Origin of the sequence: Flavobacterium flavipallidum (genome assembly GCF_038289905.1) — a bacterium.
GTDB classification, from domain to species: domain Bacteria; phylum Bacteroidota; class Bacteroidia; order Flavobacteriales; family Flavobacteriaceae; genus Flavobacterium; species Flavobacterium flavipallidum.
Genome location: NZ_JBBYHU010000031.1, coordinates 1 through 53629, shown reverse-complemented (window position 1 = coordinate 53629; position 53629 = coordinate 1). Strand labels below are relative to the sequence as shown.

The 53629-nt window shown below is 33.7% G+C and carries 47 protein-coding genes; 22 read left to right on the top strand and 25 right to left on the bottom strand.

From position 1 onward, the window contains the following. Nucleotides 1-285: 285 nt before the first annotated feature. From AAEO59_RS13455 to AAEO59_RS13445, 3 genes are all read left to right on the top strand, one after another. Nucleotides 286-1662, top strand: coding sequence for an MATE family efflux transporter (locus AAEO59_RS13455; RefSeq protein ID WP_341701271.1), 1377 nt, complete (start codon nt 286-288; stop codon nt 1660-1662). 30 nt (nt 1663-1692) lie between these two features. Then, the gene (locus AAEO59_RS13450) at nt 1693-1923 is read left to right on the top strand and encodes a hypothetical protein (protein WP_341701270.1); all 231 of its coding nucleotides are present in this window, start codon (nt 1693-1695) and stop codon (nt 1921-1923) included. A 134-nt stretch (nt 1924-2057) separates the two neighbouring features. Continuing rightward, nucleotides 2058-2798 (top strand): hypothetical protein, encoded by a 741-nt coding sequence (locus AAEO59_RS13445; RefSeq protein WP_341701269.1) that lies wholly within the window; start codon nt 2058-2060, stop codon nt 2796-2798. 13 nt (nt 2799-2811) lie between these two features. Here AAEO59_RS13445 and meaB read toward each other — a convergent pair whose 3' ends face one another. Then, the gene (meaB, locus tag AAEO59_RS13440) at nt 2812-3876 is read right to left on the bottom strand and encodes a methylmalonyl Co-A mutase-associated GTPase MeaB (RefSeq protein ID WP_341701268.1); all 1065 of its coding nucleotides are present in this window, start codon (nt 3874-3876) and stop codon (nt 2812-2814) included. Between the two features lie 100 nt (nt 3877-3976). Between meaB and AAEO59_RS13435 the strand changes: the two genes are divergently transcribed. Both AAEO59_RS13435 and AAEO59_RS13430 read left to right on the top strand, forming a co-directional pair. Beyond that, a complete protein-coding gene (locus tag AAEO59_RS13435; protein ID WP_341701267.1) occupies nt 3977-4888 on the top strand; it encodes an AEC family transporter in 912 nt (303 codons plus the stop codon). A gap of 233 nt (nt 4889-5121) precedes the next feature. Beyond that, a complete protein-coding gene (locus AAEO59_RS13430; protein WP_341701266.1) occupies nt 5122-5760 on the top strand; it encodes a peroxiredoxin in 639 nt (212 codons plus the stop codon). 51 nt (nt 5761-5811) lie between these two features. Here AAEO59_RS13430 and lysA read toward each other — a convergent pair whose 3' ends face one another. The 3 genes from lysA to gltB form a co-directional block, all read right to left on the bottom strand. Beyond that, nucleotides 5812-7035, bottom strand: a complete 1224-nt coding sequence (gene lysA, locus AAEO59_RS13425; protein WP_341701265.1) for a diaminopimelate decarboxylase — start codon at nt 7033-7035, stop codon at nt 5812-5814. A 211-nt stretch (nt 7036-7246) separates the two neighbouring features. Further along, a complete protein-coding gene (locus tag AAEO59_RS13420) occupies nt 7247-8701 on the bottom strand; it encodes a glutamate synthase subunit beta (RefSeq protein ID WP_341701264.1) in 1455 nt (484 codons plus the stop codon). 4 nt (nt 8702-8705) lie between these two features. Next, nucleotides 8706-13220, bottom strand: coding sequence for a glutamate synthase large subunit (gene gltB, locus AAEO59_RS13415; RefSeq protein WP_341701263.1), 4515 nt, complete (start codon nt 13218-13220; stop codon nt 8706-8708). Between the two features lie 422 nt (nt 13221-13642). Between gltB and sucC the strand changes: the two genes are divergently transcribed. The 4 genes from sucC to AAEO59_RS13395 all read left to right on the top strand — a co-directional run bounded on the left by sucC (nt 13643) and on the right by AAEO59_RS13395 (nt 17012). Continuing rightward, complete coding sequence (gene sucC / locus AAEO59_RS13410) at nt 13643-14836, top strand: ADP-forming succinate--CoA ligase subunit beta (protein ID WP_341701262.1); 1194 nt, start codon at nt 13643-13645, stop codon at nt 14834-14836. A gap of 328 nt (nt 14837-15164) precedes the next feature. Next, nucleotides 15165-15506, top strand: coding sequence for a hypothetical protein (locus AAEO59_RS13405; RefSeq protein WP_341701261.1), 342 nt, complete (start codon nt 15165-15167; stop codon nt 15504-15506). Between the two features lie 320 nt (nt 15507-15826). After that, entirely contained in the window at nt 15827-16165 is a 339-nt protein-coding gene (locus AAEO59_RS13400; RefSeq protein WP_341701260.1) for a hypothetical protein, read from the top strand. 508 nt (nt 16166-16673) lie between these two features. After that, entirely contained in the window at nt 16674-17012 is a 339-nt protein-coding gene (locus tag AAEO59_RS13395; protein ID WP_341701260.1) for a hypothetical protein, read from the top strand. 75 nt (nt 17013-17087) lie between these two features. Here AAEO59_RS13395 and AAEO59_RS13390 read toward each other — a convergent pair whose 3' ends face one another. Genes AAEO59_RS13390 through AAEO59_RS13380 form a run of 3 tightly spaced genes read right to left on the bottom strand, consistent with a single transcriptional unit; the run spans nt 17088 to nt 19599 of the window. Beyond that, a complete protein-coding gene (locus tag AAEO59_RS13390; RefSeq protein WP_341701259.1) occupies nt 17088-17501 on the bottom strand; it encodes a DUF1456 family protein in 414 nt (137 codons plus the stop codon). A gap of 28 nt (nt 17502-17529) precedes the next feature. Next, nucleotides 17530-18582, bottom strand: a complete 1053-nt coding sequence (locus AAEO59_RS13385; protein WP_341701258.1) for an aminotransferase class I/II-fold pyridoxal phosphate-dependent enzyme — start codon at nt 18580-18582, stop codon at nt 17530-17532. A gap of 6 nt (nt 18583-18588) precedes the next feature. Then, on the bottom strand, nt 18589-19599 hold the full coding sequence (locus tag AAEO59_RS13380; RefSeq protein ID WP_341701257.1) for a dipeptide epimerase: 1011 nt from the start codon (nt 19597-19599) through the stop codon (nt 18589-18591). 322 nt (nt 19600-19921) lie between these two features. Between AAEO59_RS13380 and AAEO59_RS13375 the strand changes: the two genes are divergently transcribed. Continuing rightward, entirely contained in the window at nt 19922-20314 is a 393-nt protein-coding gene (locus tag AAEO59_RS13375; RefSeq protein ID WP_341701256.1) for an excinuclease ABC subunit B, read from the top strand. Between the two features lie 7 nt (nt 20315-20321). Here AAEO59_RS13375 and uvrB read toward each other — a convergent pair whose 3' ends face one another. From uvrB to trmD, 9 genes are all read right to left on the bottom strand, one after another. Continuing rightward, nucleotides 20322-22313 carry an excinuclease ABC subunit UvrB gene (uvrB, locus tag AAEO59_RS13370; RefSeq protein ID WP_341701255.1) on the bottom strand — a complete coding sequence of 664 codons (1992 nt, stop codon included), beginning with the start codon at nt 22311-22313 and terminating at the stop codon, nt 20322-20324. A 175-nt stretch (nt 22314-22488) separates the two neighbouring features. Then, nucleotides 22489-23739, bottom strand: a complete 1251-nt coding sequence (locus AAEO59_RS13365) for a hypothetical protein (protein WP_341701254.1) — start codon at nt 23737-23739, stop codon at nt 22489-22491. Nucleotides 23740-24067: 328 nt separating this feature from the next. After that, nucleotides 24068-25045 (bottom strand): 23S rRNA (adenine(1618)-N(6))-methyltransferase RlmF, encoded by a 978-nt coding sequence (gene rlmF, locus AAEO59_RS13360; RefSeq protein WP_407934935.1) that lies wholly within the window; start codon nt 25043-25045, stop codon nt 24068-24070. Between the two features lie 169 nt (nt 25046-25214). After that, nucleotides 25215-25877: a thiamine diphosphokinase gene (locus AAEO59_RS13355; RefSeq protein WP_341701252.1), complete on the bottom strand. Its 663-nt coding sequence runs from the start codon at nt 25875-25877 to the stop codon at nt 25215-25217. Between the two features lie 190 nt (nt 25878-26067). Next, the gene (locus AAEO59_RS13350; protein ID WP_341701251.1) at nt 26068-26889 is read right to left on the bottom strand and encodes a DUF4249 family protein; all 822 of its coding nucleotides are present in this window, start codon (nt 26887-26889) and stop codon (nt 26068-26070) included. A 25-nt stretch (nt 26890-26914) separates the two neighbouring features. Then, nucleotides 26915-29296 (bottom strand): TonB-dependent receptor, encoded by a 2382-nt coding sequence (locus tag AAEO59_RS13345; RefSeq protein ID WP_341701250.1) that lies wholly within the window; start codon nt 29294-29296, stop codon nt 26915-26917. Between the two features lie 150 nt (nt 29297-29446). Then, nucleotides 29447-31684, bottom strand: coding sequence for an NADP-dependent isocitrate dehydrogenase (locus tag AAEO59_RS13340; protein WP_341701249.1), 2238 nt, complete (start codon nt 31682-31684; stop codon nt 29447-29449). 285 nt (nt 31685-31969) lie between these two features. Then, nucleotides 31970-32320, bottom strand: a complete 351-nt coding sequence (rplS, locus tag AAEO59_RS13335) for a 50S ribosomal protein L19 (protein WP_341701248.1) — start codon at nt 32318-32320, stop codon at nt 31970-31972. A gap of 221 nt (nt 32321-32541) precedes the next feature. Further along, nucleotides 32542-33216 carry a tRNA (guanosine(37)-N1)-methyltransferase TrmD gene (trmD, locus tag AAEO59_RS13330; RefSeq protein ID WP_341701247.1) on the bottom strand — a complete coding sequence of 225 codons (675 nt, stop codon included), beginning with the start codon at nt 33214-33216 and terminating at the stop codon, nt 32542-32544. A 241-nt stretch (nt 33217-33457) separates the two neighbouring features. On the opposite strand from trmD, the gene AAEO59_RS13325 reads away from it, so the two are divergent. The 3 genes from AAEO59_RS13325 to AAEO59_RS13315 all read left to right on the top strand — a co-directional run bounded on the left by AAEO59_RS13325 (nt 33458) and on the right by AAEO59_RS13315 (nt 36363). Continuing rightward, on the top strand, nt 33458-34072 hold the full coding sequence (locus tag AAEO59_RS13325) for a murein L,D-transpeptidase catalytic domain-containing protein (RefSeq protein ID WP_341701246.1): 615 nt from the start codon (nt 33458-33460) through the stop codon (nt 34070-34072). 158 nt (nt 34073-34230) lie between these two features. Then, a complete protein-coding gene (locus AAEO59_RS13320; protein WP_341701245.1) occupies nt 34231-35385 on the top strand; it encodes an MFS transporter in 1155 nt (384 codons plus the stop codon). Nucleotides 35386-35430: 45 nt separating this feature from the next. Then, nucleotides 35431-36363 (top strand): peptidylprolyl isomerase, encoded by a 933-nt coding sequence (locus AAEO59_RS13315; RefSeq protein WP_341701244.1) that lies wholly within the window; start codon nt 35431-35433, stop codon nt 36361-36363. A gap of 194 nt (nt 36364-36557) precedes the next feature. On the opposite strand, the gene AAEO59_RS13310 is transcribed toward AAEO59_RS13315, so the two are convergent. After that, nucleotides 36558-37115, bottom strand: a complete 558-nt coding sequence (locus AAEO59_RS13310; RefSeq protein ID WP_341701243.1) for a thioredoxin family protein — start codon at nt 37113-37115, stop codon at nt 36558-36560. Nucleotides 37116-37207: 92 nt separating this feature from the next. Between AAEO59_RS13310 and AAEO59_RS13305 the strand changes: the two genes are divergently transcribed. Then, complete coding sequence (locus AAEO59_RS13305) at nt 37208-37549, top strand: tRNA-binding protein (RefSeq protein ID WP_341701242.1); 342 nt, start codon at nt 37208-37210, stop codon at nt 37547-37549. 11 nt (nt 37550-37560) lie between these two features. On the opposite strand, the gene AAEO59_RS13300 is transcribed toward AAEO59_RS13305, so the two are convergent. From AAEO59_RS13300 to AAEO59_RS13285, 4 genes are all read right to left on the bottom strand, one after another. Next, complete coding sequence (locus AAEO59_RS13300; RefSeq protein WP_341701241.1) at nt 37561-38361, bottom strand: sulfurtransferase; 801 nt, start codon at nt 38359-38361, stop codon at nt 37561-37563. Nucleotides 38362-38477: 116 nt separating this feature from the next. After that, complete coding sequence (locus AAEO59_RS13295) at nt 38478-39383, bottom strand: mechanosensitive ion channel family protein (protein ID WP_341701240.1); 906 nt, start codon at nt 39381-39383, stop codon at nt 38478-38480. Between the two features lie 88 nt (nt 39384-39471). Further along, on the bottom strand, nt 39472-39855 hold the full coding sequence (locus AAEO59_RS13290) for a PUR family DNA/RNA-binding protein (protein WP_341701239.1): 384 nt from the start codon (nt 39853-39855) through the stop codon (nt 39472-39474). A gap of 73 nt (nt 39856-39928) precedes the next feature. Continuing rightward, nucleotides 39929-41689, bottom strand: coding sequence for an ABC transporter ATP-binding protein (locus AAEO59_RS13285; RefSeq protein WP_341701238.1), 1761 nt, complete (start codon nt 41687-41689; stop codon nt 39929-39931). 204 nt (nt 41690-41893) lie between these two features. Between AAEO59_RS13285 and AAEO59_RS13280 the strand changes: the two genes are divergently transcribed. The 3 genes from AAEO59_RS13280 (at nt 41894) to yajC (ending at nt 44424) form a co-directional block, all read left to right on the top strand. Further along, nucleotides 41894-43006: a Glu/Leu/Phe/Val family dehydrogenase gene (locus tag AAEO59_RS13280; protein ID WP_341701237.1), complete on the top strand. Its 1113-nt coding sequence runs from the start codon at nt 41894-41896 to the stop codon at nt 43004-43006. A gap of 207 nt (nt 43007-43213) precedes the next feature. After that, the gene (gene nusB / locus AAEO59_RS13275) at nt 43214-44125 is read left to right on the top strand and encodes a transcription antitermination factor NusB (RefSeq protein ID WP_341701236.1); all 912 of its coding nucleotides are present in this window, start codon (nt 43214-43216) and stop codon (nt 44123-44125) included. A gap of 26 nt (nt 44126-44151) precedes the next feature. Beyond that, complete coding sequence (yajC, locus tag AAEO59_RS13270; protein ID WP_341701235.1) at nt 44152-44424, top strand: preprotein translocase subunit YajC; 273 nt, start codon at nt 44152-44154, stop codon at nt 44422-44424. A gap of 67 nt (nt 44425-44491) precedes the next feature. On the opposite strand, the gene AAEO59_RS13265 is transcribed toward yajC, so the two are convergent. The 4 genes from AAEO59_RS13265 to AAEO59_RS13250 form a co-directional block, all read right to left on the bottom strand. Continuing rightward, nucleotides 44492-44935 (bottom strand): hypothetical protein, encoded by a 444-nt coding sequence (locus AAEO59_RS13265; RefSeq protein WP_341701234.1) that lies wholly within the window; start codon nt 44933-44935, stop codon nt 44492-44494. 175 nt (nt 44936-45110) lie between these two features. Next, nucleotides 45111-46394 (bottom strand): peptidase T, encoded by a 1284-nt coding sequence (gene pepT / locus AAEO59_RS13260; RefSeq protein ID WP_341701233.1) that lies wholly within the window; start codon nt 46392-46394, stop codon nt 45111-45113. A gap of 63 nt (nt 46395-46457) precedes the next feature. Further along, nucleotides 46458-46871: a DUF1003 domain-containing protein gene (locus AAEO59_RS13255; RefSeq protein ID WP_341701232.1), complete on the bottom strand. Its 414-nt coding sequence runs from the start codon at nt 46869-46871 to the stop codon at nt 46458-46460. A gap of 116 nt (nt 46872-46987) precedes the next feature. Further along, nucleotides 46988-47518, bottom strand: coding sequence for a hypothetical protein (locus tag AAEO59_RS13250; protein WP_341701231.1), 531 nt, complete (start codon nt 47516-47518; stop codon nt 46988-46990). Between the two features lie 307 nt (nt 47519-47825). Here AAEO59_RS13250 and AAEO59_RS13245 point away from each other — a divergent pair, with 307 nt between their 5' ends. The 5 genes from AAEO59_RS13245 (at nt 47826) to guaB (ending at nt 53447) form a co-directional block, all read left to right on the top strand. After that, a complete protein-coding gene (locus tag AAEO59_RS13245; RefSeq protein ID WP_341701230.1) occupies nt 47826-48845 on the top strand; it encodes a quinone-dependent dihydroorotate dehydrogenase in 1020 nt (339 codons plus the stop codon). 107 nt (nt 48846-48952) lie between these two features. Then, on the top strand, nt 48953-49816 hold the full coding sequence (locus AAEO59_RS13240; protein ID WP_341701229.1) for a hydroxymethylglutaryl-CoA lyase: 864 nt from the start codon (nt 48953-48955) through the stop codon (nt 49814-49816). Nucleotides 49817-49878: 62 nt separating this feature from the next. After that, entirely contained in the window at nt 49879-50430 is a 552-nt protein-coding gene (locus AAEO59_RS13235) for a hypothetical protein (RefSeq protein WP_341701228.1), read from the top strand. Then, a complete protein-coding gene (locus AAEO59_RS13230) occupies nt 50430-51836 on the top strand; it encodes a DUF5723 family protein (RefSeq protein WP_341701227.1) in 1407 nt (468 codons plus the stop codon). The genes AAEO59_RS13235 and AAEO59_RS13230 overlap by 1 nt, the downstream gene beginning before the upstream one ends. 138 nt (nt 51837-51974) lie before the next feature. Then, complete coding sequence (gene guaB, locus AAEO59_RS13225; RefSeq protein WP_341701226.1) at nt 51975-53447, top strand: IMP dehydrogenase; 1473 nt, start codon at nt 51975-51977, stop codon at nt 53445-53447. The last annotated feature ends 182 nt before the right edge of the window (nt 53448-53629 follow it).

Genomic DNA, 53629 nt, shown 5'->3' with positions numbered 1-53629 from the left:
CAATCCAAAACTGGGGATTAATCCTCAATCAGTTCTTAACTATATTTGAAAAAAGGGTTCAACTTTAATTAAAAGTCAAACCCCGTTATTTTTTTAACTTACACACTTTTTAGGATAGTGTCTATTCAAAAAACTTTATAGGATTGTTTAACAATCTGAAATTTAAAAATCCTTTCTGTTTTTCAGGAAGGATTTTTTTCTTTTAGGAATTTTACAAGAATATTAGCAGTATTGATGATAACTATCGCAGTAGTTCTGCTTATCTTTGTCGGCCAAAATAAAAAAATGTCTTTAGCAACTTATACCAAAGAGTTCTCCTATAATTTACGATTAGCTTATCCTATTATTCTAGGAATGCTTGGTCATACCATTGTGGGGATTGTAGATAATGTGATGGTGGGTAAATTAGGCCCCGAAGAATTAGCGGCAGCATCGTTAGCTAATAGTTTTGTATTTGTTGCGATGTCTTTAGGAATCGGATTTTCAACAGCAATTACTCCTTTAGCCGCTGAAGCTGATGGTGAACAAAATATCGAAAAAGGAAGAAGCGTATTTCATCATGGTTTGTACTTGTGTACTTTCTTAGGTTTTTTTCTGTTTGTTCTGGTCTTTTTTGCAAAGCAATTCATTGTTTTTATGGGACAGCCTCAACATGTTGTAGCGTTGGCTAAACCCTATCTTGATATTGTTGCATTTTCGTTGATACCACTTATAATTTTTCAGGGTTACAAGCAGTTTGCCGATGGAATGAGCGAAACCAAACATGCAATGTGGGCTACTATCTTAGGTAATGTGGTGCATGTGATTTTGAATTATTTGTTTATTCATGGGATTTGGGTTTTTCCAAAATGGGGAATCGTTGGAGCAGGTGTAGGAACATTGGCTTCTCGTATTTTGATGGTCGGATATATGCATTATAAGATGAAAAGGAAGCCAAAATTCCATCCTTTTTTTGAAGGTTTTTCATTAAAAAAAATGGAGAAGGAAATCAATTTAAAAATCTTCCGCTTAGGTGCCCCTTCTTCGATGCAAATGTTTTTTGAAGTCGCATTGTTTACAGGAGCGGTATGGATTTCGGGAAGATTAGGTATAGCTAATCAGGCGGCAAATCAAATAGCATTGAGTTGTGCCTCGTTTACATTTATGTTTGCTATGGGATTAGGAGTAGCTTCTACCATTAGAGTAGGGAATCAAAAGGGTTTAGGCGATTTTAAGAAAATGAAAATTGTAGCTTTTTCTATTTTTTTGTTGGTGATTTTATTAGAGATTTTCTTTGCATTACTATTTGTTTTATTTCACAAGCAGCTACCCTATTTATTCGTAGATATGAATAATTTTAAAGATGTGACAGCTAATACCGAAGTCATAACTATAGCCGCTCAATTATTATTAGTTGCAGCAGTATTTCAAATATTTGATGGGATTCAGGTAGTGGCTTTAGGGGCTTTGAGAGGTTTGCAGGATGCTAAAGTTCCTATGTATATTACTTTTGTAGCTTATTGGCTCGTAGGATTTCCAGTTTCTATTTATTTGGGGCTTTTTACGGATTTAAAAGCGGTTGGTATTTGGATCGGACTTTTAGCAGGTTTAACAACAGCAGCTTTATTTTTGTATCTTCGCTTCATCAGTTTAACAACCAAATTGATTCAGGAAAAACATTAACAGCAAATAAAAAATCAAATTATAAATAAAATGGAATTACCAAAATTTGTACTCGGCGACAATACCGATTTTCCGGATGATATTTTTATCATTCATTTAGATTATCCAAGATTTATTATCAATCTAAAAGATGATGAAGTGGAAATTATGGAAGAACCTGAAGATTTGGACGAAGCCGAGTTAAATGCCGAAATGGAAAGCTTAATCGAACAGGCGAATGCTTTTTACGATAGAGAAATGGAACGCTACGAAGAAGATTAATAAAATACATAGCGAAAGCTTAAAATGGCTGTAAAATGATTAAATTTAATTATTTTACAGCCATTTTAATTTAAAAATTAGGGTAACAATATTTGGTAGCAATTGATATACTATAAACTTAAAAAAGCACAAAAATGAAAACATTAAGCAAAATAATAGTTGTTCTAGTATTAAGTTCAAGTTGGTTTCTTAAAGCGCAGGTTAATAGTGCTAAAGTCAATTTAGAAAAAGAAAATACAGTTGTAATTTCAAGTCAAAAAGGAATTAATTCTATTAATAATTCAATGCCAAATAGAATTTCGATGAATATTACTGTTCCCAAACAAACACAAGGGACAACTTTTGGAGAAAAAGTAAATAGTAATAATATCAATGTTAGACTCATTGAAAATGGTTGTGTAGTTTTATTTCCACTTAATTTGGGATATAAAATTAATTTGAAGGACAATAGCATAAATGAATTGACAGCTTCTGAGCGCACTACTTTTGGAGAAAAAGTAAATCAGGGATTGCATGCCGCCGGTGGTGCCTTATCACAAGGAGCTTCGTTGTTAGGTGGGGCACTACCTGGAGGAGCCATTGTTTCAGCAGCAGTTTCTAGTGTGGGTAATTTAGCAGGTGCCGGTGGAGGAGCTTCTGCAGCGTCTTATGCTAAAAAAACAAATAAAGTGTATGAAGTCAAAAATGAAGATTCTGATACTGTCCTAAAGTTGCCAGATGGGGAATTTGAATTATTTTTTGTTATCTCACAAAAAGCTACTTCTGGATTAAAGGACACATTAAAAACACAAGTTCGTATTGGTTTTACTGTTGAAAATGGGATTTTGAAAACCAAACATGATACAGTGAAAAATTCTATAAGTAATATTAGATAAGGAGAAACTTATTTTAAGATTTGTTTTTAAAATAAGTTTCTAATAATAATTGAGCGGCTGCAAAGGGTGAAGTTTCATCGTTTTGAACCGCTTTTTTAGTTTTTTCCAGTGCTTCCTGAATTTGAGGATGATTGAAGAAATCCTGTTTCAAATTTTCATTGATGGTTTCTAAAAGCCAATATTCGTTCTGTTCCGCTCTTTTACGATCAAAAAAGCCATTGTTTTTGGTTGATTCTATATATTCTGAAATAATTTGACTTACTTCTAAGATTCCTTCATTTGTTTTTGTACTACATGTAATGGCTTTTGGAGACCATCCAGATTTTTTTTGTGGAAAATAATGCAAAGCACGGTTCATTTCTGTTTTTACCAATTTGGCTTTCTCGATATTGTCTCCATCAGCTTTATTGATGACAATAGCGTCAGCCATTTCCATAATCCCTCTTTTTATAGCTTGTAATTCATCTCCGGCACCTGCAATTTGCACTAATAAAAAGAAATCGGTCATGCTGTGAACAGCTGTTTCACTTTGTCCTACGCCAACAGTTTCAATGATAATGGTATCAAAACCTGCGGCTTCACATAATGTGATGGTTTCTCTGGTTTTTCGGGCGACTCCCCCCAGGGTTTCTCCGGAAGCTGATGGCCTAATGAAAGCATTCGAATCTTTGACTAAATCTTCCATACGGGTTTTGTCACCTAAAATACTTCCGTGCGAAATAGAACTACTGGGGTCAATAGTTAGTACAGCCACTTTTTTGCCTTGGCTAGTCAGATGTTTACCATAAACTTCGATAAAACTACTTTTTCCGGCACCGGGAACTCCGGTAATTCCTATACGGATAGATTTATTTGCTTTTGGTAAACAGGCATTGATTATTGTATTGGCATCAGCAAAATCATTTGGGTTGTTGCTTTCAATTAGTGTAATGGCTTTGCTTAAAATGGTTATGTCAGCTGATATAATACCCGAAATGTATTCCTCGGTGCTAAGACGCATCTTTCTTGCCTGCTGAATTTTTTTTAATACAGCGGGATTGAAATTTTTAGGATTATCTTCGTTGGCTTCTTTATTCAAAACAGGAATAGTTTACGTAAAAATAACATATTTGAAGGATATATTTATATTCCACTTAAGTTTATGATACTTGCTAATTAGTAAATATCTTTGCAACACTATGATCAATATAATCCTAATTTTTGTTTATTTACTACTGGGTGTTGCGTTGCAATACGTAAAATGGTTTCCAACTAATAGCTATAAGTTTATTAATAAGTTTGTTATTAATGTTTGTCTTCCAGCTTTAGCCTTATATTATATTCCAAAAATACAATGGGATAATAAATTACTTTATCTTATTGCGGTTACCTGGATTGGTTTTGCAATTTCATTCTTTTTGTTTCGCTTTTTAGGAAAAAAATACGGTTGGTCAAAGAAACTGATAGGATGTTTAATTATCACAGCAGGATTGGGTAATACTTCTTTTTTAGGCTTTCCTATAGTAAATGCGCTTTATGGTCCCGAAGGTTTGAAAATGGCAATTTTAGTAGATCAGCCAGGGACTTTTGTTGTGGTTTCTACGCTTGCAGTAATTGTGGCAACGATGTATTCCAAAGATGCGACAAGCGGATCGACAATATTCAGAAAAGTATTGTTGTTTCCTCCCTTCATTTGCTTTTTAGTTGCTTGTTTTGCTAATGTATTTGGTTTAGATTTTCATGATTATGTCCAGTTTGGTTTAACCAAATTAGGAAGTTTGCTTACTCCTTTAGCAATTATCTCTGTGGGTTTACAGTTACATTTTGACAGTAAAAGCCAGCATTGGAAATTCCTTTGGATAGGATTAGCCTATAAATTATTTATTACTCCAGCTATACTGTTTGTGTTGTATGTTCTCATTCTTAAGCAACACGGTTTGATGATTCAGGTGGCCTTAATTGAAGCTGCAATGGCTCCTATGATTATGGCAAGTATTGTAGCTAGTTCTCATGGTTTAAAACCACGTTTAAGCAGTATGATGATTGGTTTTGGAATTCCTATCTCTTTTGTAACGCTGGCTTTTTGGTATTTTGTGTTGCAGTATATCTAATTTTTTTTTTTTTTTTAGGAGCACAGCGTTTTCTTTTCATAATAACGTTTATTCCTGCTGTCCATTACAATTTCCTCGCTAAGGCGAGCAGGATTTTCATTTCCATCAGGGCTATTGAGTCTGTTTGTTGTTTTTATAGAAGTTACAGCTCTTTAACAAATAATTATCCCTATAAAAAATGGTTGTTTATTATTTTTGACTAATTTTATAGAACTAATATAAAAAAATGAACTATGGCAACAATACGATTAGGAGATATAGCTCCCGACTTTAAAGCAGAGACTACACAAGGTACTGTACAATTTCATGAATGGTTAGGTGATTCTTGGGGTGTGTTATTTTCCCATCCTTCAGATTTTACTCCTGTTTGTACAACTGAATTAGGAACTGTAGCTAATTATTTTCCGGAATTTCAAAAACGAAATACTAAAGTTATTGCATTAAGTGTTGACGGTTTAGAATCGCACTTAAATTGGATTAAAGATATCGAAGAAACTCAAAATGTGACCTTACAATATCCAATTATTGCAGATGAAAATAAAGAAGTAGCTAATTTGTATGATATGATTCATCCAAATGCTAATGATACTTTCACGGTTCGTTCGGTATTTATTATTGGGGCAGACAAAAAAGTAAAATTAATATTGACTTATCCAGCATCTACAGGACGTAATTTTGACGAATTGTTACGTGTGATTGATAGTTTGCAATTAACGGCTAATTATAGCGTAGCTACACCTGCAAACTGGAAAGATGGACAGGATGTAGTAATTTCTCCTGCTATTAAGGACGAAGATATTCCAGCGAAATTCCCAAAAGGTTTTCAACGGATAAAATATTATTTAAGAATGACGCCTCAGCCTAATAAATAAGCAGGTTAAAATAAAAAAGGGACTGCAAAAGTCCCTTTTTTATTGATTGTATTATTGTAATTTAGCTACCGCAGCAGGTAAAGCAATTTGATTTCTTAATAAATCTTCGAAAGTTTCGTGCGCTCTGATTAAGTGCCCTTCGCCGTTAATCCATAATACTTCAGCTGGTTTGTATCTTGAATTGTAGTTAGAAGACATAGAGTAGCAATAAGCTCCTGCGTTTCTAAAACAAAGGATGTCACCTTCTGCGATTTCTTGAATTCTACGATTACTTGCAAAAGTGTCTGTTTCACAAATATATCCTACTACCGAGTAAAAACGCTCTTTTCCTCTAGGGTTAGAAATGTTTTCAATATGGTGTGATGAACCATAAAACATCGGACGAATTAAATGGTTGAATCCTGAATCAATTCCAGCAAAAACAGTAGAAGTAGTTTGTTTTACTACGTTCACTTTAGCTAAGAAAAATCCAGCCTCACTTACTAAAAATTTACCTGGTTCGAAAATCAATGTCAATTCTTTTCCGTATTCCTCGCAGAAAGCGTTGAATCTTTTCGATAATTTTTTGCCTAATTCTTCAATATCTGTTTCGATATCGTCTTTTTTGTAAGGAACTTTAAATCCGCTTCCAAAATCAAGGAATTCCAAATTTTTGAAGTTTCTGGCAGCATCAAATAAAATTTCAGCAGCATATAAGAATACTTCTATATCTAAAATATCTGAACCTGTATGCATGTGAATTCCTGCAATGTTCATGTTTGTATTTTCAACAATACGAACTAAGTGTGGTAATTGGTGTACTGATATACCAAATTTACTGTCGATATGTCCTACTGAAATGTTTTCGTTTCCACCTGCCATTACGTGAGGATTGATACGAATACAAACAGGAACATGTGGGTGTTTTGCACCAAATTGTTCTAATATAGAAAGGTTATCGATGTTGATTTGAACACCTAAAGCGTGTACTTCTTCAATTTCTTCAAGTGAAACACCGTTTGGAGTAAAAAATATTTGATCCGGAGAATATCCCGCATGAAGTCCTAATTGTACTTCTTGAATAGACACGGCATCTAAGCAAGATCCTAAATCTCTCAATAATTGAAGAATAGAAACGTTAGACAATGCTTTCATTGCATAATTGATACGCAATTTTTCTACTTTAGAAAAAGCTTTAGTTAATCTTTGATATTGTGATTTTATTTTCTCGGCATCATATACATATAATGGGCTGCCAAATTGTTCTGCTAATTGTAGTAAGTCTTTAGATTGCATTGTTGTAAATTTTACACAAATTTATTATTCTTTATTGATACTGCAATGGATAAAAATAATTCTAACAAATTCTAACAATAAGTTATATAATGAACTATATATGAGTTTGTATTCGATTATTTTCACAAAATCATTGTTTTAAATGGGGAAAAAAAGAAAAAGGCTATCTAAAATTACTTTTAGATAGCCTTTTTTAATATTTACAAAAGGATTACAACGGAGGTAAATCTCCACCTTCTTTTGTTGGAAGGTTTGTAGTTCCCATTAGGAACAAATCAACTTCTCTTGCAGCTTCACGACCTTCAGAGATTGCCCAAACGATTAAAGATTGTCCTCTTCTCATATCTCCCGCAGTAAATATGTTAGGAACATTAGTTTGGTAATTATTGGCTTTGTAATTGCTTCTGAAATCAGTTTCAAGACCTAATTGCTCAGCTAAATTTTTCTCAGGACCTACGAAACCTAAAGCTAATAAAGCAAGGTCACATGGCCAGATTTTCTCAGAACCTTCAATCTCGATTAGTTCCGGACGTTGTCCAGGAACCATTTTCCACTCTACATTGACAGTTTTAAGAGCAGTTAATTTTCCATTAGCATCTTTGATGAACTCTTTGGTGTTAATTAACCAGTTTCTTTCACATCCTTCTTTGTGAGAAGAAGATGTTTTTAACTGTAAAGGCCAGAATGGCCATGGAGTAGACTCGCTTCTTCCAACTGGAGGTTTCGGCATAATCTCAAAGTTAGTCACTGATTTTGCACCGTGACGGTTAGATGTACCCACACAGTCAGAACCTGTATCTCCACCACCAATTACGATTACATCTTTACCAGTAGCTAATACTTGGTTTTCAATTTTTTCACCCCAAACCACTTTAGTTTGTTGTGTTAAGAAATCCATTGCTTGAACAACACCATCAGCGTCAGCTCCTGGAGTTGGTAAGCCTCTTCTTTCAGTTGCTCCTCCACATAAAACGATAGAGTCAAATGCTTTTAAGTCTTCGATAGAGTAGTTAACCCCAACGTTTGTATTTACTTTGAAAGTAATACCTTCAGCTTCAAGGATAGCAACACGACGGTCGATAATTTCTTTTTCTAATTTGAAATTAGGAATACCGTAACGTAATAAACCACCAATAGCATTATCTCTTTCAAAAACAGTTACAGTGTGACCTGCTCTGTTTAATTGTTGTGCAGCAGCTAAACCTGCAGGACCTGAACCTACAACAGCAACTGTTTTACCAGTTCTTGTTTTTGGTGGTTGTGGTTTAATCCAACCTTCTTGGAAAGCACGCTCCACAATATTTTTCTCTATATTTTCAATAGAAATCGGATCATTGATAATTCCTAATACACATGCTTTTTCACATGGTGCAGGACATAAACGCCCTGTAAATTCAGGGAAATTATTTGTTGAATGTAATATCCAAGAAGCTTTTTGCCATTCTCCTTGGTGTACCATATGGTTGAAATCAGGGATTAAATTCCCCAATGGACAACCACTGTGGCAAAATGGAATACCACAGTCCATACAACGAGATCCTTGTTTAGTAATTTCAGCTTCACTCAAAGGAACTGTAAATTCTTTATAATGTCCTACACGCTCTTGAACTGCTGTATATGATTCATCTTGTCTTTCGAATTCTTTAAAACCTGTTACTTTTCCCATTGTATTATGCTGTTAATTCTTCTACCATTTGTACCCCAGATTTTAAGCGTTCTAATGCTTTTTTGTATTCTGTAGGCATTACTTTTACAAAATTTTCTAAGCTTGTGCTCCAATCGCTTAATAATTCAGCACCTTTTGTACTGTTAGTGTACGCTACGTGTCTTTCTATTATGTTTTTCAACTCATTAGCTTCATCTCCTTCAACTGTTTCAAATTCGATTGTTTCAGTGTTACATAAACCGTTTTTGAATTTGTTTTCAGGATCATAGATATAAGCGATACCACCACTCATACCTGCAGCAAAGTTTCTTCCTGTTTTACCAAGAACTACTACTTTTCCTCCAGTCATGTACTCACAACCGTGGTCACCCACACCTTCAACTACTGCAACAGCTCCCGAGTTACGAACTGCGAAACGCTCTCCTGCAATACCATTGATGAAAGCTTCTCCTTCGATAGCACCGAATAAACAAACGTTTCCTACGATGATGTTTTCTGAAGCAACAAAAGTAGCTTTTGCTGGTTTTTTGATGATTAATTTAGCTCCTGAAAGACCTTTTCCTAAATAGTCATTGGTGTTTCCTTCTACTGTGAAAGTTAATCCGTGTGCACTAAATGCTCCTAAACTTTGTCCAGCAGAACCAGTGAAATTAATATTCAAAGTATCTTCAGGCAGACCTAAGTGTCCGTAAATTTTAGAAATTTCGTTACTAACAATAGCTCCTACAGAACGATCTGTGTTTTTGATAGGATAATCTAAAGTCATTTTCTCTTTTCTGTATAAAGCACGGTGAGAATCTCTTAATATTTGGAAATCCATAACATTGTCTAAACCATGATCTTGTTTTTCAGTGTTACGAACAACCATATTTTTATAAGCAGCCGGACGGTGTAAGATTGAAGATAAATCTAAACCTTTAGCTTTATAATGTGTAATGGCTTTGTTAGAATTGATTTTATGTGTTTGGCCAATCATTTCTTCCATAGTTCTGAAACCTAAAGAAGCCATGATGCCTCTTAATTCTTCTGCAACATAGTAGAAGAAGTTAATTACGTGCTCAGGAGTTCCTTTAAAGTTTTTACGCAATTCTTTGTCTTGAGTAGCAATACCTACAGGGCAAGTATTCAAGTGACATTTACGCATCATGATACATCCTGAAGCAACCAATGGAGCAGTAGCAAAACCGAATTCTTCAGCACCTAATAAAGCAGCGATAGCAACGTCGCGTCCAGTTTTTAACTGTCCGTCACATTCTACAACGATACGGCTTCTTAAGTTGTTTAATACTAAAGTTTGTTGTGCTTCAGCTAATCCAAGTTCCCATGGAAGACCTGCGTGTTTTAATGATGTTAATGGAGAAGCTCCTGTACCACCATCATAACCAGCGATTAATACAACGTCAGCTTTTGCTTTAGCAACACCTGCTGCAATTGTTCCAACACCAACTTCAGAAACCAATTTCACGTTGATACGTGCTTCTCTGTTAGCATTTTTCAAGTCGAAGATTAACTGAGCTAAATCCTCAATTGAGTAAATATCGTGGTGTGGCGGAGGTGAAATCAATCCTACGAATGGAGTTGAGTTACGAGCCGATGCAATCCAAGGTAATACTTTTTCACCTGGTAATTGTCCACCTTCTCCTGGTTTAGCACCTTGTGCCATTTTAATTTGAATCTCTTTTGCGCTTGATAAGTAGTGTGAAGTTACTCCAAAACGTCCTGACGCTACTTGTTTGATTGCAGAGTTACGGCTGTCTCCGTTTACATCCGGTTGGAAACGAGTTCTATCTTCACCACCTTCACCTGAATTAGATTTTCCTCCAATACGGTTCATAGCGATAGCTAAATTCTCGTGTGCTTCTCTAGAAATAGATCCGTAAGACATTGCTCCAGTTTTGAAACGTTTTACGATTTCAGTCCATGGTTCAACTTCATCTAATGGAATAGGGTCTAGGTTGTCAAATTCAAATAAACCACGGATAGTCATTAAGCTTTTTGCCTGATCGTTTACTGACTTAGAGTAAACATCATAACTTGCCTGATCACTTAAACGTACAGCTTGCTGTAATTTAGCAATAGTAGTAGGGTTGAACATGTGTCTTTCCCCGTTGCGTCTCCATCTGTATTCTCCTCCAATGTTTAATCCTAAACGGTTAGGAATTAATACATCTGGGTAAGCGTATAAATATCTTTCGTTAATTTCTTTTTCGATTTCATACAATCCGATTCCTTCAATTCTTGAAGCTGTGTATGGGAAGTATTTTTCAACAAATTTAGAGTTGAAACCAACAATTTCGAAAATTTGAGAACCTCTGTATGAGTGTAAAGTAGAGATTCCAATTTTGTTCATGATTTTTAATAAACCTGAACCAATAGCTTTGTTGAAGTTGTCAACTGCTTTTTGCTCGCTTATTCCTGTGATGAATCCTTCTTGTACTTGTACACGAATGATTTCATTCACCATATAAGGGTTGATAGCACTTGCACCGTATCCAAATAAGGTAGCGAAGTGGTGTGGTTCACGCGGTTCAGCAGATTCGATGATGATATCAAAATAAGAACGCTTACGTAAACGGTTCATTTGATGGTGAACATAAGAACAAGCTAATAAAGCCGGGATAGGAGCGAATTCTTTATTAACACCTCTATCAGATAAGATAATGATGTTAGTTCCTCTGTCAACTGCTTTACTGATTTGAGTAATGATATCTTCTAAAGCATTCTCTAAACCATTTAAACCTTTATCTTTTTTGTATAAGATTTCAATTGTTTCAGCTTTGAAGTGATCGATACTAATATTTCTGATTTTTTCTAAGTCATCGTTAGAAATAACAGGATTTTGAATTCTTAATTTACGGCATTGTTTGCTAGAAATATCAAAAATGTTTCTGTCCTGTCCTAAAGCTAAACTAATATCAGTTACAATTTCCTCACGGATACCGTCCAAAGGTGGGTTAGTAACCTGGGCGAATAATTGTTTGAAATAGTTAGGGATTAATTGAGGTCTGTCTGATAATACAGCAAGTGGAGTATCAGTACCCATAGAACCCAAAGCCTCTTTTCCAGCTTGAGCCATTGGAGTAATCATATCCTGAATATCCTCTAAAGTATAGTTGAATAAACGCTCTCTTGTTTTTAAATCGATAGTTTCAATCGGACAAACTTTAGTTGTAGTAGGAACATCTCTTAAGTTTAGGCGGTATTGTTTTAACCATTCTTGGTAAGGTCTTTCAGAAACAATTTTGTTTTTGATTTCTTCGTCATTTACAATACGTCCTTCATTCATGTCTACCAAGAACATTTTTCCTGGCTCTAATCTACCGTGGCTTTCTACATCTTCAGGATCAATACTTACAACACCAATTTCAGATGCCATAATTAATTTTCCGCTCTTCGTTACAGTATAACGAGATGGTCTTAAACCGTTACGGTCTAATAAAGCTCCAATGTAATCTCCGTCAGAGAAAGGTACAGAAGCAGGTCCGTCCCAAGGCTCCATAATACAAGCGTTGTATTCATAGAATGCTTTACGTTCTTCTGACATTGTTTTATGTTTTTCCCAAGCTTCAGGAATCATCATCATCATTACTTCAGGTAAAGAACGACCGGTGTGTGTCAATAATTCAACAACCATATCCATAGAAGCTGAATCTGATTTTCCAGGTAAGATGATAGGGAATAATTTTTCAATTTGTGGACCGAATACATCACTCTTCATGATTTCTTCACGAACACGCATTCTGCTTACGTTACCTCTTAAAGTATTGATCTCACCGTTTTGACACATATATCTAAATGGTTGAGATAATTCCCAAGTAGGCATTGTATTAGTAGAGAAACGTTGGTGAACTAACGCCAAACGAGTTACTAAGTCTGACTGTTGTAAGTCAGTATAGTATGGCCCGATATCTTCAGGCATAATGATACCTTTATATATTAAGGTAGTAGTAGATAAACTAGGTACATAAAAATAAGAACTTTGCGAAATTTTAGAATTTGCAATTGCATGTTCTGTAATTTTACGAGCAGCATATAATTTAGCTTTAAATGTAGCTTCGTCAATAGGTTCAATTTTACCCACAAAAACTTGTTCGATTGTAGGTTCAGAAGCTAAAGCAATTTCTCCTAATTGAGTAGAATCAACAGGAACTGCTCTCCATCCTAAAACAGAAAGTCCTTGTGCTTTAATTTCTTTTTCAAATATGTCTTTACAAAAATCGTATTGATTTTTAATTTTTGGTAAAAATACCATACCAACAGCGTATTCTCGTGCAGCCGGTAATTTGAATTCACAAACTCTATTGAAGTATTCGTGAGGAATGTCAATTAAAAGTCCAGCTCCATCTCCCGTTTTTCCGTCGGCACTCACACCACCACGGTGTTCTAGTTTCACTAGAATCTCTAGTGCATCATGAATAATTTGATTCGTTTTCTCACCTTTAAGGTTGCAGATAAAACCAGCTCCACAGTTTTCATGCTCGAATTCTGGCAAATAAAGGCCTTGTTCTTTAACTTTCATGCTTGATAATTTTTTTTACAAAAATAGATATTTCATTAAATATAATCCATCGATTTAAAGTATTATGGTTTACTTTTACAGGAATAATAGAAAAATGTATTAATAATAGCAATAATTTCATTATTTAAGCAGTGTATTAACAAATTGCTAATTTTAAGAAGGTTTTAACTAAAATTATTGACAAATGTTTCTGGTTTTTTTAAAATTAAAATTGAGATATTTTATACAAAAACGTCAGTTAGTTCTATTTTTTGCTTTAAAATCTTCTTTTTGATAAAAAAATAAGAGTAAAAACATCTTTTTTTAACTTTATTTATAAGATATTTTAAATCACTAAAAAGATTTTAGTTTTAAGTTCGTTTTAGCTACTTTTGTCCGACTTATTTTCTGAAATAAAACCAGATTCAGACAAATTCTATATTATGAACATACACGAATATCAAGGAAAAGAGATTTTAGCTAGCTACGGAGTTCGCGTTCAACGCGGAATCGTTGCTAATAGTCCAGTAGAAGCAGTAGCCGCTGCTAAACAATTAACTACCGAAACGGGAACGAGTTGGTATGTTGTTAAAGCCCAAATTCACGCAGGTGGTCGTGGTAAAGGTGGTGGGGTGAAACTTGCCAAAGGAATTGACAAAGTGGAAGGTGTTGCAAGCGAAATTATCGGAATGCAATTAGTTACTCCTCAAACTTCTGCTGAGGGTAAAACAGTTCACAAAGTATTGATTGCTGAGGATGTTTATTATCCTGGAGAATCTGAAACTTCTGAGTTTTATGTTTCTGTATTATTAAACAGAGCAACAGGACGTAATATGATTATGTATTCTACTGAAGGTGGAATGGATATTGAGGAAGTTGCTGAGCATACTCCACATTTAATCTTTACAGAAGAAATTGATCCTGCTGTAGGATTACAAGGTTTCCAGGCAAGAAGAATTGCTTTTAACTTAGGAGTTACTGGAAATGCATTCAAAGAAATGGTAAAATTCATCGATGCTCTATACAAAGCTTATATTGGTTCAGATGCTTCTATGTTTGAAATCAACCCGGTTTTGAAAACATCTGATAATAAAATTTTAGCAGTAGATGCTAAAGTGAATATTGATGATAACGCATTATACAGACAAAAAGCGTATGCTGATATGCGTGACGTAAGAGAAGAAAATCCAATTGAAGTAGAAGCTAAAGAAGTAGGATTAAATTATGTTGATCTTGACGGAACTGTAGGTTGTATGGTAAACGGAGCTGGTCTTGCTATGGCAACTATGGATTTGATTAAATATGCAGGTTTTGAGCCAGCTAACTTCCTTGATGTAGGAGGAACTGCTGATGCTAAGCGTGTTGAAACAGCTTTCCGTATTATCTTAAAAGATCCTAATGTAAAAGCTATCTTAATTAATATCTTCGGAGGAATCGTTCGTTGTGACCGTGTTGCTCAAGGTGTTGTTGATGCTTACAAAAACATGGGTGATGCTATCAATGTGCCAATTATTGTTCGTTTACAAGGTACTAATGCTGAAATTGCAAAAGAATTAATTGATAATTCAGGAATGCCAATTTTATCAGCGGTTCAATTCCAAGAAGCGGCTGATCAAGTACAAGCAGCTCTTTCTTAATTATTAGATTTAGTTATATTTAAAAACGTCCCGATAATCGGGACGTTTTTTTTTTGAGGTATAATTTAGGTTTACTAATTAGGACTAATATTAATTTATTATTAATGAGTGTGTAGTTGCGTTTTTCTTAATGATTTTGAGTTCTAAGTGTGTTTTATTGTTTTTTGATTGCTTTTTATTGTGTCTTGAATATTTTTAAAATAGAAATTTTGTTTAGTTGTAAATGCGGTAAATAAGGTATTTTTTATTATTGAGTTAAGTAATTGTTTTTGTGTTTCTAGTGTGGAAATCAGTGCTAATTTTGAACTGTAATTAAAAACAAAAAATCATGAAGAAATTATTTTTATCGGTTATTGTTGTATTGTTTATGAGTACTGCTTTTGCTGAAACAGGAACTCCTGCTGCAAAAAGTAATAGTTATGGAGCAACTTTTAAAGAATTGACTAAGTTGTTGAATACATATCCAAAATTAGAGGATTTCGGAGATGAATTATTCGTGAAGGTTAAAATTACAATTAATGAAGATCATGAAATTGTGGTTATGAGTGCTAATACAGATAATGAAGATTTGAAAGAGTATATAAAAAGTACTTTAAATTATCAAAAGTTAGTTGCAAATGAGCTTGAAGTTGGTAATAGGCTTGTTTTTATGGTTAGATTCGTGAAGTAATTTATTATTACTTTTTAAAGATTGAAAATCGTTTCATTATAGTAGTGATGCGATTTTTTTTGTTTTTAGCTGAATAATATTCAAAAAATATTCGTTTTTAAGTGTTTTACGTGTGTTTTGTTTTGTGATTTCTGTTTTTTTATACGAATAGTGTAATTTATATTTCTTTTTTTTATTATGATTTCAAATTTTAATATTTAAATTTTTGTAACTCGTAAAACTTGCATTATCAGCAAGATATATTCTTTTTGAATGAGATATTTTGGTAATTTTACATCGAAATCTTTAAATGTTTAAGTTTAATTTAAAACTAAGAAATCATGAGAAATTTAATTATGACAGTTGTTACCTCTTTATTTTTAACAACAGCAATTGCAGCAGAAAAGCCTTCAAAAAAATCAGATGATTATAATGAGACTTACAAAGAGATTACCAAATTATTGAATACATATCCAAATCTTGAGAATTTGAGTGGAGATGTTTTGGTAAAAGTTAGAATCGCACTTAATGAAAATCGCGAAATTGTAGTAATGAGTACCGATACTGCTAATAGTGATTTGAATTATTTTATTAAAAACACATTAAACTACAAAAAATTATCAGCTTCTGATTTAGAAACAGGAAATGGTCTAATTTTTCTAGTAAAATTTACGAAATAGAGATCATGAGAAACAAAGTAGCATAAGATCCCAGGTTGTTAAGGCCTGGGATTTTTTTTGTTATTTTGATATTCTAATAGTTGTTCGCAGTTTGTCTTATCAATGTGTGAAGAATTTCATTGGTTTTCAATTTCTAAAGAATTATGGTAAATAGAAAGTATTTGAGAGCTTTAGTATAACAGCAAATAGCTTTGCTTTTTATAATATAGTATAAAATCCATTTTGATTGTGAATCAGATGGATTTTTTTGTTTTTAGTTGAAAAATATTCAAAAAATATTCGCTTTTAAGTGTTTTGCGTGTGTTTTGTTTTGTGATTTCTGTTTTTTAATGCGAATAGTGTAATTTATATTTCTTTTTTTTATTATGATTTCAAATTTTAATATTTAAATTTTTGTTACTCGTAAAACTTGCATTATCAGCAAGATATATTCTTTTTGAATGAGATATTTTGGTAATTTTACATCGAAATCTTTAAATGTTTAAGTTTAATTTAAAACTAAGAAATCATGAGAAATTTAATTATGACAGTTGTTACCTCTTTATTTTTAACAACAGCAATTGCAGCAGAAAAGCCTTCAAAAAAATCAGATGATTATAATGAGACTTACAAAGAGATTACCAAATTATTGAATACGTATCCAAATCTTGAGAATTTGAGTGGAGATGTTTTGGTAAAAGTTAGAATCGCACTTAATGAGAATCGCGAAATTGTAGTAATGAGCACAGATACTGCTAATAGTGATTTGAATTATTTTATTAAAAACACATTAAACTACAAAAAATTATCAGCTTCTGATTTAGAAACTGGAAATGGTCTAATTTTTCTAGTAAAATTTACGAAATAAAGATCATGAGAAACAAAGTAGCATAAGATCCCAGGTTTGTTAAGGCCTGGGATTTTTTTGTTCTATATGAAACAGTTAGCTGTTTTTATTTTTACCGTTTTTAAATTTTACTTTTTCTACAACTTGAACTTTAGGGGCTGCCTTTTTATTTGTGGGTTTCTTTTTGAAATTGGTTTTAGGAGCTTTAGTGTCATTTTTAGCTGTTTCTTTAGCTTTCGCAGGGATTTCAGCTTTATGCTTAGCTAAAACGTCTTTAGGGTTTTTAGGGTTTTCCTTGGTTCCACGCAAGTGAATAACTAATCCATTTAAGAAATTGCGTAAAACTTGGTCCCCACATTCCACATAGTTAGGATGTTTTTCGTCACGGAAAAAAGCACCTAATTCTGATTTAGAAATTCTAAAATCAACTAGTTCTAATATTTCCACAATTTGGTCATCACGAAGCATCAGTGCTACGCGTAATTTTTTAAAGATATCGTTGTTTGTCATTGTTGTATTTTTTTACAAAGGTACACTATTATAGTGTTGTCAATTCATCTTTATGTTGATATTGATTAAGGATTTGGATGATTTTGTCTAAATCTTTCTTTTTGTGATTTGCAGTGATAATAATCCGATTCAAATTTTTCGTTCCCGAAGCATATTTGAAATTGGTAATGATGATTTTATTTGAAGTGAAAACAGCGTTTATACTTTCTATTTGTGGATAAATTACAGGGTAGTTTTCTTTAAAAAGTATATTGTTGTTAGGTAAAAGTTTTGAACTAAGATAAACTAAGTTTTTTTTTAGTTTCTTTTGTTGTTTAGTATATAGTTTTTCGGCATCAGCCAGAGTGCTGACAAATGCAGGATTCATACCGGCACTTGATACAAAAATGTCATTTTTTTTGATGTTTTCTACAAAATCTTTGTTGCCAGCAATTACTCCGCCTGATAATCCCATGGCTTTTCCAAGGGAAGAAACCATGATTTTTTGTTTGATATTAGGATGATCTATTTTTGAAAAAACGCCACCGCCATTATCCCCTAGAATTCCAAGTGAATGTGATTCATCAATCACTAATGTGATTTCTTTTTGTTTGGGAATTTGGGCTACAACTGAAAGATCAATTGCTTGTACAGTATTTGAAGGTACAGCATCGGTTAAGATGCATATTTTTTCTGTTTTTTCATTCAGAAGTTGTGGATTGATACAATCATTTATGTAAAAAGGATTGCTATCAGCATATTTAATTGCTGTATGTGTTTCCGGGAAATGATAAAATACGTTTTTTTCTTTTTTTAAGCTGTCTATAACTAATTGTCCGGCTAGCATTCCGGAGGAAACGGTTACTGCAGCTTCTGCTTGAATCAATTGAGCTAAAAAATGCTCTCCCTTATCATAAGCAGTGAGTTGGATATTTGCATTTCTGGAACTACCGTAAGCTGTACCCCAGCGTTGAATGTTTTTAAGAAGTATTTTTTGAAATTTTTTATTTGGCGGTAAGCCAAGATATGCTGTACCGCCAAAGTATAAATATTTTTCGCCATCAATTTTTAAGATTCGATCAGGAAATTGCGTTACTTTCATTGAATGTTATTTTAAAACAACACCAGTGCCATTTAATTCAGAATAGTCAATTTTTCCATTTTGAATTTGTACGCCTTTTGCGATGTCTTCAGATAAAAGTAAAGCGCCGTCCATGTCCACATAGTCTAATTGGGGTAATAAATGAGCAATTGCTGAAATTCCTACTGAAGACTCGGTCATGCAGCCTACCATGGTTTTTAATCCCAATTTTTTGGCTTGTTGAATCATTCTTCGGGCAGGAGTCAATCCTCCACATTTTACTAATTTAATATTAATACCGTGAAAATGATTGTAACATTTAGCAACATCCTGTTCGTAGATGCAGCTTTCATCGGCAATAATAGGTAAAACAGAATGTTTATATATAATTTCATGTCCTTGCCAGTCATCTGCTTTTAGCGGTTGCTCTAAAAATTCAACTCCTAGTTCTTTCAGTTGGACAGCGTTATTAAGTGTTTCTTCAATTCCCCAACCACAGTTAGCATCAATTCTAAAAATAGCATCAGTGTGTGCTCTCAGGGCTTTAACAATTTCAATATCGTTAGGAGTTCCTAATTTTATTTTATAGATAGGCCAGGGCAATTCTTTCATTTTTGCCACCATTTTATCAATAGTGTCAATTCCAATAGTGTAATTGGTCAAAGGATTTCTCTCGGTATTATAGTCCCAAAGTTCATGTAATTTTTTTCCTTGTTGTCGGGCGTATAAATCATTGTAAGCCATGTCTAATGCACAAAGAGCAAACATATTGTGTTTTAGATAGGGATACATTTTTGCCCAAAAAATTTCGGGAGTCTCATCGACAGAAGATTCTATAAGACTTTTTAGATTTTCTAAATCCTGTTTCATCATAGGTACTGTGATGTTGTAATAAGGATTTGAAGTCGCCTCACCGTATCCGGAGAATCCACCACTTTTTAATTGTACTATTAAAGAGGGTTGAGTATTAATTGATTCTCTAGAGATTGTGAATGTGTGCTTTAATTGTAGCTCGTATTCTCTAATAATCAATTCCATAATAGTCTGGTTTTATGCTAAAATTAAGCTTAAAAAATGAATAATATTTACTGTAAATGAAGTTTTTTGATTTTCGGATTTTTTTAATCTCATTTTGAATAAATAATAAAAAAAGATAGGCTAAAAAAAGTATTCTGTAAAAAGGGGATTTGTGGACTACGTATTGGTATCGACGAAATGCAATAATCTGTGATTTTTTTGCCTTTTTTGCTAGCTTCTTGTTTGAAAAAAAATATGATTTTTTAATTAAAATGTTTAATTTTAGACTGGTATTTGGGTTTTTTGCATTAAAAATGATATTTTAGCTAAAATTATTTATCGTATGGATACTTGTGAAGAAAAAAAGAATTTGCTCTTAGAGATGATTGCCTACGCTACAATTGATGGTCAATTGAGTAAAAAAGGATACGATTTTTTATTTCTAATTGCTAATGAATTGAATTTTGAAAAAGGAGGATTCATTAATCTTTTAGGTGAAGAATTACCTAGCTTATCAGGTAACATGAAATTAATAAGAATCAAACAATTCTATCAGTTAGTTGTTTTTTTTCAAAACGATGGTGTTCTATACAAACAGGATCCGGAATTAATCATTCATATTGCTATAAGTATGGGATTAGATCTTGAAGCGATTAAAATCTTACTTAAGAAAGTGAAGAATTCGCCTAATTCAATCATTCCGGATGATGTTTTACTGAGTATATTTCAGGAATAAAAGAAAATTAAGAAAGCTGTTCCTGTAGTTTTTTGATTTCATCACGTAGTTTTGCGGCTTGCATAAAGTCGAGTTCTTTTGCAGCTTTTTCCATTGATTTTCGTTTTTCGCGAATACGTTTTTCAATTTCATCTTTCGATAAATATTCATTTGCAGGTTCAGCAGCACTAGGAATGTTGTGTCCTAATTCGTATTCGACTAAAGGATTTTTGGTAAATGCCGTTTCGATTTTTTTATTGAGCGCCTGAGGCACAATATTGTTTTCGGTATTGTAATTGATTTGTTTGCTTCTTCTGTAATTGGTTTCGTCAATGGTTTTCTGCATGCTGTCGGTAATTTTATCAGCATACATGATGGCTTTTCCATTTAAGTTCCTTGCAGCACGACCAATAGTTTGTGTAAGTGATCGGTGTGAACGTAAAAAACCTTCTTTGTCAGCATCCAAAATTGCTACTAATGATACTTCAGGTAAATCCAATCCTTCACGTAATAAGTTGACTCCAATTAGAACATCAAAAAGACCTTTACGTAAATCCTGCATGATTTCAATTCGTTCCAAAGTATCTACATCTGAATGTATGTAACGACAACGGATACTTACTTTTGTTAAATATTTGGCTAATTCCTCCGCCATTCGCTTCGTAAGTGTGGTAATCAATACGCGCTCATCAAGTTCGCAACGTTGCTGTATTTCCTCGATTAAATCGTCAATTTGATTCAAACTCGGACGAATTTCGATAACGGGATCAATCAATCCTGTAGGACGAATAATTTGTTCTACATAAACGCCCTGACTTTTTTGTAATTCATAATCAGCTGGTGTAGCCGAAACATAAATTACTTGATTTTGCATCGCTTCAAACTCCTCAAATTTCAAAGGACGGTTATCCATGGCTGCCGGAAGTCGGAATCCGTATTCTACTAAGTTTTCTTTTCGGCTGCGGTCACCTCCGTACATGGCATGTACCTGTGAAACTGTAACGTGACTTTCGTCAACAACCATAAGGTAATCTTTAGGGAAATAATCTAACAGACAGAAAGGACGTGTTCCAGCCTCACGGCCATCCAGGTAACGGGAATAATTTTCAATTCCGGAACAATAACCTAATTCTCGAATCATTTCCAAATCAAAATTGGTTCTTTCTTCTAGTCTTTTGGCTTCCAGATGTTTTCCGATTTCCTTAAAATAATCAACTTGTTTGACCAAATCCTGTTGGATTTGCCAAATCGCATTTTGTAAAACATCCGGAGAAGTCACAAACATATTCGCAGGATAAATGGTTAGCTTGTCAAAGCGTTCTATAACTTTTGAAGTTTTGATGTCAAAAGATTCGATTTCTTCAATTTCATCACCAAAAAAATGAATACGATAGGCGTCATCGGCATAACTAGGGAAAACTTCCACTGTATCTCCTTTGATTCTGAAATTTCCCGGATTGAAATCAGCTTCGGTTCTGGAATACAAACTTTGGACTAAAGAATGTAACAGTTTCGTTCTGGAAATTTCCTGATCTCTTTCAATGGCAATAACATTCTTTTGAAATTCAACGGGATTTCCAATACCGTACAAACAGGAAACTGAAGCCACGACGATGATATCTCTTCGTCCCGAAAGTAGGGAAGAAGTAGTGCTCAAACGCATTTTCTCCAATTCTTCGTTAATAGATAAGTCCTTTTCAATATAAACCCCAGTTACCGGAATAAAAGCTTCAGGCTGGTAATAATCGTAATAGGAAACGAAATATTCCACAGCATTATTTGGGAAAAACTGTTTGAATTCTGAATACAATTGCGCCGCCAAGGTTTTGTTGTGTGCTAAAACCAATGTAGGTCGTTGCACTTCCTGAATCACATTGGCTACGGTAAATGTTTTCCCCGAACCCGTAACTCCTAGCAGTGTTTGAAATTGTTCACCGTCAATTATTCCCTGAGCTAATTTTTCTATTGCCTGTGGTTGATCTCCTTTAGGTTGGTAATCTGAAACGACTTGGAATTTCATTTGTTGGGTGTTGCAAAGTTTGAAGTGGCAAAGTTACAAAGTTTATTGGCAATCTCGATTGGATTCACGTTGTCTTCTCCTTTAATGAATGAAGCTTTTTGTTTTTAATAATTTTATTGAATTTGTGGTTTTGGGAGGGTTGTGGAATAGTCACCGAAGTTGGCAGAAATATTTTTTATGGTATGTGAAATAATTGTACTGCAAGCTTAATTTCTCTGTTTCTATCACCATTCAAATGAAACCTGTAATTGAACCAATTCTCATCACTTTTAGAAACAAAAGCGATATAGTTAATATGAGTTTTAGTTATAGTTTCAACTTTGGTAAGAATAGAGGTGAAGTCTTTTTGTCTAACGAACATTATTACTGATGTTTTTGTGTCTCGCCATGTTAAGTAATTTAATAATTGGTCTATTGTTCCTAAAAAACCTTTTTCTCCTGTCCAGAACTTGCATTCAGCAATGAATACAACTGAACTATCATGTCTTAATTGAATATCAGTTTTACCAGTTTTATTAAAAGTTTCTCCTGTAACGCTACCATATTCAAAATTTGGATCTAAAGTCATAATGATGTGGTCTCTTAAATCTTCTTCTCCTTTATCTTTATAAATGCTTGGTAATCTTTCAAAATTTTTGCCAACATCGTTTATTAATTTTAAGATTTGATTATATACTTCTAAAGTTATTGTGGGTTCAGGTTTAAAAGATGAATCCTTGACTTCAGGTTTATCTATTTTAATTTTTGTTCGCAATGCGGGTTTGGGAATTGCAAAAGTTTCAGGTGTATTTTCCTTTTTCTTAAGGGGTACACCTAATGAAGACATAAACTCATTCTTAGCTAAAAATTCATTTTTACGTTTTCTGATTTCTCCTATTGTCCAAGAATATAAAGAGCTATTAAATTCCTCAATGTTTTTTTTTAGTAAACTATATTTATCATGAGAATATCTCACATTGTCATCATAAATCTGTTTTATCTTTTTTGCGTCATTATAAAAATCAATTACTTCAAGTTTCAATTTTCCATACTCTACTTCAAAATTTGTAATTCCACCTCCAAGAGTTATAGTATTGATGCCTGGCATGTATTTGAGTAACTCTGTAGTTCCTGTAACTGGTACAAAAAATTGAATGACTTTCCGCTTGTATTTTTCTCCGGAATATACGTGAAAGGTTTGTGGAAAATCTTCTGCTGAAATTTCTTTTTCGTAATGATCTGCATAGACATCATCGAAATGGATTATTGGCTCTTCAATTGAATTTTCATCCACCAAATATTGAGCATATTGTTCGTCACTAACATTCAATATGTAGTTTTCGCTTGCTGAATTTATCTCTGATTGAATTTTTTGTACTTTAGCTTTAAAATAATCACCTATTGATCCATTTCCGCTAAAAATTCGATTTCGTGAATTTCTATACATAAGTTTAAGAATATTTGTATTAACTTATAGATGTAAGTAACTCCTATAGCTAGAATATATTTAATGTTTTGATTTTTAGTTGTCAATACTCTATTTTGAGTATTTTCAAAAATAAGAAAAATAGTCTTACAGAAAAGGATAAAAGCCGTATTTTGAAAAACATTTTTTGTAAGGAGTAGTGGTGTTTTTGCCCCAGATAGTAGCGGCAGCCCCGAGGATGAGGTTGCTATTTTTTACTGGCGCTACAGTGCGACCGCAGGAAGCTCCTGTAGTGACTTAGTAAAAAAGCAAAGGAATCGAGGGCTATAGCGTATAGCTGGATAAGGCACTAAAAAAGCGGCTGTCTCACTACGAATTCCCAATCTTGTTGTTGGGTTTCGGTCAGGAAAGACCAAGCCAGAATACGGCTGGTTTTTTGCCCCTGCACCATGTTGATGGTACGGATTTGAGCTGCGTTGACCTTGTTTAGGGTTTTGTGTAAACTTTTGAGATGCGATTGTTTGGAAACTAAAGTGGTGAACCAAAGACATTGCATTGGGTAACGGGCGCTTTCATAAATCATTTGGGTGATAAAAGCAAATTCGCCGCCTTCACACCAGAGTTCATTACTTTGTCCGCCAAAATTTAAGACGGCTTTTGATTGTTTTTTACCCTTTAAATTGCTCACTTTTCTCAGGCTGCCTTCATTGGCTTCTTCAGCTGATTTGTGAAAAGGAGGATTGCAAATGGTGAAGGTAAAACGGTCTTCGGGGGTAATAATGTTTTTGAAAATATAGCGCGATTCTATTTGAAGTTGCAAGCTAATGGCGTCCATCAATTGCGGATTGGCTTCGATGATTTGTGCACAGTTTTCCAGTGATTTTTCATCAATATCAGTACCCACAAAACTCCATTCATAAACCGAATTTCCTATGATTGGATAAATACAATTGGCTCCAGTGCCTATATCGAGTCCTTCAACTTCTGCACCTGTTGGAATTATTCCGTTGTTGCTTTCGGCTAATAAATCGGCAATATAATGAAGGTAATCAGCTCTTCCTGGAATGGGAGGACAGAGATAGTTTTTTGGGATATCCCAGTTTTGAATATTATAATAAGTTGCTAATAATGCCTTGTTCAACGTTTTTACAGCCTGTGGATTGCTAAAATCGATTGTTTCCTCGAAGGAATCCTGGATATGTTCGTTGCGAATTACAAAATGTTTTAATTCAGGACATTTTTCGATTAGCAATTTAAAATCATAGCGCAATCGATGTTGATTTCTGGGATGTAAACCGATTTTTTCTGTAATTGTATTGGACATTATTGCATCTTTAATTTTGCTGCAAAAGTAGTCAATTAAAATGGGTTTGATATTTACAAATGGTTATTTTTTAATGAATTAGAGTTTAATGTTTGTAAGAAAAGCAACTTTATGAAATTATGCAGATGTTATGAAATGCTTTTCTGCTTCTCTTGAATTACTATGAAATAGTTTAATCTGTACATTCCATCATTAATAAATCGCCTTCAAGGTGTTCAATTACGACTAAGCCATCCTGAATAACATGGTTACTGCTTCCTGTGCGGTAGCCCATTGTTAGGCTATCGTCTTTTAATTGATAGTATAAGTTTTCAGAATAAATACCACTCACATGGCCTATAGGAATTAAAGAAATAGGCGTATTGGCAGTGTACCATTTTTCGAATTTCTTTGGTAACAAAAACACCTTAGAATGATCATCAAGAATGACAATTTTTAGTTTGTCACGATAACGTACAATATTCGTGAGGTTAGTGATTGTGTGATCGGCTCTTTTTCCGGTGGCCCAAACAACATTTACCGCAGGAATTTTTCTTTCGATAAGGTAATCAAAAGCTTTTTCTAAATCGGTTTTATCCTGATCCGGTGTATGCACAATTTCCAGCGGATATTGTTTTTCTTTGTAGTACGTAGCATCAAAACCGCGATCAAAATCTCCTAATAAAACATCTACTTTTATATCCATTTCCATCACGCGTTCGATGGCCGAATCTAATACAATGACTAGTGGAGACCATTCGAGTAGCTGTCCTAATAATTCGGGATTGCAGGAAGCACCATTGGCAATAATTAAAGCGGGTTCTTGATCGTCGCGAACAATGTGATGTGATGACAAAGGAATGAAGATTTTTAGATTAACGATTTCAGCAAAGATAGCTAATTGTTTTTGAATGTTTTTTACGTTAATAGTCCCAAAATGGGTTAAAACTATTTGCCACAGATTTAAAAGATTTACAGAGATTAATCTGTACTAATCTTTTAAATCTGTGGCTAAAATAAAAGAATATAAATTTTGAAAATTAAATTTATTGAATCACATAACGACGCAAATCAGCCTCTCCAAGAGAAAAATAACCTAATGGGAAATTTTTGGGATTGGTGCTGTTGCTAATGTTTCCTCTTACAGTGGCTGGTGCCGTTTGAAATGGTCCTCCGGAATTATTTCCAGCAATGCCTATTAGAATATTCATATAGTTGTAATATTGCTTTGATATTCCAAAGTGTGCTAACTCGATTGCATCGCCTTTTTTTATATCATCTTTTTGCGAACGGCTAAAAAATTCGTTACCCTGAAAAAAACGATCTTCGTCAACATTGTAACTTACAGTTGTTTCATTAGGATATTGATATTGGTAAAGGTAATAGTTGTTTTCTCCTTCAGGATCGTTAAAATAGGCTTTAATTTCGATATCTTTTCCTGTAAATCCGCCTTCGTTATTTTGTTCAATGCGCGTAATAGGGGCTAATGATTGAAATGTTTCTGAAGCTGTATATGTTTCCCCGTCATTGATGATGGTTAAGGTGTAATTTTCTCCAATTTTTGGTACAAAATCGGTACAGCCATATTCTCCAGTATCGGGAATTTCTGCAAAATTAAAAATTCGGTTTTCACTGTTTTTAATAAATACGGTTGCTCCGGTTACAATTGGAATTTCAGTGTCGTAATAACCCGTAGTAGTGGTTAATTTTATTTTTTGGGCATTGCCAGAACCCCCTTTGATCCACATGATATTAGCCTCAATTACTAAACGAGGAGCAGCGGTATCAAGATCTACATTAACTACTTCTTCGCAGCTGCTTAAAAGCAAGCTAAAGAAAAATGAAATAAGGAATATTATTTTTTTCATAGTAATATTTTTTTCGAAAAAGAATTTAAAATTTGAAATTATAACTCACCGCAGGTACCATCCCAAAAATGGAAGTTTTTACAGCTTCGTTTGCGGCGGTATCTTCATTTTGCCTGAAATTGATTGAAGCTGCATTTTGTCGATTGTATAAGTTATAAATGCTAAAAACCCATTCGCCTTTCCAGTTTCGGTTTTTGTTTTTTGATGGTGTTAAAGTGGCAGAAATGTCTAAATGATGGTAAGCCGGTAAACGATTTTTGTTACGTAAACCATAACTTGGTACATCTACACCTAAATAGTTGTATTTGCCATCAGGAAAAGTTACTGGTTGCCCTGATTGCAGAATGAAATTAGCTCCAAAATCCCATTTTTCATTCAAATGATAAGAAGAAGTTATGGCTAAATTGTGGGTTTTGTCATAAGCCGAATTGTACCATTTGCCAAAATTAATTCCTGTTTCTTCACGAGTTCTGCCCGGAGTTTGCTGCTCTGATTTTGACAAGGTGTAGGAAATCCAACCGTTTAATTTGCCTTCGTTTTTCTTGAACATCAATTCTAAACCATATGAGCGCATTTGTCCATTTAAAACGACTTGTTCGATAGCATCATTGGCAATCAAATCGGCACCATCAATATAATCCATGCGGTTTTGAATTTTCTTGTAAAAGCTTTCAATTTCTAGTGAATAATCTCCGTTTTGAATGTTTTTGAAGTAACCAATGGCGACCTGGTCAGCAATTTGAGGTTTGATGTAATTGTCACTTGGCATCCAAACATCTAGCGGAGTAGGAGAAGAAGTATTAGAAACCAATTGTAAATATTGTATCATTCGGTTATAACTTGCTTTTACAGCCTGATCTTCGTTGAGCTGATAGGAAACAGCAAAGCGGGGTTCGAAATTATCAAAACTTTTTATGGTTTTGTTTTTGCTGTAATATTTGCTGCCAATAGGAGTTGCTTTTTCATAAATTTGAAAAACAGTATTGAAGTTTACCGGATTGTCATTTTCGTACAAATTGATTGTTGAATTTCCTAAACGATAAAACATACTGTAACGTAAACCGTAAGTAACCGTCAGTTTTTTGTTGAGTTTGTTTTCGGCCTCGATATAAAGTGAAGGTTCGAAGGCGTATTTTCGGTCTAATTGGTCCGGATTAATTCCTGAATTTTCTTTGGAAGGTTTGATAGTTCCAGGATTGAAATTGTAATAAATGTCATTGGCGCCATAATTCAATTTGAAATTTTCCGAAATGTAGTGTTTGAAATCGTATTTGATGTTATAATTTTTAATACCTGAATCCCAGTTGAACCCAATAAAATCCAAGTCTAATCCGTAATAGTAATCACTGTAAATAAGGGAAAGATTCGAAAATAATTTATCAGAATATAAATGATTCCAACGCAAGTTTAAAGTTGAATTTCCATAGGTATTGCTGAAACTTTTGTTGATGGCAAAAACGTCGCGACCAAAATAACCCGACAAATAAATATTGTTGTTGTCGTTAATTTTATAACTCAGTTTCGTATTCAAATCATAGAAATAAGCAGCATTGTTTTTTTGATCTTCGGATAATTTTAAAAATAAATGTGCATAGGAGGCTCTTCCGCCAATAAGAAATGAACCTTTGTCTTTTACGATAGGACCTTCAGCAAGCAGTCGGCTGGAAATCAATCCAATTCCGCCATTCATGTGAAAATCATTGCTGTTTCCGTCTTTTTGATAAATATCCAAAACGGATGAAGCTCTTCCTCCAAAACGGGCCGGAATTCCGCCTTTGTACAGTTTTAAATCTTTGATAGCATCCGGATTAAAAACAGAGAAAAAACCAAAAACATGTGATGAATTGTATATCGTGGCTTCGTCAAGAAGAATTAAATTTTGGTCGGCACCACCTCCGCGAACATTAAAACCTGAGGCACCTTCGCCAGCATTTGTAACTCCGGGCAATAACAAAATCGATTTGATAACATCTACTTCGCCCAAAACTACAGGCATTTTTTTGATGGAAGCAATAGAGAGTTTATTGACACTCATTTCGGGCGTTCGGGTATTGATGCGTCCGGAATTATCTTTGATAACTACCTCGTTTAGTAATTCACCATTTTCTACAAGTGCAAAATTCATTTTTGTACTTTGAGTCAACGAAACTGATTTTTGTATGTTTTGGTAACCAATATAGCTAATAATCAGATTTTGATTGCCTTTAGGAACACTTATAGAATAAAAACCGTATTCATTTGTTGTTGTACCAATTTTTAATTCAGGAAAATAAAGGTTGACCCCAATGAGCGTTTCATTGTTTTTTGCATCTGTGATTTTTCCACTCAGGGTGAATTTATCTTGGGCAAAACTATTTATACTAATTAGTAGAATGATTAAAAGGAGCTGTGTTTTTTTTGTAATCATTTTAGGATGTTTGAATTGCAAATTTCAATTATTAGCTCATAAAAGCCAACTGAACAACTGTTAATTTAAGTTTAATATTCAATTCTGTTTGTTATTAAAAAAAAAGACAACCCTTTCGAGTTGTCTTTTAAATATTTGGATAAAAAACGATTAAGCAGTTTTTAATGCTGAGATTTTATCTAAAATAGTATTCAAAGTTGTGCTTGGACGCATTGCTTTGCTTACTAAATCCGGATTTGGTTGGTAGTAACCACCAATTTCCTGAGCTTTTCCTTGAGCACCAATTAATTCAGCATCAATTTTAGCTTCGTTTTCAGTAAGTTCTTTTGCAATAGGAGCAAAGATAGCTTGCAAGTCAGCGTCTTTAGTTTGAGCTGCCAAGGCTTGAGCCCAGTATAAAGCTAAGTAAAAGTGAGAACCACGGTTGTCAATTTGACCAACTTTTCTAGCCGGAGATTTATCGTTTTTCAAGAAAGCGTCGTTTGCCTGGTCTAAAGTTTCAGAAAGAACGATTGCTTTTTCATTGTTTAAAGTTTGTCCTAAATGCTCTAATGAAGCACCTAAAGCTAAAAATTCTCCTAATGAATCCCAACGTAAATATCCTTCAGTTACAAATTGCTCAACGTGTTTTGGAGCTGATCCACCTGCACCTGTTTCGAATAATCCACCACCATTCATTAATGGAACGATAGATAACATTTTAGCAGAAGTTCCAACTTCTAAGATTGGGAATAAGTCAGTAAGGTAGTCACGTAATACGTTTCCTGTTACTGAGATAGTATCTAATCCTTTTGCGATACGCTCTAATGAGAATTGAGTAGCAGCAATTGGGTTTAAGATACGGATATCTAATGCGGTTGTATCGTAATCTTTAAGGTATTTTTGAACTTTTACGATCAATTCTCTGTCGTGAGCTCTGTTTTCGTCTAACCAGAAAACAGCAGGAGTGTTAGAAAGACGAGCTCTGTTTACGGCTAGTTTTACCCAGTCCTGAATAGGAGCGTCTTTAGCCTGACACATTCTGAAAATATCATTTGCTTCAACAGCTTGTTCCATTAAAACGTTTCCGTTTACATCAACCACACGAACCACTCCGTTTGCTGACATTTGGAAAGTTTTGTCATGAGAACCATATTCTTCTGCTTTTTGAGCCATCAAACCAACGTTAGGAACACTTCCCATTGTAGTTGGGTCAAAAGCACCATTCTTTTTACAGAAATCAATTGTAGCAGTATATACACCAGCGTAGCAACGGTCTGGGATAATTGCAATAGTATCTTGTTGTTTTCCTTCTTTGTTCCACATTTGACCAGAAGTACGAATCATTGCCGGCATAGAAGCATCAACAATTACATCTGAAGGTACGTGAAGGTTAGTTATTCCTTTGTCAGAGTTAACCATTGCAAGAGCTGGTCCGTTTTCGATTGCCTGATTGATAGCAGCTTTAACTTCAGCTTCTTGTGCGTTACCTGCAATTTTTGCATATACGTCACCTAAACCATTTTTAGTGTTTACTCCAAGTTCAGCAAATAATGCAGCGTATTTTTCGAAAACGTCTTTGAAATATACTTCAACGATAGCTCCAAAGATAATTGGGTCAGAAACCTTCATCATTGTAGCTTTCAAGTGAACAGAAAGTAATACTCCTTGTGCTTTTGCTTCAGCGATTGTTTTAGCAACAAAAGATTTCAAAGCGTTTAAGTGCATTACTGAACTATCGATAATTTCTCCGGCTTTTAATGGAGTACTTGCTTTAAGAACTTTAGTTGTTCCATCTTGTCCAACAAATTCGATTTTAACATCAGTCGCTTCAGCCACAGTAACTGATTGCTCACTTCCGTAAAAATCTCCGCTTTCCATAGAGGCAACTGCTGTTTTAGAATCAGCAGACCAGGCTCCCATTGAGTGTGGGTTTGCTTTTGCGTAATTTTTTACTGCTTTAGGAGCTCTACGGTCAGAGTTTCCTTCACGTAAAACCGGGTTTACAGCTGACCCTAATATTTTAGCATATTTGGCTTTGATTGCAGTTTCAGCATCGTTTTGTGGTGCTTCCGGGTAATCAGGAACCGCATATCCATGAGCTTGTAATTCAGCAATAGCTCCTTTTAATTGAGGAACAGATGCAGAAACGTTTGGTAATTTGATGATGTTTGCTTCTGGAGCAGTAGCTAATTTTCCTAATTCAGCCAAAGAATCTTTTACTCTTTGCTCCTCAGTTAAAAACTCAGGGAAATTTGCAAGGATACGAGCAGCAACAGAAATGTCTTCTGTTTCAATTTCGATTCCTGCAGTAGCAGTAAAAGCCTGAACAATTGGTAAAAACGAATAAGTAGCTAACAAAGGTGCTTCGTCAGTTAATGTGTAAACAATCTTTGATTTTTGTGTCATTTTTTTTGTTTTATAATCGTAATCCTTCCGTGAAGAATGTGAAATGTATTGTTTGCTTTGAATAAAGCGGTGCAAAGATATGTAAATCAGACCAAAATACACGCTCGTTTGTTATAGAAATAAGCGAATTAAGGGATTACTAACGACAAGGCTTTAAAATGTTATTTTTTTTAAGTCTATTTGTTTGTTTTTGCTTGATTCTTTTGTCAATTGTGATTTTGTAAAAAAAAAGTCCCAATTCCAAAATTTTTGGAACGGGACTTTTTATGATAAAAAGATAATTGATTATCTTCTTTTGTCTTTGATTTTTGCTTTTTTACCAGTAAGTTCTCTGAAGTAGAAGATTCTTGCTCTACGTACAGCACCTTTCTTATTGATTTCAATTTTTTGTAAAGCTGGTAAGTTGATAGGGAAGATACGCTCAACACCTACTGCTCCGGACATTTTACGAATTGTAAAAGTTTCAGTACTTCCAGTACCTCTTCTTTGGATAACAACTCCTTTAAAGAACTGAGTTCTTGTTTTCTCACCCTCTTTAATTTCGTAGTAAACTGTGATAGTATCTCCAGCTCCGAATTCAGGGAAATCTTTTCTTGTAACAAATTCGTTATTAACGAAATCTACTAAATTTGCCATTTTAATTGCTAATTATTGTTTAAAAATCTAATCAACATTCACGGGTATCGCCAGAGGTTAATTAAATGAGGGTGCAAATGTAGTTAAAAAAAATAAATTCCAATAAAAAATTGCAAATTCTAATAAAGAAAATAAAACTTCAATAAAGTCAAATTCCAAATTTTTAACAGCTTAATTAATTGGAATTTGGAATTTAAAATATTGGAATTTTTGAATAAAGTTTATTCTAATAAATCAGGTCGACGGTTTTTAGTATGTTCATAGGCCATATCTTCACGCCATTTGTCAATTTTGGACGAATGTCCGCTTAACAAAACTTCAGGGACTTTCCATCCTTTATAATCGGCAGGTCTTGTGTAGATAGGTCCTGATAATAAATTATCCTGAAAACTATCGGTTAATGCTGAGGTTTCGTCACTCAAAACTCCTGGAATTAATCGGATTAGTGTGTCAGATAATACTAATGCGCCTAATTCGCCTCCGCTCAATACATAGTCACCTATTGAAATTTCTTTGGTAATAAAATGATCACGCACTCTTTGATCCACACCTTTATAATGTCCGCACAAAATGATAATGTTTTCATACATCGACATCGTATTAGCCATTTTTTGATTCAAAGTTGCACCATCAGGCGACATGTAAATAACTTCGTCGTAATTTCTTTGGCTTTTTAAATGCGTAATACAATCATCAATAGGTTGTACTGTCATTACCATTCCTGCGCCGCCGCCATAAGGATAATCGTCAACACTTTTTTGTTTATTAGTAGTGTAATCTCTTAAGTTATGGATGTGAACTTCTACAAGACCTTTGTCAATGGCACGTTTCATAATCGAGGCCTCAAATGGGCTGCGTAATAATTCCGGTAAAACAGTTATGATGTCAATTCGCATGATTATTGTCTAAATTTTGAAGCTGCAAATGTACAAAGTTTTTTCAGGTGCTTATGGATTGATCGGGATTTAAGCTTTTTATAGGATTAATTTTTTGAAAATTAGTGTGTTAAAGTTTTTTGATATGTGTTTTGAATTTAAAAAAGTTGTATTTTTGAGCGTCCCAAATTTATGATCAAAGTGTAAATGAAAGATTTTGTTAAGAGTTTGATTTTGCACTGTATACAATTTTAACCTGCTAATGAGAGATATAATAATAGGTGTATTTGCAATAGTAATACTTTGTGGTTTTGGAGTAGGTTCCAAAAGTTTAAAAAATCTTCATAACGAAAGTCGATTTGAGGTTGTAACTAAGGAAGAAAGAATTTCCGAGCAAATAGTCGCTATTAAATCGATGTTGAAATCCAACCCGAAATTCAATAATGAAATCGTTTTTTTGCTGGATATGAAAATAATGTCGGGTAAAAATCGCTTTTTTGTGTATGATTTAATTCATGATAAGATTATTGATCAGGGGCTTGTAGCACATGGTCTGGGATCAGGAATGTTTAGTGAATTGAAATTTAGCGACGAAAATAATTCCCATTGTACTTCATTGGGGAAATATTACATTGGTAAAAGTTATTTTGGTGAATTTGGAAAAGCCTATAAATTACATGGTTTGGAAGCAACAAATAATAATGCATTTTTAAGAAATATTGTTTTGCATAAATATAATAAAGTACCTTATGAAGAGCAGAAAACTTATATCTGTAATAGTTTAGGCTGTCCAATGGTAAATGAAATTTATTATAGTAGAATCCAAAAGTTTATTGATAATTCAAAGTCTAATATTATTTTAGACATCTATTATTAATTGTCTCCTTTTTTGTTTAGCAAATTATAAAGTTTTCCTAATAGTTTCTCCGAGGAAATCTTTATAGCTAATTTTGTGTTTCCCTTTTAAAGCTTGAGATTTTAGGGTTAAACTTACTTCATTTTAAAATGTATTTATCTAAAAAAAATGTCCTTTTCATGGCTGCTGCCACGGGATTGATTGTGGCAAATATATATTATTGCCAACCTTTGATTGTTTTAATCGCTAAAGAGTTTACTATTTCCAATTCAGATGCAGGAACAATAACGTATTTAACTCAGGCTGGTTACGCAATTGGTTTGTTTTTTATGGTTCCTCTAGGTGATAAATTAGAAAGGAAAAGTCAAATCATGCTTACTACTTTTGCAGCAGTGATAGCTCTGGTTATTGCAGCTACAGCCCAAAGTTTTTTGGTTTTACAAATAGCTTCTCTTTTAATTGGTATAAGTTCTATAGTGCCTCAACTTATTTTGCCGTTGGCTGCTTCTTTGAGTGAACCAGAGCAAAGAGGGAAGGTGGTAGGAACAATTATGAGCGGGTTGTTAGTAGGTATTTTGCTTTCGCGAACCTTGAGTGGTTTGATTGGTGAGGTTTTAGGTTGGCGTTCTATGTTTTGGATAGCTGCAGGGCTGTGTTTATTTTTGTTATTGGTTATCCAAAAGCAATTTCCTTATAATAAACCTGTTTTTAAAGGTTCGTATGGACAATTAATAACTTCTCTTTTTACTTTAATAAAAGAGCAACCTTTGTTGCGAGAAGCAACTTTAATCAATATATTTTCGTTTGCTCAATTTGGTGCTTTTTGGACAACGATGGTTTTATTATTGTCAGCAGAACCTTTTTCGTTTAATAGTGCTACCATTGGTTTGTTTGGAATTATAGGAGCTTCAGGTGCTTTAGCGGCTCCTCTTGTCGGAAGGTTAAGTGATAAAGGGAGTTCGAGAGTCGCGGTGGGTTATGGGTGTTTGTTAGTTGCTTTAAGTTTTGTGATTTTTTATTTTTCGATTTCCAATGTTGTGGGGATTGCTTTAGGGATTGTGTTAATTGATATTGGTATACAGGGAATTCATATTTCTAATCAAACCCGAGTCTATTCAATTTTACCAGAAGCACGAAACAGGATGAACACGGTATTTATGTCTTTTACTTTCTTAGGTACTGCTGCAGGTTCGGCTTATGGCTTGTTTTTATGGGAAATTGGAGGTTGGCAGGCTGTGACTTTAGGATGTCTTTTGTTATCTTGTTTGGCTTTGACAGTTTATGGTTTGACGTATAAATCCAAGAGTAAAGCATTAGAAAGCATTAAAGGATAAAAAATTAATTTGTAAATTTGCGCTTCAATAAAATTTTTTAAAAAAATGGAAAACGGAATATACGCTAAATTCAATACCGCTAAAGGTTCGGTTTTAGTAAAATTAACACACGATTTAACGCCTGGAACTGTAGGTAACTTTGTAGCTTTAGCTGAAGGGAATTTAGAAAACAATAAAAAACCTCAAGGGGTTAAATATTATGACGGATTAACTTTTCACAGAGTAATTCCTGATTTTATGATTCAAGGTGGATGTCCATTGGGTTCAGGAACAGGAGATCCAGGTTATAAATTTGACGATGAATTTCATCCAAGTTTAAAACATGATAAACCAGGTGTGCTTTCTATGGCTAATGCAGGACCTGGAACAAATGGTTCTCAATTTTTTATTACGCACGTTCCAACTTCTTGGTTAGATGGAAAACATACTGTTTTTGGTCATGTAATCGAAGGACAAGAAGTGGTTGATGCAGTTGCTCAAGGAGATGTTTTGGAGGCATTAGAAATTATCCGTGTGGGTGAAGAGGCTGAAAAATGGAATGCTGTTGAAGCTTTCAGAGTTTTTGAAGGAAACAGAAAAAAACGTTTAGAAGCTGAAAAAGCTGCTGCTGAAGAAGCATTAGAAAAATTAGCTGTTGGTTTTCAAAAAACAGAAAGCGGTTTACGTTACCAATTTATTCAAAGAGGTGAAGGTAAAAAAGCAGAAAATGGAAAAACAGTTTCTGTTCACTACACTGGACAATTGCCTGACGGAAAAGTTTTTGATAGCTCTTATCCTCGTAAAAAGCCAATCGAATTTCCATTGGGACAAGGTAATGTAATTGAAGGATGGGACGAAGGAATTGCTTTGTTGCAAGTAGGTGATAAAGCGCGTTTCGTAATTCCTGCGCACTTAGGTTATGGTTCCCGTGGTGCAGGTGGAGTTATTCCTCCAAATGCTACTTTGATTTTTGACGTTGAATTAATGGACGTTAAATAATTTTAGATTTTAGACTGCAGAATTTAGTTTGCAGTTTTGATTACATATAAAAAAAGCGATTTTCAAACTGAAAATCGCTTTTTTTATGCCTGCCTTCTGCCTTCTGCCTTCTGCCTTCTGCCTTCTGCCTTCTGCCTTCTGCCTTCTGCCTTCTGCCTTCTGCCTTCTGCCTTCTGCCTTCTGCCTTCTGAATACTATTGTTTCCACTTAATATTGCAGCCAATACTAGGTTTTTGATTGGGATTAATACTTCGGTTGTATAGTATTCCGTCGATAGCACCTCGCAAGTCACTTCCGCTTAATGGAATTCCGTTTCCGGGACGGCTGTCATCCATTTGACCGCGATAAACCAATTTGTTTTGGTTGTCAAACAAATAAAAATCAGGTGTACAAGCGGCATCATAGGCTTTGGCTACTTCCTGATTTTCATCATATAAATAGGGAAATTCAAATCTATTTTCAAATCCGTATTTCGTCATTAATTCTGGGGCATCCTGCGGGTAGTTTACGATGTCATTACTGGATATGGCAATGATGCCAATTCCTTGAACGCGGTAGTCATTGGCAATACGAACGACTTCTTCAATAACATGATGTACAAAAGGACAATGATTGCAGATAAAAAATACTAAAGTTCCCTTTTCGCCTTTTAAGTCGGCATATGAAAAGCTGTTGTTTGATTGTGTATCTTTTAAATAAAATTCAGGAGCGATAGTTCCTAAGTCAATCATATTTGAAGGGGTTCTTGCCATTTTTCTAAAAATATTTTAGGGTTAAAGTTACTAAAAATGAAAACTATTTGAGTGTTAAAAGCTAATTTTGAAAACTAATGAATTGTAATTTTATGGAAACTAATTTAACCTGGGCTGAATTTGAAAAGGTAGCGATGTATATTGGTACAATTATTAAAGTGGATGACTTTCCTGAAGCCAGAAAACCTGCTTTTCAATTGACAATTGATTTTGGAGAATTGATCGGAATTAGAAAAACATCTGCTCAAATCACAAAGCGTTACACTAAAGAAAAGTTATTGAATCGTCAAATAGTTGCAGTTGTAAATTTTCCCAAAAAACAAATAGGAAAGTTTATGAGTGAATGTTTGGTTTTAGGAGCAGTTGGGCAAGAAGGAGATGTTATCCTATTAGCACCTGATCTTAAAATTGAAAACGGTTTGCGAATAGGATAACAGTTTTTCTCTTATTTCTCTATTGGTAAATTATGATCTTGTCCCCATTCGGTCCAGGAACCGTCATAAACTGCTTTTGGCGTATTTCCGATCAATTCGTAAGCAATCAAATCAATACAGGCTGTAATCCCTGAGCCACAGGAGAAATAAAGTGGTTTGTCCTGATGAGGTAAAATTTGTAACAGTTCTTCTTTTGATAAAAAGTGTCCGTCTTTTAAAACTTTTGAAAAAGGAAGATTGACTGCATTAGGTATGTGACCACTTCGAAGACCTTCACGTGGTTCTTCTGTTTCGGCATGAAAACGATCAGATGAACGTGCGTCAATAACAATAGCATCTTTAGAGGTAATGTTATTTAATATTTGGAATTTAGTTTTAAATTTTTCAGGATTAAATGATGCTTCAAAATCTCCTTCTTTAAATGATTTCGGAGCCACTTTTTCGGTTTCAAATCCTTCCTTTTCCCAAGCTGGAAATCCTCCGTCTAGAACCCAGACATTTTCATGCCCCATACTTTTAAATAAATACCAAACTCTTGGGCTTGAATAAACTCCTTTGGTATCATAAACAACAATTTTACTGTGTTTGCTTATTCCAAGTTTTTTTGCTTCAGTAGCAAATGCTTCCGGTTGTGGTAAAGTATTTGGTAAAGGATTAGAGGTATCACTAAATTTATTTTTAATATCAAAAGTACGAGCTCCTATGATTTGTAAATCATGAGGCGGAGCATCTAAAACAGCATCCAAAATGATAAGTTCAGGATTGTTAACGTTTTCTTGGAGCCAACTTACAGATACAATTGGAATTTTCATAAGGCATTGTTTTTTGAGATTAAATATCTACTAAGTTACGAAATGCATTAGCAAAAATTGGCAGAAATTGGATAAATAAAAAGCCTGATAAATAATTTCAGGCTTTGGATGATTTCTTATTTGGAGGAAGTGTTTTCTGCTGCTTTATGTACTACCAGTTGCGGAAATGGAATTTCAATACCTTCCTTGTCAAAAGTTATTTTGATTCTTTTTCGCAATTCGCCAGTCAAATCCCATTTTTTATCCGGTAAAGATTCACCAAGAATTTTAAGAACAATAGAGGAGTCAGCAAATTCATCGATTCGTAAAAATTGTGGTGGCTGAATGATGAATTCTTTCCATTGAGGATCGTTGGCTAAATCATTTCCAATTTTGTTGATTGTAGAAATGACATGTTCGATATCGCTGTTATAACTCACTCCTACGTTAATATTGATTCTGGAGAATTCATTCGAAAGATTAGAAACTCTTTTGACTTCGCCGTGAGGTATGTGATGAACGGTTCCGTCGATGTCTCTTAAAGTGGTTTTCCTTAAACTGATTTGTTCAACTTTACCGCTTGCTAAGTCTAAATTGACAATGTCTCCCACGCGATATTGGTTTTCAAGAATAATAAATAAACCTGAAATAATATCTCTGATAAGGTATTGCCCTCCAAATCCAAAAGCTAAACCTACAATTCCAGCTGCTGCCAAAATAGGTCCGATTTCAATACCAAATTCTTCTAAAACCATTAATGAAGAAATGCATAGAATGGCGATTTTTGAAGAGGTAGCAAAAATTTGAATAAGGGTATTTTCTCTTTTTTCTTCTGCTTCTTTAGAAGAATATTTGTCTGGTCTTACGGCTATTCGAACGGCTTTTTCTATAAAACGAATTAATATTTTATTTAAGAAAAAAGCAATGCTGATTATAAAGATAATTTTGATCCCGCTGGTTAAAAGCCAAGGGATAAGGAGTTCGCTGTATTTATTGATATGTTTATATGTGATTTCCTGCCAGTCAATTGATGTTAGATTCATAATGTGTTTTATTTGATAAATAAAAAAGTCCAAAAACCGATGATTTTTGGACTTTATTAATGTTTAACCTTTAACAATTTGATGAATATTAAATATCGTCAAAATCAATATCGGTGAAATTAGAAATACTAGAAACAGAATCTTCAGTATTTACTCTTTCTGTTACGTATTCTTTTTTAAAATCTTTTTGGTGTCTTTCTGAAATTACTTCTTCTCCTTTATGGTTTAAAACGTAAGAAGTCATTTCTTCAAGGATTTCAGTAAATGCTGTAAAGTCTTCTTTATACAAATAAATTTTGTGTTTTTTGAAATGGAATGAACCATCTTCTTCGGTGAATTTTTTGCTTTCTGTAATGGTAATATAGTAATCATCCGCCTTAGTAGCTCTCACATCGAAGAAATATGTTCTTCTCCCTGCACGTAAAACTTTAGAAAAGATTTCCTCTTTTTCTAACATGTCATTTTCTCTCATAATCCGTTCTGTACAATAATATGGTTGTTAATTGAAAACCAAAAATGATAAAAATATATGTATAAAGCAAGATTTATAGTAATTCTTTTTCAGAAAGTTGTTTTAAATAAAGCGATGCATAATAGCCTTCTTGATTTATTAACTGGTTATGAGAGCCTTGTTGAATAATTTTTCCATTTTCGAGAATGATAATTTTATCAGCATTTTTTGCAGAGGATACTCTATGGCTAACAATTATGGTTGTTTTTTCTTGGCTAATGGCGTTTAAGTTATTTAAAATCGCTTCTTCGGTTTCAGTGTCAACTGCTGATAAACAGTCGTCAAAAAGTAAAATAGGAGGGTTTTTTATGATGGCTCTGGCTATGGAAACGCGCTGTTTTTGACCACCGGAAAGTGTGATGCCTCTTTCTCCTAAAATGGTGTCATATTGTTTGTTGAAGCCTAAAATGTTGTCATGAACTACTGCATTTTTTGCAGCTGTGATGACTTCTTCAATGCTGGCATCTTCTTTCCCGAATTTAATATTGTTTTTTATTGTGTCAGAAAATAAAAAGGCATCTTGGGGTACAATTCCAATACTGTCTCTCAGGTCAAATAAGTTAAGTGTACTTATTTCTTGTTGGTCAATTTTAATTGAACCTTCGTTAACATCATACATTCTGGAAATTAAAGAAAGGATGGTGGATTTTCCAGAACCTGTTTTTCCTAAAATAGCCAGTGTTTCGCCTTGATGAATCGTGAAGGAAATGTTTTCAAGAGCAGTAATATTGGTGTCTTCATAGGTGAAACTTACATTTTCGAAAGTGATTGTTCCTTCAATTTTTGATTTTTCAGGGTTGTTGTTTTTAATTTCCGGTTCAATTTTTAAAAACTCATTGATTCTTTTTTGAGAAGCTTCTGCTTCCTGAACCATCGAAGAAACCCAACCCAAAGAAGCAACAGGCCAGGTAAGCATGTTGATGTATAAAATAAATTCGGCTATGGTTCCAATGCTTTTTAAAGTGCCATTGATGTACATTAATCCTCCTACGTAAACAACTACTAAGTTGCTGATTCCAATTAAAGCCAACATTAAAGGGCCAAATAACGATTGTACTTTGGCTAAATCCATGCTTTTACTTTTGCTTTCGAGAGCAAGCGCCTGCATGTTATCCTGATGTTGATTTTCTAGCGAATAGGCTTTGATAACACGTACACCCGAAAATATTTCCTGTGTAAAACTGGAAACTTTGGATAAATATTGTTGGAATGTAGTACTGCGTTTATTGATTTCAGTGCTTAATTTGAAAATGGCATACGACAGAAGTGGTAGTGGTAATAACGTGTACAAAGTCAATAAAGGAGATACTTTGTACATGTATAATATGACAATGGCAAAGCGAATAAAGGTGTTGATGGTATACATCACTGCCGGCCCTACATACATTCTTACTTTTGATACATCTTCACTAATACGATTCATCAAATCTCCGGTGCGATTTTTTTTGTAGAAACTTTGAGATAAATTTTCATATTGTTGGAAGACCTCATTTTTTAAGTCAAATTCAATACGACGGGACATTACAATTAATGTTTGTCGCATTAAAAAAGTTAAAAATCCTGCGATAATTGACGTAGCGATGATTAATAAAATGTTTGAAATTAGTTCTTGCTGCAGAACTGTTTTTGAAATTTCTTCATTTTTTGAAAAAGTTTCAATCGCCAAAAATGATTTACTAATCAGTTTTGGGGTGAACAACATAAAGATTTGTGCGATTATGGTGAATAAAATACCGAGTAAAAAGTGGTACTTGTATTTAATGAAATATTTGTTTAAATAGAGTAATTCTTTCATTTTTTTAAGGTATTCTGTATCGAAATGATATTATTTTATATTAATTTTTGTTGTTTTTTGATTTCGGTATTCTTAATTTTTTTGGTTTATTTTAAAAATTATTAAAAATACAAGTGTAAAAAATAGGATATTTGTTTTTTATGTTTAGTTTTGACTAGTCTTTTTGATGAATTCGTAAAATATTATTTAAAAATTATTAATGCTATGGATGCTACTTTCGTAAACGAAAAGGAATTAAAAAAAATGGATCCTGTTTTTGGACAATTATCATTTAATGATCATGAGCAAATTGTATTCTGTAACGACAAAGATACAGGTTTGAAGGCAATTATTGGTATTCATAATTCGGTTATGGGACCTGCTTTGGGTGGAACTCGTATGTTTAACTACAACAGTGAGTGGGATGCTCTAAATGATGTTTTACGTCTTTCTCGTGGAATGACTTATAAGTCGGCTATTACAGGCTTAAATATTGGTGGAGGAAAAGCTGTAATTATTGGAGATGCTAAAACTCAAAAAACGCCTGAATTGATGAAGAAATTTGGTGAGTTCGTACATTCATTAAGCGGAAGATATATCACAGCTGAAGATGTAGGAATGGAAACCAGTGATATGGATTTAGTTAGAGATGTTACTCCTTATGTAACCGGTATTTCTGAGTCAAGAGGAGGATCAGGAAATCCGTCTCCAGTAACTGCTTATGGTGTTTACATGGGGATGAAGGCAGCGGCTAAAAGTCAGTTTGGTTCTGATAGTCTTGCTGGAAAGAAAATTTTGGTTCAAGGGATTGGTCATGTAGGTGAAGCTTTAGTAGATTATTTAGCTAAAGAAGATGCATTAGTAACTATTGCTGATATCAATAAACAAAAATTAGAAGAAGTGAGTGCTAAATACAGTGCTCAAATATATACAGGAGCTGATTTGTTTGATGCCGATATTGATATTTACGCACCTTGTGCAATGGGAGCAACCATCAATGATGATACGGTATACAGAATCAACGCTAAAGTAATTGCCGGAGCTGCTAATAATCAATTAGCAGATGAGAATGTTCACGGTGCAATTTTACAAGAGCGCGGAATTACTTATGCGCCTGACTTTTTGATTAATGCCGGCGGTATTATTAATGTTTATGCAGAATTAGTTCATTATGATAAAGCTGAAATTATTCGTAGAACCGAAAATATCTATAATACTACTTTAGAAATTATCGATTATGCTACTAAGAAAGGGATAACGACACATCAGGCAGCTTTAGAAACAGCTCAAAACCGAATTAATTTAAGAAAACTTGAAAACAGTAGATTAAAAAGTTAATTATAGTTCATCCGAAATTCATTTGTTTATTTGGCCGTGATTTTTATTTATTTAAAAGTCACGGCTTTTTTTAATGAGAAATGGAATATAAAGGTTTTTATCTGAAATATTAATTTTATTTTGAAAAAGGAAATCCTTATTTTTGCAACCTAATTTTTTAAAAGTTCTTATAAGGTGGTAAATAGACGACACATCCGCGTTAAAGTTATGCAAACCATTTATGCGATGCATCAAAACGGCTCTGATAACTTAGAAAAGGAGGAGAAATTCCTTTTTTATAGTATCGATAATATTCAGGATTTATACCTTACAATGATTTCTTCTTTATTGGAAATATGTAAAAAAGAAACACAATTTTTACATTTATCCAGCCAGAAACATTTAGCAACAGCTGCTGAACGTAATCCTAATGAGAAATTCATTAAGAACAGCATTTTCGAAATTCTTGCCGAAAACAATTCTTTAAGTATCGCTTTAGAAACAAGAAAAATTAATGCATGGCATTTGCATGAAGATTATATCTCGTTATTATTAGCTGCTATTAAAGAAAGTTCGTATTATCAAAAATACATGAGCACTCCGGCACGTTCATTTGAAGAAGACCGTCAGTTAATCGTAGATTTGTTTACCGAAGTGATTGTTCCAAATGAGAAGCTATATGAGTTCTTAGAAGACGATAAGTTGACTTGGATTGATGATATTCCAATGGTGAATACTCAAATCATCAAACAATTGAAAGCAATGAAGCCTATTGAAAATGATAATTTCAAAGTGCCAAAATTGTACAAGGATATCGATGATAAGGATTTTGTTAAGGATTTATTCCGTAAAACAGTTTTAAACGAAAAAGAATTAGCAAAAGAATTTGAGGATAAAACGCCTAACTGGGATAGCGACAGGATTGCTGAGGTGGATACTATTATTTTGAAAATGGCTATTTGCGAATTTTTGAAATTTCCATCCATTCCGGTGAAAGTAACTTTGAATGAATATTTAGAATTAGCCAAAGAATATTCTACTCCTAAAAGTAGTATTTTTATCAACGGAATTTTAGATAATTTAGCTAAAGAATTAGAAACAAGTAAAAAAATGATTAAAGCCGGTCGCGGTTTAATGTAATACTAAATAAAAAAAGAATTAAAATTATGGCTCAATTAAATCAGTTTTTGCCTTTTATCTTAATGTTTGTAGTGATTTATTTCTTTATGATTAGACCACAACAAAAAAGAGCAAAACAAGAAAAAGAATTTGAAAACAGTTTGAAAGTAGGTGATAAAATCATTACTAAAAGTGGGCTTCACGGTAAAGTTGTAGAACTTGCTGAAACTACTGTAGTGATTGAAACAATGGCAGGAAAATTAAAGATGGAGCGTTCAGCTATTTCTATGGAAATGAGTGCTTCATTGGCTAAGAAATAAGACTTTTTTAGTCAATTTAAACAACAAAAAAGTCCCTGTTATAGGGACTTTTTTGTTGTTATAATGATTATTTTTTCTTCTTTTTTGATTTCGCTTTTTTGGCCTTAGCCTTTGCTTTTTTCTCCTTGAGCTTTGCTTTGAGTTTAGCTTTTTTAGCTTTCTCTTTTTTAGCCTTTTTGGCTTTTGCTTTTTTCTTTTTGGCCTTTTCTTTGGCAGCAGCTTTTTTAGCTTTCTTTTTGTCTTTTTTCTTGGTCTTCTTTTTTTTATCTTTTTTAGACTTCGAAATTTCTTCAGCAGTTTGGTTTTCTGCTTCTGTTTCTGTTTCTGCTTCTGCTTCGTTTTGAGGGGCCGGAGTTTCTTCAAATACAATTTCAGCAGGGATTTCAGGAACATCTTCTTTGGAGGTTTCAAGAATTTCCGGGACTATTGGAGTTTTAGTTCTCCTTCTGCTTACTGTTTTTGGTTTTTCGGTTTCGGAATTTTTTTGGGTTTCTTCTTGATTTTCACTCATAATATTTAAAGATTTGGAAGTTTGTAAAAAATTAAAATCAACTTAGTAATACGTGTTTTTGTATTTAAATTTACATAAAATTAGAGTTAATTTTACAAGACTTATTAAAAATCCAATGTTAAGTTTTTGATCAAGAATTTAAGACATAAAAAAAGCTCCCGAAGGAGCTTTAGAATTACTTTTTCTTTTTCGATTTTGACTTAGATTTGTCCAAACCATAATTAGGCAAAGCGGTCAATTCGGCAATTTTTACAATTACCTCCACCGCTTTTTGCATACTTTCTACAGGAACATATTCATATTTTCCGTGAAAATTATGACCACCGGCAAAAATATTAGGACAAGGTAATCCCATATAGGACAATTGTGATCCATCTGTTCCGCCGCGAATAGGTTTGATAATCGGTTTTATATGTAGTTCTTTCATTGCTTTTTCGGCAATATCAACAATATGTTTTACCGGAAGTACTTTTTCCTTCATATTGTAATATTGATCTTTTATTTCCACTGAAACTATATCTTCTCCAAATTGCTTTGCAAATTTCTTATTGATTTTACGCGCTATTTTTTGAATTTTTTCTTTCCTTTTTTCAAATTTCTTTTGGTTGTGGTCTCTAATGATTAATTCCAAAACACTTTCTTCAATTCCTCCTGTAAGATGGTGAATGTGGTAAAAACCTTCATAACCTTTAGTTTTTTCCGGAACTTCATCAGCAGGTAATTCATTGATGAAATCATTGACAATTAACATGGAGTTAATCATTTTTCCTTTGGCATAACCTGGGTGAACACTCTTTCCTTTGAAAGTGATTTTAGCTCCTGCAGCATTAAAATTTTCGTATTCTAATTCGCCTATTTGACTTCCGTCCATAGTATAAGCCCATTGTGCACCAAATTTTTCTACATCAAAAAAGTGAGCGCCACGACCAATTTCTTCATCAGGAGTAAAACCCACTCTGATTTTTCCGTGTTTGATTTCAGGATGATTAATTAGGTGTTCCATTGCTGTAACAATCTCGGTAATTCCTGCTTTGTCATCAGCACCTAAAAGGGTTGTTCCGTCAGTTGTAATCAAGGTTTGTCCTTTGTATTGCAACAAATCTTTAAAGTAACTTGGCGATAAAACAATATTTTGTTCTGCATTTAAAATAATGTCTTTTCCGTTGTAATTGTTTATGATTTGGGGTTTTACATTGGCGCCCGTAAAATCAGGAGTTGTATCAAAATGGGAAACAAATCCAATAGTAGGAACTTCTTCTTCTATATTCGAAGGTAAGGTTGCCATGATATAAGCTTTATCATCAATGGTAACATCTTGCATTCCAATTGCTTTTAACTCTTCCACTAATTGATTAGCTAAAACCCATTGTTTTTCGGTACTAGGAGTTGTTTTTGAATTTGGATCAGATTCTGTATCAACAGTAACATAGCTGATAAATCTATCAATGATATTTTGCATAAAAGCTTGTTTTTTTATTAAGCGACAAAGATAGTATTAATTTTTGGTGTTGAGAAGCGTGTTTTATTGCATATTTTCTAATAGCTTTATTATTTTGTCTAATTTTTCCACATCAATGGAGTTTAGTTTTTGGGCAAGTGCTTCAATTTCAATTTTGGCTTCTTTATTTGTAATATAATCTTCTTGTGCCTGAATACGGTCTCTTTCGTTTTGACGGTTTTGCGACATCATGATGATGGGCGCTGCATAAGCCGCCTGAGTAGAAAATAAAAGATTAAGCAATATAAAAGGGTAGGCGTCCCAGTGTTTAACATAGCCAACGAGATTTAACCCCATCCAAATTACCACAAAAACAGTTTGGAGAATTATAAATCGCCAGGATCCCATTCCTTTAGCTACTAAATCAGCAATTCGACTACCAAAAGCGAGGCTGTCATAATGTTGTTGATGCCAGTTTTTATTGATATTAAGATTCATAGTTTTTTTATTTAAAAGTACTGAGAGTTTAGGTAAAAAAAAACTGCAAATTCAAGAATTAGTCTTTTCATATCTAGAATGACCTTTTGTTGAATTTGCAGTTTTTTAAAACTTGTTTAACTTCTTAGTTTGCTTAGCTTATCCTCTTCCTTGACAAGATCGGCTTTGAGGTTGTTTATTTTAATTTGTTGTTTACTGATTCGAATATTTTCTTTTTCAATATCAGTCGAACTCAATTTACCTTTTGATTTTTTTGTTTCCAGTTTTTCTTTATTTCTTGTTAAGTCTTTTTCTTCGTTGGAAATTTTGGTTTTTAATTTACTTACTGATTTTTCGCTAGAGAGAATTCGGTTTTGTGTTTTTTCAAAATCTTTTTGTTCCTGTTCTAGTTTTTTAGCTTCTTTTAATGCTTTTTTTTCTCGATTCATTTTAGCTTTTAGCATTTTTTCTTCTTTCCGTAATGCTTCTTTGTCTAAAGTGGTTGTGGCAGTTTCCGGAACAACTTTTATAATTGTGTCTTTAACTGTTGTAACAGTTGTGATAGTGGTTTCCTTTACAGATTTTATAGAGTCATTGGTTGTTTCTTGTGCTATGAAAACCTGAAAACTTGCCAACATTAAGCCGGTAAAAATAAATTGTAGCCTCATGGTAATTTGTTTTAAGTTAATAAATAAAATCGAAGTTTGATTATCGATTTTTTTCTAAATACAATTTAAGAAAAATCATCATTAAAAGTGTTGTTTTTAACATCATGAAAAATTTAAAAAATCTGTTTTTAGTTTTAAGTTGTTGGTTTTAATTGGTTTGTGTTTTGTTTTTTGTGATTAGTTTAACTAATGTTTATTTGTGATTTTGCTTTTTTTAGGAAGTAAATGGAATCATATGGATATTTTTTTTTTAATTCTTCTATAATCCATTAGATAATTCTATTTTTGCAGCACAAATTTTAAACCTATGTATAAGCAGCTTATCCGACCGTTATTTTTTTGTTTTGATCCTGAAAAAATACATCATTTTACGTTTTCGTTAGTTCGAATTACTTCTAAAATCCCTGGTTTTTCAGCCATTTATAAATCACTTTATTTAGTAAATGATAAACGATTAGAAACGGAAGTTTTTGGTTTAAAATTTAAAAATCCTGTAGGACTTGCAGCAGGTTTTGATAAGGATGCCAAGTTGTATAAAGAGTTGTCTAATTTTGGTTTTGGTTTTATTGAAATTGGAACTTTAACACCAAAAGGTCAGGACGGTAATCCTAAAAAACGTTTGTTCCGTTTAAAAGAAGATTCGGCAATTATAAACCGTATGGGGTTTAATAATGGCGGTGTAATGGAAGCGGTTGAAAGATTGAAATCAAATCCGGGTGTTTTAATTGGTGGAAATATTGGTAAGAATAAAGTAACGCCAAATGAAGAAGCGACTTCGGATTACGAAATTTGTTTTGATGCTTTGTATGATTATGTAGATTATTTTGTGGTAAATGTGAGTTCGCCTAATACGCCTAATCTTCGTGAATTACAGGACAAAGAACCGTTGACACAATTATTGCAAACCTTGCAAAATAAAAATTTGGCTAAGCCAAAACAAAAACCAATTTTGCTTAAAATTGCTCCGGATTTGACAGATGACCAATTATTAGACATTATTGATATTGTAAAAGAAACTCAAATAGCCGGAGTTATTGCCACTAATACGACAATTTCCCGCGAAGGTTTACAATCAGAGAATAAAACTGAAATGGGCGGATTGTCGGGGAAACCATTAACGAAACGTTCTACTGAGGTGATTCGTTTTCTTTCTCAAAAAAGCAAAAAAGCTTTCCCAATTATTGGAGTGGGAGGGATTCATACTGCTGATGATGCTATTGAAAAATTAGAAGCAGGGGCGAGTTTAGTACAGTTGTATACCGGTTTTATTTATGAAGGACCGGCATTGGTAAAAGCTATTAATAAAAAGATTTTAGGAAAGTTGTAAACCAATTTTGATAGTATATAATGAAAAGCGTAATTCTTGACAGAGTTACGCTTTTTTAGTTTGTTCAACATTTTGCTACTTTACAAGTTTTAGTATCTTTGAAAACTATGGAGCCAATAAAAATTATAGAATGTCCCCGAGATGCCATGCAAGGCATTAAAAGTTTTATTCCTACGGAAAAAAAGGTGACGTACATTCAATCTTTATTGCGTGTAGGTTTTGATACCATTGATTTTGGAAGTTTTGTTTCGCCAAAAGCGGTACCTCAAATGCAGGATACGGCAGCTGTATTAGAACGCTTGGATTTGTCAAAAACGACAAGTAAACTATTGGCCATAATTGCTAATACTCAGGGTGCTTCAATGGCAGCCCAATTTGAACCCATTCACTATTTAGGTTTTCCTTTTTCGATTTCTGAGAATTTCCAAATGCGTAATACGCATAAAACCATTGCTGAATCAATAATTAGTTTAAATGAAATTTTAGAAATTGCGGATAAAAATAACAAAGAAGTGGTTGCTTATTTGTCGATGGGATTTGGAAATCCATACGGTGATCCCTGGAATGTTGAAATCGTGAGTGAATGGACGGAGAAATTAGCTGTTATGGGAGTTAAAATTCTTTCACTTTCTGATACAATTGGGAGTTCAACTCCTGAGGTTATTCGGTATTTATTTTCAAATTTGATTCCAAAATATCCTCAAATTGAGTTTGGAGCGCATTTGCATACTACTTATGATAAATGGTATGAAAAAATTGAAGCGGCACATCAGGCTGGTTGTCGAAGATATGATGGAGCTATTCAGGGTTTTGGTGGTTGTCCGATGGCAAAAGACGAGTTAACAGGAAATATGCCTACTGAAAAATTATTATCTTATTTTACGGCTAATAAAGAAAAATTGAATTTAAATCCGTTAAGTTTTGAAAGCGCTTACAATGAGGCGTCCAAAGTATTCAAGACTTTTTATTAGAAAATACATTAATACTAATATTTTTGAATCATGTTTATTAGTTGGAAGATTAATCTGTAGCAATGAAGAAATATTATTTATACAAAATTGTTTGTTTGTTACTGCTTGTAACAGGGAATTTTTCCTGTACCAGTGACTTGAATTTTGACCAGGTAAATGATTTAAAACTGACACCTGTATATGAAGCTAATTTTAGCTACTTCGATATTCCTGCAACCGCATTTGTTACAAGTACAGGTTCTGAGATAAAATGGGATTCAGATGTAGAAGAGTTTGATGTTTTCAGAGATAAATATTTAAACAGTTATTTGCAGAAAGTTGACTTTTATTTTGAAATAAATAATACAATTAACCGCGCTTTTAAATTTAATATTGTCTTACTGGATGCTAATAGTAATACTTTGACTTCAATGAATTTTGATATACCTGCCTATTCCGGTTCGTCAAATGTTGTCAAAAAAACGGAAGTTTTTGAAAATTCGAGATTGGAATTACTTAAAAGAGCCAGAAAGATGCGTTTTTTTATAGAGTTACAATCAGGTCCGGCTTTAAATTCTAATAGCATTGGTGATCTAGTTTTGCGTTCAAGTGCCACAGTTTATTTAGAAATATAATGAGAAAAGGTTTTTTATTCTTGTTGCTAATGGTAGTGGCAAACTGTTTTTCTCAGAATAAGCAGGTTTTGTATAATTTAACTTCGGTTCCACAGTCAATGATGTTGAATCCCGGAGCCGATTTTAAGTATCGGTTTTATGTGGGAGTTCCATTTTTATCTGGCTTTTCTGTCAAAGTGGGTTCAAGTGGTTTTTCTGCTTATGATTTATTTGCTAATAATGGCGTTGATTTTAATGAGAAATTACGAAAAGTAGTTTATTCGTCTACGCGAAATGATCATGCCGCCATAAATGAACAAATCGAATTGTTTAATGCAGGTGTGAAATTAGGAGATTGGCTTGAAAACAAAGGCTATTTGTCTTTTGGGATGTATCAGGAATTTGATTTCTGGAGTTATATGCCTAAGGATTTGGCTATTTTAGCTTTGGATGGAAATCAAAATTATATAGGAAAATCATTTGATTTATCTGATTTAAGTGTGAAAGCTGAGGTGCTTTCGGTATTGCATGTAGGTTATCATAAAAATGTATCTGACAATTTGATTGTAGGTGCCAGAGGGAAAATTTATTTCAGTGGGTTTAATGCTACTTCTACTAATAATTCCGGTTACATATTAACAAGACCTTCTAATACAACCATGTATGAGCAAATTGTAAGTTCTAATTTGACTTTAAATACCTCAGGAATTTCAAAATACATTGCCGATGATTATAATGGAGATGCCGCTGCTGATATTCAGAAACAGCTTTTATTTGGAGGTGATATGGGATTGGGATTTGATTTAGGTTTTACTTATTATCCTAAAAAAAATACGCAGATTACAGCCAGTATTCTCGATGTTGGATTTGTAAGGCATAATAAGGATGTGGAAAATTACACCTATAAAGGCTATTATAAATACGAAGGAATTAACCCGGGATTTTCTGGCAATGATGATCCTGATGGTGTTTATAGTGATTTTAATGAGGCAGTAAAAAGGGATACTTTGTACAATAACTATACTACTTGGCGTCCTGTAAAACTTAATGCTTCTTATCAATATTCTTATGGAGTGAATAGAGACGAAGATTGTGTTTGCGAGGCAGGAGAAAAACCATTCAAGAATGCAGTTGGTGCGCAACTTTTTATAATGAGTACGCCAAGGCTTCCTATTACAGCTTTAACCGGATTTTATCAGAGAAATATATCAAATAAGTTACAATTAAAGGCTACCTATACTTTGGATTCCTATTCGTATACTAATGTTGGTTTGGGATTATCAGCCAGATTAGGTGCTTTTAATATGTATTTTATGGGAGATAATTTATTAGGATATCGTGATCTTTCTAAAGTTAGAAGCCTTTCGTTACAATTTGGATTCAATTTTATTTTTAAAGATAGAAATGAGCCGCCAAATAAATACTAAGAAAAGTTGTAAACTCTTTTTAGTATAAATAATGTTGATGTTTGGTGCTTTATTACATCAAAAATTAAATTGAAATTCAAATTTAATAAATCAAAATAATTTGCTATATTTGCACGCAATTCAACTAGAAATTGCAACATGATAGCACACAATTCAAAGATCATTGGTGAAGGTTTAACTTACGATGATGTATTATTAGTTCCTAATTACTCACAAGTGCTTCCTCGCGAAGTGAGTATCAAAACAAAATTCTCAAGAAATATTACACTTAACGTTCCTATTGTATCTGCTGCTATGGATACAGTTACCGAAAGTTCTATGGCTATTGCTATGGCACAAGAAGGAGGAATTGGTGTTTTACATAAAAATATGACTATTGAGCAGCAGGCTGCTAAAGTGCGAAAAGTAAAACGTGCTGAGTCAGGTATGATTATCGATCCGGTAACTTTGCCTCTTACTGCTACAGTTGCTGATGCTAAAATGGCTATGAAAGAATACGGTATTGGAGGTATTCCTGTAGTTGATGAAAATCAAACATTAAAAGGAATTGTGACCAACCGTGATTTACGTTTTGAAAAAAACAGTTCTCGCCCTATTGTTGAGGTAATGACTAGCGAAAATCTGGTGACTGTTGCTGAAGGAACTTCATTGCAAGAAGCAGAAGTTGTTTTGCAAGGTCATAAAATCGAAAAACTTCCTGTAATTGACAAAGACAATAAATTAGTAGGTTTAATTACATTTAGAGATATTACTAAATTGAATCAAAAACCTAATGCTAATAAAGATAAATACGGTCGTTTGCGTGTAGCTGCTGCTTTAGGAGTTACTGCAGATGCTGTAGAAAGAGCAACTGCACTTGTTAACGCTGGTGTTGATGCTGTAATTATTGATACTGCTCACGGACATACTAAAGGTGTGGTTGATGTTTTAAAAGCGGTTAAAGCACAATTTCCTGATTTAGATGTAGTGGTTGGAAATATTGCTACACCAGAAGCGGCTCAATATTTAGTTGACAATGGTGCTGACGGAGTTAAAGTTGGAATCGGACCAGGTTCTATCTGTACTACACGTGTAGTTGCAGGTGTTGGTTTTCCTCAATTTTCGGCGGTTTTAGAAGTGGCTGCTGCTATCAAAGGATCAGGTGTTCCTGTAATTGCTGATGGTGGAATTCGTTACACAGGAGATATTCCTAAAGCTATTGCTGCAGGAGCTGATTGTGTAATGTTAGGTTCATTATTAGCAGGTACTAAAGAATCTCCGGGAGAAACTATCATTTTTGAAGGAAGAAAATTCAAATCCTATAGAGGAATGGGGTCTGTTGAAGCAATGCAAACAGGTTCTAAAGATCGTTATTTCCAGGATGTTGAAGACGATGTAAAGAAATTGGTTCCGGAAGGAATTGTAGGTCGTGTGCCTTATAAAGGAGAATTGAACGAAAGTATGTTGCAATTTATAGGAGGTTTACGTGCCGGAATGGGATATTGCGGAGCTCAGGATATCGCTACTTTGCAAGCTACTGGACGTTTTGTACGTTTGACTTCAAGCGGAATTTCTGAAAGTCATCCTCATAATGTAACTATTACTAAAGAAGCTCCAAATTATTCAAGATAATTTTAGCTTTCATCATAAACGAAAAAAGACTGTTCATTTGACAGTCTTTTTTGTTTTTCTAGGCATATTCATAATACCTCAATCTATTGTTTTTCATAAAAATAGGTATTATATTAGAAGAAACAAACCCCGAAATTGCTCAAAAGGAGTCAAAAACGGGGTTTTCTTTTATAGTGTGATGC

Bases quoted from the DNA above. Each gene is read 5' to 3' on its own strand.
- AAEO59_RS13455 (WP_341701271.1), top strand. From the start codon at position 286: ATGTCTTTAGCAACTTATACCAAAGAGTTCTCCTATAATTTACGATTA.
- AAEO59_RS13450 (WP_341701270.1), top strand. From the start codon at position 1,693: ATGGAATTACCAAAATTTGTACTCGGCGACAATACCGATTTTCCGGAT.
- AAEO59_RS13445 (WP_341701269.1), top strand. From the start codon at position 2,058: ATGAAAACATTAAGCAAAATAATAGTTGTTCTAGTATTAAGTTCAAGT.
- AAEO59_RS13435 (WP_341701267.1), top strand. From the start codon at position 3,977: ATGATCAATATAATCCTAATTTTTGTTTATTTACTACTGGGTGTTGCG.
- AAEO59_RS13430 (WP_341701266.1), top strand. From the start codon at position 5,122: ATGGCAACAATACGATTAGGAGATATAGCTCCCGACTTTAAAGCAGAG.
- lysA (WP_341701265.1), bottom strand. From the start codon at position 7,035: ATGCAATCTAAAGACTTACTACAATTAGCAGAACAATTTGGCAGCCCA.
- AAEO59_RS13420 (WP_341701264.1), bottom strand. From the start codon at position 8,701: ATGGGAAAAGTAACAGGTTTTAAAGAATTCGAAAGACAAGATGAATCA.
- gltB (WP_341701263.1), bottom strand. From the start codon at position 13,220: ATGAAAGTTAAAGAACAAGGCCTTTATTTGCCAGAATTCGAGCATGAA.
- sucC (WP_341701262.1), top strand. From the start codon at position 13,643: ATGAACATACACGAATATCAAGGAAAAGAGATTTTAGCTAGCTACGGA.
- AAEO59_RS13405 (WP_341701261.1), top strand. From the start codon at position 15,165: ATGAAGAAATTATTTTTATCGGTTATTGTTGTATTGTTTATGAGTACT.
- AAEO59_RS13400 (WP_341701260.1), top strand. From the start codon at position 15,827: ATGAGAAATTTAATTATGACAGTTGTTACCTCTTTATTTTTAACAACA.
- AAEO59_RS13395 (WP_341701260.1), top strand. From the start codon at position 16,674: ATGAGAAATTTAATTATGACAGTTGTTACCTCTTTATTTTTAACAACA.
- AAEO59_RS13390 (WP_341701259.1), bottom strand. From the start codon at position 17,501: ATGACAAACAACGATATCTTTAAAAAATTACGCGTAGCACTGATGCTT.
- AAEO59_RS13385 (WP_341701258.1), bottom strand. From the start codon at position 18,582: ATGAAAGTAACGCAATTTCCTGATCGAATCTTAAAAATTGATGGCGAA.
- AAEO59_RS13380 (WP_341701257.1), bottom strand. From the start codon at position 19,599: ATGGAATTGATTATTAGAGAATACGAGCTACAATTAAAGCACACATTC.
- AAEO59_RS13375 (WP_341701256.1), top strand. From the start codon at position 19,922: ATGGATACTTGTGAAGAAAAAAAGAATTTGCTCTTAGAGATGATTGCC.
- uvrB (WP_341701255.1), bottom strand. From the start codon at position 22,313: ATGAAATTCCAAGTCGTTTCAGATTACCAACCTAAAGGAGATCAACCA.
- AAEO59_RS13365 (WP_341701254.1), bottom strand. From the start codon at position 23,739: ATGTATAGAAATTCACGAAATCGAATTTTTAGCGGAAATGGATCAATA.
- AAEO59_RS13350 (WP_341701251.1), bottom strand. From the start codon at position 26,889: ATGAAAAAAATAATATTCCTTATTTCATTTTTCTTTAGCTTGCTTTTA.
- AAEO59_RS13345 (WP_341701250.1), bottom strand. From the start codon at position 29,296: ATGATTACAAAAAAAACACAGCTCCTTTTAATCATTCTACTAATTAGT.
- AAEO59_RS13340 (WP_341701249.1), bottom strand. From the start codon at position 31,684: ATGACACAAAAATCAAAGATTGTTTACACATTAACTGACGAAGCACCT.
- rplS (WP_341701248.1), bottom strand. From the start codon at position 32,320: ATGGCAAATTTAGTAGATTTCGTTAATAACGAATTTGTTACAAGAAAA.
- trmD (WP_341701247.1), bottom strand. From the start codon at position 33,216: ATGCGAATTGACATCATAACTGTTTTACCGGAATTATTACGCAGCCCA.
- AAEO59_RS13325 (WP_341701246.1), top strand. From the start codon at position 33,458: ATGAGAGATATAATAATAGGTGTATTTGCAATAGTAATACTTTGTGGT.
- AAEO59_RS13320 (WP_341701245.1), top strand. From the start codon at position 34,231: ATGGCTGCTGCCACGGGATTGATTGTGGCAAATATATATTATTGCCAA.
- AAEO59_RS13315 (WP_341701244.1), top strand. From the start codon at position 35,431: ATGGAAAACGGAATATACGCTAAATTCAATACCGCTAAAGGTTCGGTT.
- AAEO59_RS13310 (WP_341701243.1), bottom strand. From the start codon at position 37,115: ATGGCAAGAACCCCTTCAAATATGATTGACTTAGGAACTATCGCTCCT.
- AAEO59_RS13305 (WP_341701242.1), top strand. From the start codon at position 37,208: ATGGAAACTAATTTAACCTGGGCTGAATTTGAAAAGGTAGCGATGTAT.
- AAEO59_RS13300 (WP_341701241.1), bottom strand. From the start codon at position 38,361: ATGAAAATTCCAATTGTATCTGTAAGTTGGCTCCAAGAAAACGTTAAC.
- AAEO59_RS13295 (WP_341701240.1), bottom strand. From the start codon at position 39,383: ATGAATCTAACATCAATTGACTGGCAGGAAATCACATATAAACATATC.
- AAEO59_RS13290 (WP_341701239.1), bottom strand. From the start codon at position 39,855: ATGAGAGAAAATGACATGTTAGAAAAAGAGGAAATCTTTTCTAAAGTT.
- AAEO59_RS13285 (WP_341701238.1), bottom strand. From the start codon at position 41,689: ATGAAAGAATTACTCTATTTAAACAAATATTTCATTAAATACAAGTAC.
- AAEO59_RS13280 (WP_341701237.1), top strand. From the start codon at position 41,894: ATGGATGCTACTTTCGTAAACGAAAAGGAATTAAAAAAAATGGATCCT.
- nusB (WP_341701236.1), top strand. From the start codon at position 43,214: ATGCAAACCATTTATGCGATGCATCAAAACGGCTCTGATAACTTAGAA.
- yajC (WP_341701235.1), top strand. From the start codon at position 44,152: ATGGCTCAATTAAATCAGTTTTTGCCTTTTATCTTAATGTTTGTAGTG.
- AAEO59_RS13265 (WP_341701234.1), bottom strand. From the start codon at position 44,935: ATGAGTGAAAATCAAGAAGAAACCCAAAAAAATTCCGAAACCGAAAAA.
- pepT (WP_341701233.1), bottom strand. From the start codon at position 46,394: ATGCAAAATATCATTGATAGATTTATCAGCTATGTTACTGTTGATACA.
- AAEO59_RS13255 (WP_341701232.1), bottom strand. From the start codon at position 46,871: ATGAATCTTAATATCAATAAAAACTGGCATCAACAACATTATGACAGC.
- AAEO59_RS13250 (WP_341701231.1), bottom strand. From the start codon at position 47,518: ATGAGGCTACAATTTATTTTTACCGGCTTAATGTTGGCAAGTTTTCAG.
- AAEO59_RS13245 (WP_341701230.1), top strand. From the start codon at position 47,826: ATGTATAAGCAGCTTATCCGACCGTTATTTTTTTGTTTTGATCCTGAA.
- AAEO59_RS13240 (WP_341701229.1), top strand. From the start codon at position 48,953: ATGGAGCCAATAAAAATTATAGAATGTCCCCGAGATGCCATGCAAGGC.
- AAEO59_RS13235 (WP_341701228.1), top strand. From the start codon at position 49,879: ATGAAGAAATATTATTTATACAAAATTGTTTGTTTGTTACTGCTTGTA.
- AAEO59_RS13230 (WP_341701227.1), top strand. From the start codon at position 50,430: ATGAGAAAAGGTTTTTTATTCTTGTTGCTAATGGTAGTGGCAAACTGT.
- guaB (WP_341701226.1), top strand. From the start codon at position 51,975: ATGATAGCACACAATTCAAAGATCATTGGTGAAGGTTTAACTTACGAT.